The organism is Streptomyces sp. NPDC052040 (assembly GCF_044548405.1).
GTDB lineage: Bacteria > Actinomycetota > Actinomycetes > Streptomycetales > Streptomycetaceae > Streptomyces.
In genome coordinates this window covers 1-56658 of the sequence record NZ_JBIUBV010000010.1, presented here as the reverse complement: position 1 = coordinate 56658, position 56658 = coordinate 1, and the positions used below count along the sequence as shown (strand labels likewise).

At 72.6% G+C, this 56658-nt stretch carries 54 protein-coding genes (1 of these 54 only partly in view); 34 read left to right on the top strand and 20 right to left on the bottom strand.

Translation table 11 applies throughout. The annotated features are described in order from the left end of the window. Positions 1-126: the 5' end (the start) of a phosphatidylglycerol lysyltransferase domain-containing protein gene (locus ACIHAA_RS20825; protein WP_399819217.1), read on the bottom strand. It extends 1677 nt beyond the left edge of the window; the window shows 126 of its 1803 coding nt (coding positions 1-126); the start codon lies at positions 124-126; its stop codon lies beyond the left edge, outside the window. Positions 127-355: 229 nt separating this feature from the next. On the opposite strand from ACIHAA_RS20825, the gene ACIHAA_RS20820 reads away from it, so the two are divergent. After that, positions 356-1483: an alpha/beta hydrolase gene (locus ACIHAA_RS20820; RefSeq protein WP_399819215.1), complete on the top strand. Its 1128-nt coding sequence runs from the start codon at positions 356-358 to the stop codon at positions 1481-1483. Positions 1484-2101: 618 nt separating this feature from the next. After that, complete coding sequence (locus ACIHAA_RS20815; protein ID WP_399819213.1) at positions 2102-3838, top strand: hypothetical protein; 1737 nt, start codon at positions 2102-2104, stop codon at positions 3836-3838. A 67-nt stretch (positions 3839-3905) separates the two neighbouring features. Here ACIHAA_RS20815 and ACIHAA_RS20810 read toward each other — a convergent pair whose 3' ends face one another. Together ACIHAA_RS20810 and ACIHAA_RS20805 are read right to left on the bottom strand one after the other, a co-directional pair. Then, positions 3906-5231 (bottom strand): PH domain-containing protein, encoded by a 1326-nt coding sequence (locus ACIHAA_RS20810; protein WP_399819487.1) that lies wholly within the window; start codon positions 5229-5231, stop codon positions 3906-3908. Positions 5232-5305: 74 nt separating this feature from the next. Beyond that, on the bottom strand, positions 5306-5797 hold the full coding sequence (locus ACIHAA_RS20805; RefSeq protein WP_399819211.1) for a PH domain-containing protein: 492 nt from the start codon (positions 5795-5797) through the stop codon (positions 5306-5308). A 31-nt stretch (positions 5798-5828) separates the two neighbouring features. Between ACIHAA_RS20805 and ACIHAA_RS20800 the strand changes: the two genes are divergently transcribed. Further along, positions 5829-6980, top strand: a complete 1152-nt coding sequence (locus ACIHAA_RS20800; RefSeq protein WP_399819209.1) for an NADH-quinone oxidoreductase subunit D — start codon at positions 5829-5831, stop codon at positions 6978-6980. Here ACIHAA_RS20800 and ACIHAA_RS20795 read toward each other — a convergent pair. Next, positions 6945-7988: an SAM-dependent methyltransferase gene (locus tag ACIHAA_RS20795; RefSeq protein WP_399819207.1), complete on the bottom strand. Its 1044-nt coding sequence runs from the start codon at positions 7986-7988 to the stop codon at positions 6945-6947. The two genes, ACIHAA_RS20800 and ACIHAA_RS20795, sit on opposite strands and share 36 nt — an antisense overlap. 285 nt (positions 7989-8273) lie before the next feature. Here ACIHAA_RS20795 and ACIHAA_RS20790 point away from each other — a divergent pair, with 285 nt between their 5' ends. From ACIHAA_RS20790 to ACIHAA_RS20780, 3 genes are all read left to right on the top strand, one after another. Continuing rightward, positions 8274-9479 (top strand): sensor histidine kinase, encoded by a 1206-nt coding sequence (locus ACIHAA_RS20790; protein WP_399819204.1) that lies wholly within the window; start codon positions 8274-8276, stop codon positions 9477-9479. A 66-nt stretch (positions 9480-9545) separates the two neighbouring features. Continuing rightward, positions 9546-10217, top strand: a complete 672-nt coding sequence (locus ACIHAA_RS20785; RefSeq protein ID WP_399819202.1) for a response regulator — start codon at positions 9546-9548, stop codon at positions 10215-10217. 69 nt (positions 10218-10286) lie between these two features. After that, positions 10287-10919: an AAA family ATPase gene (locus ACIHAA_RS20780; protein ID WP_399819200.1), complete on the top strand. Its 633-nt coding sequence runs from the start codon at positions 10287-10289 to the stop codon at positions 10917-10919. A gap of 82 nt (positions 10920-11001) precedes the next feature. On the opposite strand, the gene ACIHAA_RS20775 is transcribed toward ACIHAA_RS20780, so the two are convergent. Further along, a complete protein-coding gene (locus tag ACIHAA_RS20775) occupies positions 11002-12108 on the bottom strand; it encodes a DUF5937 family protein (protein WP_399819198.1) in 1107 nt (368 codons plus the stop codon). A 214-nt stretch (positions 12109-12322) separates the two neighbouring features. Between ACIHAA_RS20775 and ACIHAA_RS20770 the strand changes: the two genes are divergently transcribed. Continuing rightward, positions 12323-12541, top strand: coding sequence for a hypothetical protein (locus ACIHAA_RS20770; protein WP_399819196.1), 219 nt, complete (start codon positions 12323-12325; stop codon positions 12539-12541). A gap of 61 nt (positions 12542-12602) precedes the next feature. On the opposite strand, the gene ACIHAA_RS20765 is transcribed toward ACIHAA_RS20770, so the two are convergent. After that, positions 12603-14165 carry a threonine aldolase family protein gene (locus ACIHAA_RS20765; protein ID WP_399819194.1) on the bottom strand — a complete coding sequence of 521 codons (1563 nt, stop codon included), beginning with the start codon at positions 14163-14165 and terminating at the stop codon, positions 12603-12605. 184 nt (positions 14166-14349) lie between these two features. Here ACIHAA_RS20765 and ACIHAA_RS20760 point away from each other — a divergent pair, with 184 nt between their 5' ends. From ACIHAA_RS20760 to ACIHAA_RS20715, 10 genes are all read left to right on the top strand, one after another. Beyond that, positions 14350-15261 (top strand): Rossmann-like and DUF2520 domain-containing protein, encoded by a 912-nt coding sequence (locus tag ACIHAA_RS20760; protein ID WP_399819192.1) that lies wholly within the window; start codon positions 14350-14352, stop codon positions 15259-15261. After that, positions 15258-16298 (top strand): pantoate--beta-alanine ligase, encoded by a 1041-nt coding sequence (panC, locus tag ACIHAA_RS20755; protein ID WP_399819190.1) that lies wholly within the window; start codon positions 15258-15260, stop codon positions 16296-16298. Before ACIHAA_RS20760 ends, panC begins: the two co-directional genes overlap by 4 nt. After that, positions 16295-18046: an L-aspartate oxidase gene (locus ACIHAA_RS20750; protein WP_399819188.1), complete on the top strand. Its 1752-nt coding sequence runs from the start codon at positions 16295-16297 to the stop codon at positions 18044-18046. The genes panC and ACIHAA_RS20750 overlap by 4 nt, the downstream gene beginning before the upstream one ends. A gap of 5 nt (positions 18047-18051) precedes the next feature. Beyond that, on the top strand, positions 18052-19038 hold the full coding sequence (nadC, locus tag ACIHAA_RS20745; protein WP_399819185.1) for a carboxylating nicotinate-nucleotide diphosphorylase: 987 nt from the start codon (positions 18052-18054) through the stop codon (positions 19036-19038). A gap of 8 nt (positions 19039-19046) precedes the next feature. Beyond that, complete coding sequence (locus ACIHAA_RS20740) at positions 19047-19844, top strand: type III pantothenate kinase (RefSeq protein WP_399819183.1); 798 nt, start codon at positions 19047-19049, stop codon at positions 19842-19844. 134 nt (positions 19845-19978) lie between these two features. Next, a complete protein-coding gene (locus ACIHAA_RS20735; RefSeq protein ID WP_399819181.1) occupies positions 19979-20632 on the top strand; it encodes a hypothetical protein in 654 nt (217 codons plus the stop codon). A 94-nt stretch (positions 20633-20726) separates the two neighbouring features. Continuing rightward, positions 20727-20906 (top strand): hypothetical protein, encoded by a 180-nt coding sequence (locus ACIHAA_RS20730; RefSeq protein ID WP_399819179.1) that lies wholly within the window; start codon positions 20727-20729, stop codon positions 20904-20906. A gap of 202 nt (positions 20907-21108) precedes the next feature. Beyond that, entirely contained in the window at positions 21109-21627 is a 519-nt protein-coding gene (locus ACIHAA_RS20725; RefSeq protein ID WP_399819485.1) for a BlaI/MecI/CopY family transcriptional regulator, read from the top strand. Positions 21628-21636: 9 nt separating this feature from the next. Beyond that, entirely contained in the window at positions 21637-22164 is a 528-nt protein-coding gene (locus ACIHAA_RS20720) for an amino-acid N-acetyltransferase (protein ID WP_399819177.1), read from the top strand. Between the two features lie 251 nt (positions 22165-22415). Then, the gene (locus ACIHAA_RS20715) at positions 22416-22754 is read left to right on the top strand and encodes an Lsr2 family protein (RefSeq protein WP_399819175.1); all 339 of its coding nucleotides are present in this window, start codon (positions 22416-22418) and stop codon (positions 22752-22754) included. Here ACIHAA_RS20715 and ACIHAA_RS20710 read toward each other — a convergent pair. After that, positions 22733-23386 (bottom strand): SCO3374 family protein, encoded by a 654-nt coding sequence (locus ACIHAA_RS20710; protein ID WP_399819173.1) that lies wholly within the window; start codon positions 23384-23386, stop codon positions 22733-22735. The two genes, ACIHAA_RS20715 and ACIHAA_RS20710, sit on opposite strands and share 22 nt — an antisense overlap. Positions 23387-23817: 431 nt before the next feature. Here ACIHAA_RS20710 and ACIHAA_RS20705 point away from each other — a divergent pair, with 431 nt between their 5' ends. Both ACIHAA_RS20705 and ACIHAA_RS20700 read left to right on the top strand, forming a co-directional pair. Further along, positions 23818-26340, top strand: coding sequence for an ATP-dependent Clp protease ATP-binding subunit (locus tag ACIHAA_RS20705; RefSeq protein ID WP_399819170.1), 2523 nt, complete (start codon positions 23818-23820; stop codon positions 26338-26340). 439 nt (positions 26341-26779) lie between these two features. Beyond that, complete coding sequence (locus ACIHAA_RS20700; RefSeq protein ID WP_399819168.1) at positions 26780-27337, top strand: M23 family metallopeptidase; 558 nt, start codon at positions 26780-26782, stop codon at positions 27335-27337. 73 nt (positions 27338-27410) lie between these two features. On the opposite strand, the gene ACIHAA_RS20695 is transcribed toward ACIHAA_RS20700, so the two are convergent. Next, positions 27411-28007, bottom strand: coding sequence for a TetR/AcrR family transcriptional regulator (locus tag ACIHAA_RS20695; RefSeq protein ID WP_399819165.1), 597 nt, complete (start codon positions 28005-28007; stop codon positions 27411-27413). 166 nt (positions 28008-28173) lie between these two features. Here ACIHAA_RS20695 and ACIHAA_RS20690 point away from each other — a divergent pair, with 166 nt between their 5' ends. The 3 genes from ACIHAA_RS20690 (at position 28174) to ACIHAA_RS20680 (ending at position 30798) form a co-directional block, all read left to right on the top strand. Further along, entirely contained in the window at positions 28174-29757 is a 1584-nt protein-coding gene (locus ACIHAA_RS20690; protein WP_399819163.1) for an MDR family MFS transporter, read from the top strand. 111 nt (positions 29758-29868) lie between these two features. Continuing rightward, positions 29869-30294 (top strand): helix-turn-helix transcriptional regulator, encoded by a 426-nt coding sequence (locus ACIHAA_RS20685; protein WP_399819483.1) that lies wholly within the window; start codon positions 29869-29871, stop codon positions 30292-30294. A 57-nt stretch (positions 30295-30351) separates the two neighbouring features. After that, positions 30352-30798, top strand: a complete 447-nt coding sequence (locus tag ACIHAA_RS20680; protein WP_399819160.1) for a VOC family protein — start codon at positions 30352-30354, stop codon at positions 30796-30798. On the opposite strand, the gene cseC is transcribed toward ACIHAA_RS20680, so the two are convergent. The 5 genes from cseC to ACIHAA_RS20655 form a co-directional block, all read right to left on the bottom strand. Then, positions 30746-32149 (bottom strand): two-component system sensor histidine kinase CseC, encoded by a 1404-nt coding sequence (gene cseC, locus ACIHAA_RS20675; protein ID WP_399819158.1) that lies wholly within the window; start codon positions 32147-32149, stop codon positions 30746-30748. The genes ACIHAA_RS20680 and cseC overlap by 53 nt on opposite strands. 8 nt (positions 32150-32157) lie before the next feature. Beyond that, the gene (cseB, locus tag ACIHAA_RS20670; RefSeq protein ID WP_399819156.1) at positions 32158-32862 is read right to left on the bottom strand and encodes a two-component system response regulator CseB; all 705 of its coding nucleotides are present in this window, start codon (positions 32860-32862) and stop codon (positions 32158-32160) included. An 8-nt stretch (positions 32863-32870) separates the two neighbouring features. Further along, on the bottom strand, positions 32871-33527 hold the full coding sequence (locus ACIHAA_RS20665) for a hypothetical protein (protein WP_399819154.1): 657 nt from the start codon (positions 33525-33527) through the stop codon (positions 32871-32873). Continuing rightward, on the bottom strand, positions 33515-34054 hold the full coding sequence (locus ACIHAA_RS20660) for a SigE family RNA polymerase sigma factor (RefSeq protein WP_399819152.1): 540 nt from the start codon (positions 34052-34054) through the stop codon (positions 33515-33517). Before ACIHAA_RS20660 ends, ACIHAA_RS20665 begins: the two co-directional genes overlap by 13 nt. A gap of 494 nt (positions 34055-34548) precedes the next feature. Then, positions 34549-35505 carry an A/G-specific adenine glycosylase gene (locus ACIHAA_RS20655; RefSeq protein ID WP_399819150.1) on the bottom strand — a complete coding sequence of 319 codons (957 nt, stop codon included), beginning with the start codon at positions 35503-35505 and terminating at the stop codon, positions 34549-34551. Between the two features lie 248 nt (positions 35506-35753). Here ACIHAA_RS20655 and ACIHAA_RS20650 point away from each other — a divergent pair, with 248 nt between their 5' ends. Continuing rightward, positions 35754-36566, top strand: coding sequence for a hypothetical protein (locus ACIHAA_RS20650; RefSeq protein WP_399819148.1), 813 nt, complete (start codon positions 35754-35756; stop codon positions 36564-36566). 114 nt (positions 36567-36680) lie between these two features. Here ACIHAA_RS20650 and ACIHAA_RS20645 read toward each other — a convergent pair whose 3' ends face one another. The 4 genes from ACIHAA_RS20645 to radA form a co-directional block, all read right to left on the bottom strand. Continuing rightward, a complete protein-coding gene (locus tag ACIHAA_RS20645) occupies positions 36681-36965 on the bottom strand; it encodes a hypothetical protein (RefSeq protein ID WP_399819146.1) in 285 nt (94 codons plus the stop codon). Between the two features lie 9 nt (positions 36966-36974). After that, positions 36975-37262, bottom strand: coding sequence for a hypothetical protein (locus ACIHAA_RS20640; RefSeq protein ID WP_399819144.1), 288 nt, complete (start codon positions 37260-37262; stop codon positions 36975-36977). Positions 37263-37319: 57 nt separating this feature from the next. Next, positions 37320-38444, bottom strand: coding sequence for a DNA integrity scanning diadenylate cyclase DisA (gene disA, locus ACIHAA_RS20635; RefSeq protein WP_399819142.1), 1125 nt, complete (start codon positions 38442-38444; stop codon positions 37320-37322). Between the two features lie 81 nt (positions 38445-38525). Beyond that, positions 38526-39935 (bottom strand): DNA repair protein RadA, encoded by a 1410-nt coding sequence (radA, locus tag ACIHAA_RS20630; protein WP_399819140.1) that lies wholly within the window; start codon positions 39933-39935, stop codon positions 38526-38528. Positions 39936-40282: 347 nt separating this feature from the next. On the opposite strand from radA, the gene ACIHAA_RS20625 reads away from it, so the two are divergent. Further along, the gene (locus ACIHAA_RS20625; RefSeq protein ID WP_399819138.1) at positions 40283-42160 is read left to right on the top strand and encodes a hypothetical protein; all 1878 of its coding nucleotides are present in this window, start codon (positions 40283-40285) and stop codon (positions 42158-42160) included. A gap of 110 nt (positions 42161-42270) precedes the next feature. On the opposite strand, the gene ACIHAA_RS20620 is transcribed toward ACIHAA_RS20625, so the two are convergent. Then, entirely contained in the window at positions 42271-43119 is an 849-nt protein-coding gene (locus ACIHAA_RS20620) for a hypothetical protein (protein ID WP_399819136.1), read from the bottom strand. Positions 43120-43190: 71 nt separating this feature from the next. Between ACIHAA_RS20620 and ACIHAA_RS20615 the strand changes: the two genes are divergently transcribed. The 4 genes from ACIHAA_RS20615 (at position 43191) to ilvD (ending at position 47880) form a co-directional block, all read left to right on the top strand. Beyond that, the gene (locus ACIHAA_RS20615; protein ID WP_399819134.1) at positions 43191-44123 is read left to right on the top strand and encodes a Ppx/GppA family phosphatase; all 933 of its coding nucleotides are present in this window, start codon (positions 43191-43193) and stop codon (positions 44121-44123) included. 145 nt (positions 44124-44268) lie between these two features. Continuing rightward, on the top strand, positions 44269-45093 hold the full coding sequence (locus tag ACIHAA_RS20610) for a sugar phosphate isomerase/epimerase family protein (RefSeq protein WP_399819132.1): 825 nt from the start codon (positions 44269-44271) through the stop codon (positions 45091-45093). A 179-nt stretch (positions 45094-45272) separates the two neighbouring features. Continuing rightward, the gene (locus tag ACIHAA_RS20605; RefSeq protein ID WP_399819130.1) at positions 45273-45875 is read left to right on the top strand and encodes a TetR family transcriptional regulator; all 603 of its coding nucleotides are present in this window, start codon (positions 45273-45275) and stop codon (positions 45873-45875) included. Positions 45876-46023: 148 nt separating this feature from the next. Then, the gene (gene ilvD, locus ACIHAA_RS20600) at positions 46024-47880 is read left to right on the top strand and encodes a dihydroxy-acid dehydratase (protein WP_399819127.1); all 1857 of its coding nucleotides are present in this window, start codon (positions 46024-46026) and stop codon (positions 47878-47880) included. Between the two features lie 154 nt (positions 47881-48034). On the opposite strand, the gene ACIHAA_RS20595 is transcribed toward ilvD, so the two are convergent. Further along, positions 48035-50320, bottom strand: a complete 2286-nt coding sequence (locus ACIHAA_RS20595) for a serine/threonine-protein kinase (RefSeq protein WP_399819125.1) — start codon at positions 50318-50320, stop codon at positions 48035-48037. 181 nt (positions 50321-50501) lie between these two features. Between ACIHAA_RS20595 and ACIHAA_RS20590 the strand changes: the two genes are divergently transcribed. The 6 genes from ACIHAA_RS20590 to proC all read left to right on the top strand — a co-directional run bounded on the left by ACIHAA_RS20590 (position 50502) and on the right by proC (position 54952). After that, positions 50502-50819, top strand: a complete 318-nt coding sequence (locus ACIHAA_RS20590; protein ID WP_399819123.1) for an SH3 domain-containing protein — start codon at positions 50502-50504, stop codon at positions 50817-50819. A gap of 111 nt (positions 50820-50930) precedes the next feature. After that, positions 50931-51422: an EamA/RhaT family transporter gene (locus tag ACIHAA_RS20585; protein WP_399819120.1), complete on the top strand. Its 492-nt coding sequence runs from the start codon at positions 50931-50933 to the stop codon at positions 51420-51422. Between the two features lie 69 nt (positions 51423-51491). Further along, a complete protein-coding gene (locus ACIHAA_RS20580) occupies positions 51492-52268 on the top strand; it encodes a class I SAM-dependent methyltransferase (protein WP_399819118.1) in 777 nt (258 codons plus the stop codon). A gap of 67 nt (positions 52269-52335) precedes the next feature. After that, positions 52336-53196, top strand: coding sequence for an ABC transporter ATP-binding protein (locus tag ACIHAA_RS20575; protein WP_399819116.1), 861 nt, complete (start codon positions 52336-52338; stop codon positions 53194-53196). Next, complete coding sequence (locus ACIHAA_RS20570; protein WP_399819114.1) at positions 53193-53996, top strand: ABC transporter permease; 804 nt, start codon at positions 53193-53195, stop codon at positions 53994-53996. Before ACIHAA_RS20575 ends, ACIHAA_RS20570 begins: the two co-directional genes overlap by 4 nt. 146 nt (positions 53997-54142) lie before the next feature. Then, entirely contained in the window at positions 54143-54952 is an 810-nt protein-coding gene (gene proC, locus ACIHAA_RS20565) for a pyrroline-5-carboxylate reductase (RefSeq protein WP_399819112.1), read from the top strand. A gap of 67 nt (positions 54953-55019) precedes the next feature. Here the strand turns inward: proC and trpS are convergent, their stop codons facing one another. Beyond that, positions 55020-56018, bottom strand: coding sequence for a tryptophan--tRNA ligase (gene trpS, locus ACIHAA_RS20560; protein WP_399819110.1), 999 nt, complete (start codon positions 56016-56018; stop codon positions 55020-55022). Positions 56019-56658 lie beyond the last annotated feature (640 nt).

The following is a 56658-nucleotide window of genomic DNA, read 5'->3' as shown; positions in this document are numbered from 1 at the left end:
CGCGGCGATGTCCAGGAGCCCCACGAGCGTGCAGGCCCCGGCGACCAGTGCGGGAACGGACTCCGGGCGCGGACCGCGGAGTATGCGGCGCACCACACTGGACCGTTCCGGAACCTCGCCCGACATTTCCCCATCTATCCTGACAGACATCGCATCCCGTAGTTCTGCGAGAGACCTTGTGTCCGGTGCCGATTGGCTCATCCGGCGACATTGCGCCCTCTAGGACGGTGTCACGGGGAGAGAGGTTCACTCCTCATCTCAAAGCCGGGTCAAAGGCGAAGGAAAGTCCGGGGCAAGTCCGCACGAAGGTGCGGGTCGTGGCCCGGGGGTCGGAAAGCAGGCAGGGAAAGAGCCCATGGGTCTCACGAGCAACAAGGTGCTGGTGCTGGCGGTCATACTCGCGGTGCTGCTGTTCGTCGGCACGGTGTGGTACTGGCCACGGCTGGCACGGCGCGGCTGGCTGGTCGTCGGCGGACGAGTCGGTCTGCTGTTCGCCACTCAGGTCATGATCTTCGCTTCGGTGGGGCTCGCCGCCAACCAGGCCTTCGGCTTCTACGGCAGCTGGGCCGACCTCTTCGGCCAGGAGAACGCCGAGGGCGTGGTCGTCAACCACGGCCCGGCCGGGTCGACGGGCGGCCCCCTCCAGGTGGTCGGCACCCGCCAGGTGAACGTGCCGGGCGGTACGCGGCCGCAGATCGGCGGTCAGATCCAGCGGGTCGACATCGTGGGGCGCACCTCGCGCATCGCCTCGCCCGCCTATGTGTACCTCCCGCCGGAGTACTTCCAGCCGCAGTACCGGACGCGGACCTTCCCCGCGTCCGTGGTCCTCACCGGTTACCCGGGCACGGCCGAGGCGCTCATCAAGGCGCTGCACTACCCGCAGACGGCCCACGACCTGGCCAAGAACGGCACGATGCAGCCGATGATCCTGGTGATGCTGCGGCCGACCGTGGCGCCGCCGCGGGACACCGAGTGCGTGGACATCCCGCACGGCCCGCAGACCGAGACCTTCTTCGCCAAGGACCTCCCGGACGCGGTCGGGAGCCACTACCGGGTGGGCAAGAAGCCGGGCAGCTGGGGCATCATCGGCGACTCGACGGGCGGCTACTGCGCGCTGAAGCTGGCGATGCACCACCCGCAGGTCTACGCCGCCGGGGCGGGCCTGTCGCCGTACTACAAGGCGCCGATCGACCCGACCACGGGCGACCTCTTCCGCGGGGACAAGAACCTGCGCAACGAGGCCGACCTGATGTGGTACATCAAGCACCGTCCCGCTCCGGACACCTCACTGCTCGTCACCAGCAGCAGGCACGGCGAGCCGGACTACCCGGCGACCCTCAAGTTCATGCAGGCGGTGGAGGCGAGGAAGCCCACCCGGATCTCGTCGATCATCCTGGACAGCGGCGGCCACAACTTCAACACCTGGCGGCGGGAGATCCCGGCGGCACTCCAGTGGCTGAGCGGACGGCTCAGCGACCGCTGAGTGCGTGAATCCGCTCCGGTCCGGCGCGAATTCGGCGCAATGCAGGGGCCCGCTCCGCACCGCGGAGCGGGCCCCTGCCGCTGTTGCGGCCGCTGCGGATCCGAATTCGCCGACGGGTATCGATCGGGTATCGGACAGGCACCGCCTGTATGCCGTCCGGTATGCCGCCGTGTTGTCGTCATGTTGCCGTCGTGCCGCATTCGGCTGCGGATCCCGGACCCGGCCGGGGAGTTCGCGGTGGCCGCCAATAAACGATCTTGAACGGTGCTCGAAGGGCCTCGAAGGGTGCCTGGAAGGGCGGTGGGAAGGGCCGTTGGACGGGCGGTTGGACGTGCGGTGGGAGGCTTCCGGAGGGCCGCGGACGGCCCCGGAGCAGCCGCGCGGGGGCCGCGGGGCCGGCCGGTCGGGCAGCGGTCCCGGGCGCCCGGTCCCTATGCGTCCCTATGCGCGCCGGAAGGTAATGCACAGGTTTTGGGGGCCGTTCTTCCGTTTCCGGTGTGCCGGGGAGGTGGGAAGGTGGAGGAGTGGCCGTGTTTTTACCGGGCGGGGCACCATCATTCGCCTACGCGCGGTAAGTTTCTGGCCATGCCACGTGGACGTCACCGCCATTCTCCGCCCTTGCACAGGTTGTTGCCGTCTTCGGTGATCGCCGGCGTCTCGATCGTCTGCGCCGGGGGGCCCTGGCTGTTCACGGAGCCCCTGGTGCTCCGTGGGCTGGCCGCGGGTGCCGCGGTGACGACGGCGCTGGGCGCTGTGGTGATGCGCCGCTGGGACGTGGCCGCGGGCAAACATGTCGCGGACCTCACGCGCGCGCGGGCGAGCGACGAATGGCGCCACGAGGAGCGGGTCGCGGAGCTGGAGTCCGACCTGGAGGAGTCGCGCGAGCTGCGCGCCAAGCTGGAGCAGAAGCTGCGCGCCAAGCGCACGGAACTGGCCAAGCTGCGCAACGAGCACGCGGCCCTGCTGCGGCGCTACGCCACCGCCGAGACGGAACGCGCGACCGCCCTGGAGGACCGCCGCCTGCTGGCCGTGGAGACACCGCAGTCGGCACGGGCCCTGCCCGCGGGGGCATCGGACACGGCCGGGGCAAGCGAGCCGGGGGACGCGCGGGGGCTCCGGGAAGCGAAGGCGCCCGGGGTGCCGAAGATGCTCGGGGCACCGAGGAAGCCCGGGGACGCGAAGCTGCCCGAGGGCACGGCCGGGACCGGGGAGCCGGGGGCGACCGGTGGCTTCGATGCCTTCGGTGGCTCGAAGACGCCTACCGGTGCCGAAGAGGCTTCCGGCGCCGGAGAGGCCGTCGGTGGCGGGGAGGCCGTCGGTGACGTAGAGGCTTCCGGTGACTCGGAGGTGTCCGGTGACTCCGGGGGTGCGGACAGCGCCGAGTCCGAGGCTGGCTTCGAGGTTTCCGGCGGTGTGAAGGCCCCTGACGAGACTCAGGCCCAGGTCCAGGACGGTCAAGAGGGCTCGGACGCTGCTGAGGACGAGGCCGACGGGGACGCGGAGGCTGCCGTAGCGGGGCAGGAGGCGGCGGACGCGGGGGCGCAGTCCCCGGCGGGGGCCCCGTTCCTGCCGCGGGCCGACTCCGCGCTGACCCAACTGGTCGAGAACGCCTGGAGCGCGGCGGCGGAGCAGTCCGGGACGGAGGGCGCCCCCGCCGAAGCCGCCGCACCGGCGCCGGACGGCGATGCGGAAGCACCCGCCGCAGCGGCGCAGGACAGTGACGCGGAGGTGTCCGCCGCCCCGGCGCAGGACGGCCACGCCGCTCAGGAGGCTGTGGACGGTGGCGAGGGCCAGGCGGCCGGGTCCGGCGAGGAGGGCGGCTCGGCGGTCCGCGCGGCCGCGTCGCTTCCGCCGCACCCCCCGGAGGACGACGGTCCCGGGAGCGGCGGTGGCAGGAAGGCCCCCGCCGCGGAGGCCGGAGCCGTACCGGAAGCCGCGGGCGCGGAGGCCGAGGAGGACGGTGCGGAGGCCGCCGGGCGGGAGTACCCGGGTGCCCCGACCGCACAGCAGCCCCAGCCCGCCGCGACCAGGCCGGCCCATGCCACCGGGCACTTCACCGTGCCGACCGCCGTCGCCGTCGTACCGCAGGCCGACCCGCCGCGCCGCCCGGCCGCGCAGGGCGGTTTCGACTTCTTCGGCACCAAGCAGTCGGGGGACACCCTGGCCGCCGTACAGAACGAGGACCTCGCGGACGTCGTCGGGCAGGAGGCTCTCGCGATGCACAAGGCGGAGTCCGAGTCCGGCTTCAAGCCGGTGGACCCGCGGGCACTGCGCGTCGGCCAGGTCATCGATCTGACGGCCCATGACGAGACGGAGCAGATCGACCTCCAGGGGCTGCGCAGCGCGGCCTCCTGAGCACGGCTTCCGGAAAGGGGGGCGGCGGCACTCCGGTGCCGCCGCCCCCCTTTCCCTGTTCCCCGGTCTACGAGGCCATCCACCGGTCCGGACGGGCATCCAGACGGCCCGTCCGGGAGCGGTCCGCCTGGGCGTACAGCAGGGCCGCCGCCTCCTCCGCGTCCCGCAGCCGGGCCGTCACCGTCTTGTTGGCTCCCGTGTCCACCCGCAGGCCCGCGACCCTCCTGAACCGCTCCCAGGGCCCCTGCACCAGCCGTACGCTCTGCACCTTCGCGTGCGGGACCAGGGACAGGGTCCGGCGCAGCAGGCCCTGCCGTGCCGCGAAGACCGCGTCGGTGACGGCGAGGCCCTGGCCGCGCCACCACAGCGGCAGACACCAGGCGGCGCGCCGCGGCGGCCGGGAGAACTCGGTGGGGACCTCCGCCCCGGGCAGCACCCGTGCGATCAGCGACTCGGCGAGCGGGCGCGGGGCGACCGGCACCAGCACCGAGTTGGAGGAGCCCGCCACATGCAGCTCCACCCGGACCCAGCCGCGCCGCCGCCACAGCAGCGGCTCCACGATCCGTACGGTCTGCACCCGCCCCGGCGGCACCGTCTCGTGCGCCCGGTCGAGCAGTCCGTGGTCGATCCGGAGCCCGTCCGGCGACTCGCCGACCGTCCAGTCGTAGGCGCGGACGAACCGGCCCGCGGTCCGGGTGACCGCGCCGCCCACCAGGGGTGCCCCGGCCACCAGTACCGACCAGACGCTGTGCGTGCCGAACCACACCAGCGCCGGTACGACGAGGGCGCCGAGCAGCGAACCCCAGGTGGCGCCGATCAGCAGCAGGGAGACGGCGAGCATCTCGGGCGGTACGTGCAGCAGCCGCCGCATCGGTGCCTCGCCGACCCCGGAGGCCGTCTCCGGCGCGAACCCCGCCGCGCGCGCCAGGAGTTCGGCGCGCAGGGCGCGAGCCTCCTCCTCGCCCAGATAGGCGAGTTCGTCCTTCTTGTCGGTGCCTATGACGTCGAGCTTCAGCTTGGCGACGCCCGCGATCCGGGCCGCCAGCGGCCGGGCGACGTCGACGGCCTGGAGCCGGTCCAGACGGATGTGCGCGGTGCGGCGGAACAACAGGCCGGTACGGATGCGCAGTTCGGTGTGGGTCACCGCGAAGGAGGTGAAGCGCCAGCTGAGGAAGCCGTAGAGGGAGGCCGCCGCGACCAGGGCCGCGAGGGCGGCGAGCAGGGCGGTCGCGGTCAGCCTGGTCAGCTGGTGCTGGACCTGGCCGGGGTCGTGCGCGGCCCAGCCGGCGATCACCGCGACCGGCGCCCAGGCGCGCCGCAGCGGGGTGAAGGGGTGCAGCCGCCGCTCGACGGCCTCCCGCCCCCCGACCGCCCCGGCCCGCTCCTCGGGCATCCCGGTCCGTTCCTCGGGCATCCCGGTCCGTTCCTCGGGCGCCCCGGTCCGCCCCTGAGGTATCCCGGGCGTGCTCACAGTCCCGCCGATCGGGCCTCGCCCAGTTCGGTCAGCCGGTCCCGGAGCCGTTCCGCCTCGGCCGGGTGCAGACCGGGGATGGCGGCGTCCGTCGCGGCGGCCGCGGTGTGCAACTGGACGCTCGCCAGCCCGAAGTGGCGTTCCACGGGCCCGGAGGTGACCTCGACGAGCTGCATCCGGCCGTACGGCACCACCGTCTGCTCCCGCCACAGCACGCCCCGGCTGATCAGCAGGTCGTCCGCGCGTTCGGCGTACCGCCAGGAGCGCCAGTTGCGGCCGAGCAGCACCCAGCCCCAGCCCAGCGCGGCCAGCGGCAGCAGCGCGAACAGCGCCCACTCCGGCCCGACGAGCAGGCCGAGCACCAGTCCCAGGGCCAGGGCGCCCGCCCCCAGCCACACCGCCAGCAACAACCGCCGCATCCGCAGCAGCCCCGGCGGCAGGCCCCGCCAGACCGGCTCCCCGCCCGACTTCGCAATCCCCGTTTCCATGCCGCCAGCCTACGTAGGACAGACTGGGTGCATGACTCCTACGACGGAGACCATGGTCGGGATCGGCGGCGCCGCGGAGAGCACCGACATGGTGCTCAACATCGGACCGCAGCATCCGTCCACGCACGGTGTGCTGCGCCTCAGGCTGGTACTGGACGGCGAGCGGATCACGCACGCCGAGCCGGTCGTCGGCTATATGCACCGCGGCGCGGAGAAGCTGTTCGAGGCGCGCGACTACCGGCAGATCATCATGCTGGCCAACCGCCACGACTGGCTCTCCGCCTTCTCCAACGAGCTGGGCGTGGTCCTCGCCGTGGAGCGGATGCTCGGCATGGAGGTCCCCGAGCGCGCGGTGTGGATGCGCACCCTCCTCGCGGAGCTGAACCGGGTCCTCAACCATCTGATGTTCCTCGGCTCCTACCCGCTGGAGCTGGGCGGCATCACCCCGGTGTTCTACGCCTTCCAGGAGCGCGAGGAACTCCAGAACGTCATGGAGGAGATCTCCGGCGGGCGCATGCACTACATGTTCAACCGGGTCGGGGGGCTCAAGGAGGACCTCCCCGCGGGCTGGACGGAACGCGCGCGGACCGCGGTCCGGGACGTCCGCTCCCGGATGGACCGGTTCGACGACCTGGTGCTCGGCAACGAGATCTTCCGGGGGCGCACCCGGGGCGTGGGCGTCCTCGCGCCCGCGACTGTGCACGCCTACGGCGTCAGCGGCCCCGTCGCGCGCGCCTCCGGTGTGGACTTCGACCTGCGCCGCGACGAGCCCTATCTCGCCTACGGGGAACTCGGCGACACCCTCAGGGTCGTCACCCGGCAGGAGGGCGACTGCCTCGCCCGCTTCGAGTGCCTCCTGGAGCAGACGCACAACGCGCTCGACCTGGCCGACGCCTGCCTGGACCGGCTGGCCCAGCTGGCGCCCGGGCCGGTCAACCAGCGGCTGCCCAAGGTGCTCAAGGCGCCCGAGGGCCACACCTACGCCTGGACCGAGAACCCGCTCGGCATCAACGGCTACTACCTGGTCAGCAAGGGCGACAAGACCCCCTACCGGCTGAAGCTGCGCTCGGCCTCGTTCAACAACATCCAGGCGCTCACCGAACTGCTGCCCGGAACGCTGGTCGCGGACATGGTGGCGATCCTGGGGTCACTGTTCTTCGTGGTCGGGGACATCGACAAGTAGCCCGCCGAGCGCGGACCCCGCCGTGCTCGCGGGCGGTGCGATCCCCACGGGCTGGAGCAGCCAGCCGAAGCCGCCGAGGCCGCCGGGAGCGAGGAGTTCGGCGGCGGACCCGGCGTCCGCGAGGGCGCGGACATAGGCGGCCGGGTCCGTGGACGCCAGAGACAGCGGGGGGCGTGCGCCGGTGATGCCGAGCGCTTGCAGGGCGGCGCGCTGGGTCAGCAGACGCGCCCCCGGCAGGGCGCACGCGTCCAGGGCCACATGCGCGGTGATGTCGCAGGAGCCGTCCGGCACCGGGGCGACCTCGCGTCCCGCGCGGAAGCCGGTGAGCGTCCCGAAGGGCGGCCGGGCGGCCGCGCGGTGGGCGTAGTCGACGGCGACGGCGAGCCCGCGCTCCACGGAGGCGACGGCCCCGGCCCAGGCGGTGTCCCGGGGCAGCCCGATCTCGGCCCGGCAGCCCTCGGCCGCCGGCGGCCACCAGCGCTCCAGCCAGGCGGCCCCGTCGCCGGTGACCGGTTCCCCGAGGCGCTCGGCGCCGTCCCGGCCGACGAGGACCCGCCGGGGTACGCCGTCGGAGCCGGTCTGTGCGACCTCGACCGGCACGTTGTCCAGCCACTCGTTCGCGAACAGCAGCCCGGTGACGCCCCGCGGGGGCTCTGCCCGCCACTCCACCCGGGGGTCCAGCCCCTCCGGACGGTCCGCGACCTCCACCGCACAGGCGCGGGTGCGGTCCGCGACGCCCGGGGGAAGGGCGGCCAGCACACCGGTGACCAGCTCGCCCCGGCCGGCCGCCATGTCCACAAACGCGAGTTCGGCGGGGTGCCCCAGGGCCTCGTCGACCGCGCACAGCAGCCGGGCCACGGCGACCGCGAAGAGCGGGGAGGCGTGCACCGAGGTACGGAAGTGTCCCGCGGGCCCCTCGGGCCGCCGGTAGAACCCGTGGGCCCCGTACAGCGCCTCCTCGGCCGCCGCCCGCCACCCACGCCACTCGCCGTCCGTCCACGTCGCCACGGGGCCAGGCTAAGCGGGGCGCGGCACGGGGGGCGTACGCGGGCGGGGCACCGGCGGGGCACGGGGGAGGCGCGGGGGAGGCGCGGACCTGGGCCGGGAGGGCGGGAACCGGCGCGCACCCCCGCTTGGCGCCCCGGCGGCCCCCGCGCGCACGCCCGGCGCATCGGGGCCCCGGGGGTAGCCGTAAGGGATCATGGAGCATCCACCTTGCGGAGTACAGATGTCCGCCCCGGATCGGTCCTTCGGGTGACCCCGCACGCACGCGGCTTGCCTACGCTGGGTTACGTGCAGCGCCTCTACGACTTCCTCCGCAGGCACCCGACGTGGGTCGACGGGTTCTGGGCCGTTGTCCTGTTCGGACTGGCCTGCGTGAGTGTGACGGACCTCAGAGAGGTGCGGAACCACCACGCGGGGCTCGCCGCCGGAATCGGGATCTCCGCCGTCCTGTGCGTCGTCGTCGCGCTGCGCCGCAGGCTGCCCGAGAAGATGCTGCTGGCCGCGCTGGCGACGGGGGTGGCGCAGCTGGTCCTGGACCAGCAGCCGATGATCGCCGACTTCGCCATGCTGGTGATCATCTACACCTGCGCGGCGGACGGCGCCCGCTGGGCCTCCCGGACCGCCCTGATCGGCGGCCTGTGCGCCGGTTCACTGGCCCAGATCCGCTGGCCGGAGCTCCACTCCGGGCCCTTGGGCAATGTGGCGATAGCGGTCTTCCAGACCGTGCCCTTCGCCCTCGCCTGGGTGCTCGGGGACTCGCTGCGCACCCGCCGCGCCTACCTCGCCCAGCTGGAGGAGCGCGCCGCCCGGCTGGAGAAGGAGCGCGAGGCGCAGTCCAAGGTCGCGGTCGCCGCCGAGCGCGCCCGGATCGCCCGGGAGCTGCACGACGTGGTCGCGCACAACGTCTCGGTGATGGTGGTGCAGGCGGACGGCGCCGCCTACGTCCTGGACGCCGCGCCCGACCAGGCGAAGAAGGCCCTGGAGACGATCTCCGGCACCGGGCGCCAGGCCCTCGCCGAGATGCGCCGCCTGCTGGGCGTGCTGCGCACCGGCGAGCACGAGGAGGGCGGCGAGTATGTGCCGCAGCCCGATGTCGAGCAGATCGACGACCTGGTCGAGCAGTGCCGCAGGTCGGGTCTGCCGGTCGACTTCAGGGTGGAGGGCACCCCGCGCCCGCTGCCCAGCGGCGTCGAGCTGACGGCGTACCGCATCGTGCAGGAGGCGCTCACCAACACCCGCAAGCACGGCGGCCCCAACGTGGGCGCCAGCGTGCGCCTGGTGTACTTCGACGACGGCCTCGGGCTGCTGGTGGAGGACGACGGCAAGGGCGCCCCGCACGAGCTGTACGAGGAGGGAGGGTTCGACGGCCAGGGCCACGGACTGATCGGCATGCGCGAGCGTGTCGGCATGGTGGGCGGCACGCTGGACGCAGGCCCCCGGCCCGGGGGAGGCTTCCGGATCAGCGCCCTGCTCCCGCTGAAACCGGCCCACTGACACGTGTTCCCCAGCCCGCCGACGCCCGACCGACGTCCGACCCCAGTCCGACCGGAGGACCCCGCCATGCCGATCCGCGTGATGCTCGTCGACGACCAGGTGCTGCTGCGCACCGGGTTCCGGATGGTGCTCGCCGCCCAGCCGGACATGGAGGTCGTCGCGGAGGCGGGCGACGGCGTCGAGGCCTTGCAGGTGCTGCGCGCCACCGAGGTCGACGTGGTGCTCATGGACGTCCGGATGCCGAAGCTGGACGGCGTGGAGACCACCAGTCGCATCTGCTCGGAGCCGGACGCCCCGAAGGTGCTCATCCTGACCACCTTCGACCTGGACGAGTACGCCTTCTCCGGGCTGAAGGCCGGTGCCTCGGGCTTCATGCTGAAGGACGTGCCGCCGGGTGAGCTGCTCGCCGCCATCCGCTCCGTGCACAGCGGGGACGCCGTGGTCGCGCCCTCCACCACCCGCCGTCTGCTGGACCGCTTCGCGCCGATGCTGCCGGGCGGGGGCACCGAGCCCCGGCTCAAGGAGCTGGAGCGGCTCACCGACCGCGAGCGCGAGGTCATGGTGCTGGTCGCGCAGGGCCTGTCCAACGGTGAGATCGCGGCCCGGCTGGTGCTGTCCGAGGCCACCGTGAAGACCCATGTCGGCCGGATCCTGACCAAGCTGGGCCTCAGGGACCGGGTCCAGGTGGTCGTGCTCGCCTACGAGACCGGCCTGGTCCGCGCGGGCGGCCACGGCTGAGCCGCCCGGGCACCTGCCGGGCATCCGCCGGGCACCTGCCGGGCACCTGCCGGGCCCTAGGATCCCCGCATGCTCCTGTGGATCAACGGCCCCTTCGGGGGCGGCAAGACACAGACCGCACACGAGATCAGGCACCGGCTGCCCGGCAGCGTGATCTGCGATCCGGAACACGTCGGCTTCGGACTGCACCGCATGCTGCCGCCCCGGCTGCGCGGGGACTTCCGGGACCTGGCGTCCTGGCGGCAGGGCGTGGTCGAGGTCCTCGATCTGGCGCTGACCCGGCACGACGGCGTGGTCATCGCGCCCATGACGGTCACCGACCCCCGCTGCTTCGAGGAGACGGTGGGACGGCTGTCCGAACGGGGCCATGACGTACGGCACTTCACCCTGCTCGCCGAGCGGGAGACCGTACTGCGGCGGCTGCGGGAACGCGGCTTCGGGAACGTCGTCCGGTTCGTGGCCGGGCGGGACGCCCCGCTGCGCCGGGAGAGCTGGGCCGTCCAGCAGCTCGACCACTGCCTGGAGGTGCTGCGCGAACCGGAGTTCGCCCAGCACCTGTGGACCGACCATGCCACGGTCCCGAAGACGGCGGACCGGATCGCCGTGCTCGCCGGTCTGACGCTCCGCCCGCACATCGGGGGCGCCCTGCGGACCCGGCTGCGGCAGACGCGGGTCGGGCTGAGCCACATCCGCCGGGACTGAGGACGGCCTGGGCGGCCCGGGACCTCGCCTCCGCCGACGGGGTGGCCGAGGCCCCTGCCGTACGGCGGATGGCGGCCGGCGGCTATCGGAGGATGCCCTCCAGGAACTCGCTGCCCAGCCGGGCCACCGCGGTCACCTCCAGCTGGTGCAGGACATACCGGCCGCGGCGGCGGGTGGTGAGCAGGCCCGCCTTCTTCAGGGTGCTCAGATGCCGGGATATCTCGGGCGCCGTCATCCCGTGCACCCGGGCCAGCTCCCCCGTGGTGAAGGCGCTGCGGGCCAGGCTGCGGCAGAGGCGCATCCGCACCGGATGGGAGAGCGCGGCCATCCGCAGGGTCAGCTGCTCCACCGACGGCGGCGCCGCCATCTCCGGGGAGCCGACGGGGTAGTGCAGCACGGGCTGCCAGCCGTACCGGTGCAGCACCATCAGATGCGGCCAGCCCAGGCTGGTCGGCACCAGCAGCAGACCGCCGTCCGCCGTCGCGGTGGCGCCCACGCCGAGCTTGTCCACGGTGATCCGGCTCCCGGCCTCGTCGAGCGTCACCGCGGGCGACACCGCCGCCAGGGCCTCGGCCAGCCCCTTGCGCCGCAGCAGGTCCGTCTTGTGGCGGACGTCCGCCATCAGCGGAGGGCGCAGCCGGGACCAGACGTCCGCGAAGAACGCCTCGTCGCAGTCCTCCAGGAACTGCCGCAGCCACGCCCGGGTGCGCGGCGGGTCGGCGAGCAGCCGCTCGCTGAACAGCAGGCTCCGCGGCCCGCGCGCGGCGGCCAGCTCCAGGGCGCGCCGCCGGGTGTCCGCGTCGGTGAGCACGGGCGGACCCGGCTCGCTGTACGGCGGGGCGCAGGTGAACTCCAGTGCCGCGTCCACGAACTGCTCGTCGCTGAGCCGGTCCAGCAGGTCCAGTTCCCCGGCGAGGGTGGGGCTCGGGAGCGTGTCCCGGCCGCCCAGGCCCGCGTACGGCTGGAAGAGGTCGGAGAACGTCGAACGCCACAGGAAGTCGGCCTCGCACATCCGGTCGGCCAGATGCGGGTCCAGACCGCAGGTGACGCCGGTCGTCCAGCCCCGCAGCCCCGGGTGGTGGCCGGGCTCGGACAGCGCGTGCAGGGCCATCCCCAGCTCGGCCAGCGGTGAGGCCACGACGGCGATCCTCTCCCGCCGCAGCCCGGTGATGTCGATGCGCACGCTCATGACCTCATGGTGCACCGCGCCACCGACAACGCGGCCGTCGGTTGACGGCAGCCGTCAATCGGCGCGACAGCGGCGCCCGTCCGGGGACAGCCTGGTACGGCCGGGGCAGCCGCGGAGCCCACGGAGCCCATCACCACCCACGGGTCTCGCGGACACCCGACCTCGTCGTGTCCCGCCCCCTCAGCCATGTCCCGTCCCGGAGAGGCGACCGCCCATGAGCATCACCCAGCAGTATCTGCTCGACACCTACCGCGCCCGGCAGCAGGGCGAGCCCGCCCCGCCCGCCCCCGGCACCCACGACTGGCAGCTCGTGCGCGAACTCGGCGGCCACCGGGCGTTCCAGGCCGTCCTGGCGGGCCGCCCGGCCCGCGGCCGGCTGCGGACGGCGCTGGCCCGGCGGCTCCGCGGCCGCCGCCCGCACCCGAGCTGCTGACGTCCCGGCGGCCGCCGCCCGCGCCCCGGTTGCCGACGGTCCCGGGACCGTGCGGAGCCCTCTACCTGTGCCGCCCCGGCGCGCCGGGCTCCCCGGATTCCGGCAGGCGCCGTACGAAGTCCGCCACCGCCTCCCGTACGTCCTGTGCCGTCCAGGCGAGCCCCTCGGCCCCCACGGAGACCTCGGTGAAGGCCAGCTCCGGGGCGGCGCCGCGGCGCCAGGAGTCGGTGAAGAGCAGGGTCCCGGTCTCCTCGCCCTGCCGGACCGCGGCCTCGCTGAGGGCATCGGCGTCGTACGGCAGCCAGACCTGGAACTCATGGGTGTGCGGCTCGGCGGGGTGCACCCGCGCCCAGGGCAGCCCGGCCGCCGCGAACCCCTCGCGCAGCGCCGCGGCCACCACCCGCGCGTGGCGCACGTACTCCGGCAGCCGCGGCAGCTGCCGCTCCAGTCCGGCCAGGGCCGACAGCGCCGTGGGGAACTGCTGGAAGACCGCGCCGCCGTAGCGGTGCCGCCAGGCCCTGGCCTCCTCGACGAGCGTCCCGGGACCGGCCAGCGCCGCGCCGCCGAATCCCTCCAGGGACTTGTAGAAGGAGACGTAGACACTGTCCGCGAGGCCCGCGATCTCCGTCAGCGGGCGGCCGAAGTGGACCGTGGTCTCCCACAGGCGGGCGCCGTCGAAGTGCACCACCGCGTCGCGTTCGCGCGCCGCCTCCACCACCTCGGCCAGCTCCTCGAAGGTGGGCAGGACGAACCCGGCCTCCCTGAGCGGCAGTTCGAGCATCAGGGCGCCGAAGGGCTCCTCGAACTCGCGTACCTCCTCGGCGGTCGGCAGCCGGGGCTCGCGGGTGATGTGCACCGTGCGCAACCCGCTGACCTCGCCGAAGGCCTTCCGCTCATGCTGTTCCGGGTGGGCGAGCGGATGCAGGGCGACCGTGCGGCTGCCGGTGCGGTCCGCCCAGCAGCGCAGGGCCACCTGCTGGGCCATCGTGCCGGTGGGGAAGAAGACGGCGGCCTCGGTGCCGAGCAGTCCGGCCACCCGCTCCTCCAGCGCCTCGACGACCCCGGATCCGTAGATGTCCGCGGTCTCGTCGAGGTCGTACAGCTCCGCCACGCCGTCCAGCAGCGCCAGCCGCTCCCGGAGCGTGCCCAGGAAGCCCGGACGGGCCAGGACGCGTTCGGCGCGCCGCAGCACCCCGATCCGGCGCTCCCGCCGCAGCCGCGCCGCATCGGCGGCCGGGGGCCCGTCTCCCTCGTCCGGCCGCCGCTCCTCCGCCCCGGCCGCCGTCCGGCCGCCCGCCTCCGCCGCCCCGGCCGCCGTCCGGCCGCCCGCCTCCGCCGCCCCGGCCGCCGTCCGGCCGCCCGCCTCCTCCGCCCCGGCCGCCGTCCGGCCGCCCGCCTCCTCCGCCCCGGCCGCCGTCCGGCCGGCCGCCCCCTCTGGCCCGACCGGTGCCCGATCGCCCGCCGCCGACCCCGCCACACCGGCTCCGCTCACGCTGTCCCCGTCGATCCCGTCGATCCCGTCGATCCCGTCGATCCCGTCGATCCCGTCGATCCCGTCGTTCCCGCCGCTCCCGTCGGCCTCGCCCTGCCGGTCGTTCCCGTCTGCCTTCGCCACCGTGTTCACGCCTCGGATGATGCCGTGCGCCCGCACCGCCCGGCACCCGCTTTTCCCGGGCCTCGGGGGCCCGGGGGCCCCGCGGGAACCCACAGCCTGTGGACGGCCGGACGCCCCGGGAAACCGATCGCGTTAACATGACGAGAAATCGTCCGGTACCCGGAGCGGACTGGAACGGGAAGGCCGCCGTCGAGTGAGTACATTCCAACAGCCGGACCCCAGGGACCGCCCCGCGCGGCTCACCGTGGGCGTGGTCGGGGCGGGCCGGGTCGGACCGGCGCTCGCCGCGGCCCTGCAACTGGCCGGGCACCGCCCGGTCGCGGTCTCCGGGGTGTCCGACGCCTCCCGGCGGCGGGCGGCCCTGATGCTTCCCGACGTGCCGGTCCTCCCGCCCGCCGAGGTCCTGGAGCGGGCCGAGCTGGTCCTGCTGACCGTCCCCGACGACACCCTGCCCGGCCTGGTCCAGGGCCTCGCCGAGACCGGGGCCGTACGGCCGGGACAGCTGCTGGTGCACACCTCCGGGCGGTACGGCGCCCGGGTGCTCGACCCGGCCCTGCGCGCCGGGGCCCTGCCGCTCGCCCTGCACCCCGCGATGACCTTCACCGGCACCCCGGTGGACGTCCAGCGCCTGGCCGGCTGCTCCTTCGGGGTCACCGCGCCCGCGGAGCTGCGGCTGGCCGCCGAGGCGCTGGTGATCGAAATGGGCGGCGAGCCCGAGTGGATCGCCGAGGAGATGCGCCCGCTCTACCACGCGGCCCTCGCCCTCGGTGCGAACCACCTGGTCACCCTGGTCGCCGAGGCCATGGATCTGCTGCGCGCGGCGGGCGTCGAGGCCCCCGACCGGATGCTCGGCCCGCTGCTCGGCGCCGCCCTGGACAACGCCCTGCGCTCCGGCGACGCGGCCCTGACAGGACCGGTGGCGCGCGGCGACGCGGGCACGGTCGCGGCACACGTCGCCGAGCTGCACAAGCACGCCCCCGGGACCGTCGCGGGCTATCTGGCGATGGCCCGCGCCACCGCCGACCGCGCCCTCGCGCACGGACTGCTCAAGCCGGAGCTGGCGGAGGACCTCCTCGGGGTACTCGCCAAGGAGGAAGACCGATGAGCCCCCGCCCCTTCGCACTCGCCCCCACGGTGGACGACCTGCGGAACGTCCAGGAACGGCACGCGGTGCCGGGACGCACCGCCGTCGTGATGACCATGGGCGCCCTGCACGAGGGGCACGCCACCCTGGTCCGGGCGGCCCGCAGGCACGTCGGGGCCAAGGGCTTCGTGATCGCCACGGTGTTCGTCAACCCGTTGCAGTTCGGCGCGGGGGAGGACCTCGAACGCTATCCGCGCACCCTGGACGCCGATCTCAAGATCGCCGAACAGGCCGGTGCGGACGCCGTGTTCGCCCCCTCCGCGGACGAGGTCTACCCGGGCGGCGCGCCCCAGGTGCGGATGTCCGCGGGCCCGATGGGCGAGCGCCTCGAAGGGTCCAGCCGCCCCGGGCACTTCGACGGCATGCTCACCGTCGTCGCCAAGCTGCTCCACCTCACCCGCCCCGACGCGGCCTTCTTCGGGCAGAAGGACGCCCAGCAGCTCGCCCTGATCCGCCGGATGGTGCGCGATCTGAACTTCGGGGTGGAGATCGTCGGCGTGCCCACCGTGCGCGAGGCCGACGGGCTCGCGCTCTCCAGCCGCAACCGCTATCTCTCGCCCACCGAGCGGCACACCGCGCTCGCCCTGTCCCGGGCGCTGTTCGCGGGCCGCGACCGGCACGCCGCCCAGGAGGCGCTGCGCGCCCGGGCCCGCGAGGTGCCCTCCACCCATGCGCGCGCCGAGGCCCTCAGCGCGATAGGCGAGTCGCGCGCCGCAGCCGACGCGCACGCCGTGGCCAAGGCCGCGCCCGGCGGTCCCGCCGCCGTCCGGGCGGCCGCCCGGCTGATCCTGGACGAGGCCGCCCATCTGGACCCGCCGCTGGCCCTGGACTATCTGGCCCTGGTCGATCCGTCGGACTTCACCGAGATCCCCGACGACTACACCGGCGAGGCGGTCCTCGCCGTCGCCGCCCGGGTCGGGACCACCCGGCTGATCGACAACATCCCTCTCTCCTTCGGCGCCCCCGAGCCCGTAGACCCCCACGGAGCCGCCTTGTGACCAGCACAGGCATACGACTGCACGCGCCCGCACCGGGCTGGTCCCTCGCCGCGGACGTCGTCGTCGTCGGCTCCGGCGTCGCCGGTCTCACCGCGGCCCTGCGCTGCGAGGCCGCCGGGCTGCGCACGGTCGTCGTCACCAAGGCCCGGCTCGACGACGGCTCCACCCGCTGGGCGCAGGGCGGCATCGCGGCGGCCCTCGGCGAGGGCGACACCCCGGCCCAGCACCTGAAGGACACGCTGACCGCCGGGGTGGGCCTGTGCGACGAGGAGGCCGTGCGCATCCTGGTCACCGAGGGCCCCGACGCCGTACGGCGGCTCATCTCGACCGGCGCGCACTTCGACACCGACGACGCGGGCGGCATCTCGCTCACCCGGGAGGGCGGCCACCACCGCCGCCGGATCGCGCACGCGGGCGGCGACGCGACGGGCGCCGAGATCTCCCGGGCGCTGGTCGAGGCCGTCCGCGCACGCGGGCTGCGCACCATCGAGAACGCCCTGGTCCTGGATCTGCTCACGGACGCGGAGGGCCGCACCGCGGGCGTCAGCCTGCATGTCATGGGCGAGGGCCAGCACGACGGCGTGGGCGCGGTGCACGCGCCCGCCGTGGTCCTCGCCACCGGCGGCATGGGCCAGGTCTTCTCCGCGACCACCAACCCCTCGGTGTCCACCGGCGACGGTGTGGCGCTCGCCCTGCGCGCGGGCGCCGAGGTCAGCGATCTGGAGTTCGTGCAGTTCCACCCGACGGTGCTCTTCCTCGGGCCCGACGCGGAGGGCCAGCAGCCGCTGGTCTCCGAGGCGGTGCGCGGCGAGGGCGCCCATCTGGTGGACGCGGCCGGGGTGCGCTTCATGACCGGGCAGCACGAGCTGGCCGAACTGGCGCCCAGGGACATCGTCGCCAAGGGCATCATGCGCCGGATGCAGGAGCAGGACGCCGAGCACATGTTCCTCGACGCCCGCCACTTCGGTGCCGAGATGTGGGAGCACCGCTTCCCGACGATCCTGGCCGCCTGCCGCGCCCACGGCATCGACCCGGTCACCGAGCCCGTCCCGGTCGCCCCGGCGGCCCACTACGCCTCCGGCGGTGTGCGCACCGACGCCCGCGGCCGGACCACCGTGCCGGGCCTGTACGCGTGCGGCGAGGTCGCCTGCACCGGCGTGCACGGCGCCAACCGGCTGGCCTCCAACTCCCTGCTGGAGGGCCTGGTCTACGCCGAGCGCATCGCCGCCGACATCGCCCGCGACCGGGCGGCGGGCGGCCTGTCCGCGCGGGTGCCGGAACCCGTCGCGCACCCCGAGCGGCCCGCGCATCCGCTGCTCGCCCCGGAGGACCGGTTCGCGATCCAGCGGATCATGACCGACGGCGCCGGGGTGCTCAGGTCCGCCGCGTCCCTGGCCCAGGCCGCGGACCGGCTGCGGCGGCTGCACAGCGACGCCCGCGAGGCCCTGGACGAGAACGGCAAGACCTCCGAGCCCGGCGTGGACACCTGGGAGGCCACCAACCTCCTGTGCGTGGCCCGGGTCCTGGTCGCCGCGGCGCTGCTGCGCGAGGAGACCCGCGGCTGCCACTGGCGCGAGGACCACGCGGACCGCGACGACGACGCCTGGCGCCGCCACATCGTCGTCCGGCTGAATCCGGACCGGACGCTGGCCGTACACACCACCGACACCGCAGACTTCCCCCCGACCCGCCCCGAGCCCTCCGGCGCCGCGAGCGCCGGGGAGCAGCACCGTCCCCAGGAGCAGTGACAGAAGTGAGCACCCCCGACCTCCCCCTCGCCCCGAACGGCGGCTGCGGCGACGGCTGTGCCTGTGGCGCGGACGCCGACGAGAGCTACGAAGAGTATGCGGAGTGCGGGCTCGACCCGGCACTCGCCCAGCTCCTGGCCGACGCCGGTCTCGACCCGGTGGAGGTCGAGGACATCGCCAATGTCGCCATCCAGGAGGACCTGGACCACGGCGTGGACGTGACGACGGTCGCGACGATCCCCGAAGAGGCCGTCTCCACCGGTGACTTCACCGCGCGCGACGCCGGTGTGGTGGCGGGCCTGCGGGTCGCCGAGGCGGTCATCTCGGTGGTCTGCACGGACGAGTTCGAGGTCGAGCGTCATGTGGACGACGGCGACCGGGTGGAGGCGGGCCAGAAGCTGCTGACCGTCACCACCCGCACCCGGGACCTGCTCACCGCCGAGCGCAGCGCGCTGAACATCCTGTGCCGGCTGTCGGGCATCGCGACCGCCACCCGGGCCTGGGCGGACGCCCTGGAGGGCACCGGGACGCGGGTGCGGGACACCCGCAAGACGACGCCGGGCCTGCGCTCCCTGGAGAAGTTCGCGGTCCGCTGCGGCGGCGGCACCAATCACCGGATGTCCCTGTCGGACGCGGCGCTGGTGAAGGACAACCACGTGGTGGCGGCCGGTGGGGTCGCCCAGGCGTTCGAGGCGGTCCGCGGGATGTTCCCGGACGTCCCGATCGAGGTCGAGGTCGACACCCTGCACCAGCTGCGCGAGGTGGTGGACGCGGGCGCGGACCTGGTCCTGCTGGACAACTTCACCCCGGGCGAGTGCGAGGAGGCGGTCGCGCTCGCCGACGGCCGCGCCCTGCTGGAGGCGTCGGGCCGGCTGACCCTGGAGAACGCGAAGGCGTACGCGGACACGGGCGTGGACTTCCTGGCGGTCGGGGCGCTGACGCACTCCTCCCCGATCCTGGACGTCGGCCTGGACCTGCGAGCGGCGGAGTAGGCGGAGCCATGCTGCTGACCATCGACGTGGGCAACACCCACACGGTCCTCGGCCTGTTCGACGGCGAGGACATCGTCGAGCACTGGCGGATCTCCACGGACGCCCGCCGCACGGCGGACGAACTGGCGGTGCTCCTCCAGGGCCTGATGGGCATGCACCCGCTGCTCGGGGTGGAACTGGGCGAGGGCATCGACGGCATCGCGATCTGCGCCACCGTCCCCTCGGTGCTGCACGAGCTGCGCGAGGTGACCCGGCGCTACTACGGCGACGTGCCCGCGGTGCTGGTGGAGCCGGGCGTGAAGACCGGCGTGCCGATCCTCACCGACAACCCCAAGGAGGTCGGCGCGGACCGCATCATCAACGCGGTCGCCGCGGTCGAGCTGTACGGGGGACCCGCGATCGTCGTGGACTTCGGCACGGCGACCACGTTCGACGCGGTCAGCGCGCGCGGCGAGTACGTCGGCGGGGTCATCGCGCCCGGCATCGAGATCTCGGTGGAGGCACTGGGCGTCAAGGGCGCCCAGCTGCGGAAGATCGAGGTGGCCCGCCCCCGCAGCGTGATCGGCAAGAACACGGTCGAGGCGATGCAGGCGGGCATCGTCTACGGCTTCGCGGGCCAGGTCGACGGGGTGGTGAACCGGATGGCCCGCGAGCTGTCCGCCGACCCGGAGGACGTCACGGTGATCGCGACGGGCGGCCTGGCCCCGATGGTCCTCGGCGAGTCCGCGGTGATCGACGAGCACGAGCCCTGGCTGACCCTGATCGGCCTGCGGCTGGTCTACGAGCGGAACGTGTCCCGGCTGTGAGTCCCGGCACCCCGGCCCCGCCGGGGTGCCCCCGCCCGCCGGCCCGCACCCGCCGCGCCCCCACCTGAGGGAACCCGGAGGCGACACGGAGCCCTGAGCGGCCCGTTTTGTCCGATTAGCGGTAGCGTCACCGCATGCCCACGCCATACGGATCCCGCGGCGGCCTGGCCTTCGGCGCGGAGGAGCTGCGCGTGCTCCGCCGGGCCCTTGCCCTTGCCGTCCATCCCCGCGCCGCTTCCGCCGAGGACGTCCAGGACTGCCTCCGCCTCGCCGAGTCGGTCGACGAGGCGGTGCGGGAGGGTGACCGTCTGCGGGCCTTCCTGCTGGCGGACCTCGCCCGCTACCGCGCCGCCCTGCCGGGCTCCGCGGTCGGGTACTTCGCCCTCCTGGAGGACGCCCTGCGGGTCGGATACCGTCCGGGCCCCGACGACCTCGCCGCCCTGCGCGCCCTCTCCGGCACCCCCGCCGCGGCCGCCCTCCTGGAGCGCTGCCGCGGCCTCGCCGAACGCGGTCCCCGCGTCCGCCCGGCCCCCCGCACCGCCCTGGTGCCCGCCTGCCGGGCCCGGCTGACGGCCCTCCCCGGCGGCCGCGGCGCCGCCGCGGAACCGGCGGGCAAACCGGCCCGCAAGCCCGGCGCCAAACCGGCCGAGAAGCCCGAGAAGCCCGGGCCGCCCCCCGAGCCCGGGACCCCGCGCCCGCAGCGCCCCATCCCCACCCCCGGCGAGGTCTTCCCGCCCAAACGCAAGCCCGGGCCGCCGCACGCCCGGCAGGCCCTCGCCGTCGGCTGAGCGCCGCACCCGCCGTACCCCCTCGTTCCCGCCCCTGTCCGGTAAGGGACACCCGACCGGGATCCTTCGGACAGGGCCTGGCTACTCTGGACCCATGGACTACGTCTCCGCGCTTGTGCCCCCGGTCGTCATGGCCGTGTTCTTCATCGGGCTCATCAGGGTGATCGTGAAGACCCAGGGCGGCGCCAACAAGGCCAAGGAGGACGCGGCCGTGGACGCGGCGCTCGCACGGGCCGAGACCGCCCCCGCGGCCGCCCGGGACGCGCAGGGCTGACCGCCCCGCCGCCCGGTCCGGCCCCACCGTCCGCACCGGTTCCGGCCACCCCCTCCCGGCGTACGACTCCCGCGCTTTCCGAGTCGTGCGCCCTTTTTGTCGCCTTTCTGCGTATAAGTGCCAGTCCGGCAGGCCGTGGGGGCTGTCTCCCACTATTGTGCTGAGCGTGCCTCGCCCCCTGGGAGAACTCGAAGACGCGGTCATGACGCGGGTGTGGAAGTGGAACCGCCCGGTGACCGTTCGAGAAGTCCTGGAAGACCTTCAACAGGAACGGTCCATCGCGTACACCACGGTGATGACCGTTCTGGACAATCTCCATCAGAAGGGCTGGGTCCGCCGCGAGGCGGAAGGCCGCGCCTATCGATATGAGGCGGTCTCCACCCGCGCCGCCTACGCGGCCGCTCTGATGAACGACGCCTGGTCGCAGAGTGACAACCCGGCCGCCGCTCTCGTCGCCTTCTTCGGCATGATGAGCGAGGAACAGCGGCAGGCGCTCGGGGACGCCATGCGCATCGTGCAGGGCCCGGTGAGTGCCGCGGCGCCCGAAGGCGGCGAATCCGCACCCCGTGCGGAACCCGGCGGCGGCGAATCGGCCGGAACCGAATCGAGGACCGCCGTGGAACCAGAATCCGCCGAATCCGCACCACCCGCCGATCGGCCGGCCGGGAGCGCGCCGGACGGGAAGAGCCCCGCCTCGGGCGAGGGCGGTACCGGGCGATAGCGTCCGCTCATGCCAGCTGAGAGCCCCACCGCAAAAGCCGTCACCGTGCGCCGGGCCCGGACGACCGATGTCCCGGCGGTACGCCGGCTCCTCGACGCCTACGTCCGGCGCGGCATCCTCCTCGACAAAGCGACGGTCACGCTTTACGAGGACATCCAGGAGTTCTGGGTGGCGGAACGCGACGACAACGGCGAGGTCGTCGGCTGCGGCGCCCTGCACGTCATGTGGGAAGACCTGGCGGAAGTCCGCACACTCGCGGTGCACCCCGGGGCCACCGGCCTCGGCGTCGGACACCGCTTGCTGGAGAAGTTGCTCCAGACCGCCCGCGGACTCGGTGTTCGCCGCGTATTCTGTCTGACCTTCGAAGTCGAGTTCTTCGGGAAGCACGGCTTCGTCGAGATCGGGGAGACGCCCGTTGACACCGATGTCTACGCGGAGCTGTTGCGTTCCTATGACGAGGGCGTGGCGGAGTTCCTCGGACTCGAACGAGTGAAACCGAACACCTTGGGCAACAGCCGGATGCTTCTGCATCTGTGATCGTCAAGGGATCGCCCGGACTATATCGGCCGCCGCTTCGACCGGACGGCGTTGCCCAGGTTCCCTATGTCCGAAACGCGTATCTTTCCGGGGAGCCCGTCACGCGTTGGCCTCTCCCGGGGGTTTGTGTTTTTCCAGCAAAAGCGGTTTGCTTTCCGACGTAACGCAGTACTGCATATAACAGGGGACGCGAAACAAGCGGCGCAGGCCGCACTCCCTCGGTCCTGAAGTTATCGATGAAAGGAAATCCGGTGGCACAGAAGGTTCAGGTCCTTCTTGTTGACGACCTCGACGGTGGCGAGGCGGACGAGACCGTTACGTTCGCGCTGGACGGCAAGACGTACGAGATCGACCTCACGACCGCCAACGCGGACAAGCTCCGTGGCCTTCTCGACCCCTATGTCAAGGGTGGCCGTCGCACCGGTGGCCGTGCGGCCGGCGGACGCGGCAAGGCCCGCGCGGCCGCGTCCGGCAGCAACCAGGACACCGCGCAGATCCGCGCCTGGGCGAAGGAGAACGGCTACGAGGTCAACGACCGCGGCCGTGTTCCGGCATCCATCCGCGAGGCCTACGAGAAGGCCAACGCCTGAGCGCACGCGCGGCGCAGCCGGATCCGGTGGCAGTGGTTCGCCACCGTGCCGACCAGCCGCACCAGATCGGGGGCGCCCCCACCGCCCCCCACCGCCGACAGGCTCGGCAGCAGTCGTTCCACCTCGCTTCCCGGCCCGGGAGGCCGCAGCCAGACGGCGGCCCCCGGTGAACCGGTCCGGCCCCAGGGAAGCGGCCGGGTCCTCCCGGCGCCCGCCCGGGGACCGGAGGCCGGGGCCGGGGGGCCGGAGACGGCGGGCCGACCCGGCGGCAGCGGCGCCTCGATGTGCCCGCCCGCGCCGACAGCCGTGAGATCCACGGCCAGGGCGCCCCACTCCAGCCACTCGAGCAGCCCCGGCAGCTCCTCCGCGGCGCCCGCGGCCACCAGCAGCCGCATCCGGCTCCCCTGCACCGCCACCGGCGACGAAGGGTCCAGATGCCGCAGCGCGGCCCGCCCGGCTTCCGCGGGCACGTCGAGGACGTCGAAGCGCACCCCTGTGACCAGCCGCAACGGCGTTCCGGGGAGGGTGGCCCAGCCCAGCCCGTCCTCGTACCAGCGGCGTGCCGGGTCCTCCGGGTCGCGCGGTCGGCGGGGGAGGGGCACCGTGGAAACCAGGGGCACTGTGTGGACCATGCCCGGAGCAACAGCCCGAGTAGGCCCCGAGTTACGCTGGGTGGTGCCATGACTGCGCAGAGTGCCGGGAGTAAGGGCGTGCGGGGGCGTTCGGCAGCGCAAGGATGTTCGCCCGTAGCGGAGGGAACCGGTGCGCGCGGCATGGACTGTCCGTGCGTGCGGGTAAGACATCCCTAGTGGGAGGGGGCGACACGCAGGACGGGTCCGCCTCACGTTCGCCATCGGCGTACTGGCGCGTGGGGTATCTGCCTGGCCTGCGGGAACATCGTCTCGCACCATCGGGTTGGAGCAGATGTCGGCGTTCGGGGTCAGGAGGCCAAGGACGGTGTCGGCAGTTGGAATGAGCGGTCCCCGCTTGCGGGACTAAGCTGCGGAAGGACAGGGAGGGGAGCGTCCCCTTACTGCCTGACCGCTCTGAGGAGCGATTAACGATGTTCGAGAGGTTCACCGACCGCGCGCGGCGGGTTGTCGTCCTGGCTCAGGAAGAAGCCCGGATGCTCAACCACAACTACATCGGCACCGAGCACATCCTCCTGGGCCTGATCCACGAGGGTGAGGGTGTCGCCGCTAAGGCCCTGGAGAGCCTCGGGATTTCGCTCGAGGCGGTCCGCCAGCAGGTGGAGGAGATCATCGGCCAGGGCCAGCAGGCCCCGTCCGGCCACATCCCCTTCACCCCCCGTGCCAAGAAGGTCCTGGAGCTGTCGCTCCGCGAGGCTCTTCAGCTGGGCCACAACTACATCGGCACGGAGCACATCCTGCTCGGCCTGATCCGTGAGGGCGAGGGCGTCGCCGCCCAGGTCCTGGTCAAGCTGGGCGCAGACCTCAACCGGGTCCGCCAGCAGGTCATCCAGCTGCTGTCGGGCTATCAGGGCAAGGAGACCGCCACCGCCGGCGGCCCGGCCGAGGGAACCCCCTCGACGTCCCTCGTCCTGGACCAGTTCGGCCGGAACCTGACCCAGGCCGCCCGTGAGTCCAAGCTCGACCCGGTCATCGGGCGCGAGAAGGAGATCGAGCGGGTCATGCAGGTGCTGTCCCGCCGCACCAAGAACAACCCGGTGCTGATCGGTGAGCCCGGCGTCGGCAAGACCGCCGTCGTCGAGGGCCTGGCGCAGGCCATCGTCAAGGGGGAGGTGCCCGAGACCCTCAAGGACAAGCACCTCTACACCCTGGACCTGGGCGCGCTGGTCGCCGGCTCCCGCTACCGCGGTGACTTCGAGGAGCGCCTGAAGAAGGTGCTCAAGGAGATCCGCACCCGCGGCGACATCATCCTGTTCATCGACGAGCTGCACACGCTGGTCGGTGCGGGTGCCGCCGAGGGCGCCATCGACGCGGCCTCCATCCTCAAGCCGATGCTGGCCCGCGGTGAGCTCCAGACCATCGGTGCGACCACGCTCGACGAGTACCGCAAGCACCTGGAGAAGGACGCGGCCCTGGAGCGCCGCTTCCAGCCCATCCAGGTCGCGGAGCCGTCGCTGCCGCACACCATCGAGATCCTCAAGGGCCTGCGCGACCGCTACGAGGCGCACCACCGCGTCTCCATCACGGACGAGGCCCTGGTCCAGGCCGCCACCCTGGCCGACCGCTACATCTCCGACCGCTTCCTGCCGGACAAGGCGATCGACCTGATCGACGAGGCCGGATCCCGGATGCGCATCCGCCGGATGACCGCGCCGCCGGACCTCCGCGAGTTCGACGAGAAGATCGCGGGCGTCCGCCGGGACAAGGAGTCCGCGATCGACTCCCAGGACTTCGAGAAGGCGGCCTCTCTCCGCGACAAGGAGAAGCAGCTGCTCGCCGCGAAGGCCAAGCGGGAGAAGGAGTGGAAGGCCGGCGACATGGACGTCGTCGCCGAGGTCGACGGCGAGCTGATCGCCGAGGTCCTGGCCACGGCCACGGGCATCCCGGTGTTCAAGCTCACCGAGGAGGAGTCCAGCAGGCTGCTCCGCATGGAGGACGAGCTGCACAAGCGGGTCATCGGCCAGGTGGACGCCGTCAAGGCGCTCTCCAAGGCGATCCGCCGTACGCGTGCCGGTCTGAAGGACCCGAAGCGCCCCGGTGGCTCGTTCATCTTCGCGGGTCCGTCCGGTGTCGGTAAGACCGAGCTGTCCAAGGCGCTCGCCGAGTTCCTCTTCGGCGACGAGGACGCGCTGATCTCCCTCGACATGTCGGAGTTCAGCGAGAAGCACACGGTCTCGCGCCTCTTCGGTTCGCCCCCCGGCTACGTGGGCTACGAGGAGGGTGGCCAGCTGACGGAGAAGGTGCGCCGCAAGCCGTTCTCGGTCGTCCTCTTCGACGAGGTCGAGAAGGCCCACCCGGACATCTTCAACTCGCTGCTCCAGATCCTGGAGGACGGTCGTCTGACCGACTCCCAGGGCCGGGTCGTGGACTTCAAGAACACGGTCATCATCATGACGACCAACCTCGGCACCCGGGACATCTCCAAGGGCTTCAACCTGGGCTTCGCCGCCGCGGGCGACACGAAGACCAACTACGAGCGCATGAAGAACAAGGTCTCGGACGAGCTGAAGCAGCACTTCCGGCCCGAGTTCCTCAACCGCGTCGACGACGTGGTGGTCTTCCCGCAGCTGACCCAGGCGGACATCCTCGCGATCGTCGACCTGATGATCGGCAAGGTGGACGAGCGGCTCAAGGACCGGGACATGGGCATCGAGCTGGCCCAGTCCGCCAAGGAGCTGCTGGCGAAGAAGGGCTACGACCCCGTGCTGGGCGCCCGGCCGCTGCGCCGCACGATCCAGCGCGAGATCGAGGACACCCTGTCCGAGAAGATCCTCTTCGGGGAGCTGCGCCCGGGTCACATCGTGGTCGTGGACACCGAGGGCGAGGGCGACACCCAGACCTTCACCTTCCGCGGCGAGGAGAAGTCGGCGCTGCCGGACGTCCCGCCGATCGAGCAGGCGGCGGGCGGCGGTCCGAACCTGAGCAAGGAGGCGTGACCCTCAGGGTTTCGCACAGGGGCTGCCCCGGGACATGAAGTCCCGGGGCAGCCCCTTTTCCGCTTCCGAAGAGCATTGCCGGGTGCCGTCGGCACCCGCCCGGGGCATTTCCCCGAAGCCGGAAATCGCCTTTCCGGGGCTGGTGCGGGGCGCCGGAACGGTGACATGGCACACAGCGGGAGTGGGCAGTACTAGCCCTCCTAGCAGAAGAATTTTCTTATCAAAAAGGGACATATGCGCTCCATCGGTGGAGAGAGCGCCGCGTGAATGCCCGCTCTGGAGCCCTTTCGCTCCGACTTCCCGAGAGGGGCCCTTCTGTCAAGGGGCCGGGAATTCCGTCCGGTGTGTACGAGGGGCCGTCGTAGCGGGCGGGTTTGAGGACTCCCGGGGGTGCTTGTACCAAGGAATGGTCAAGTCCCCCGATCACCGCGAGGTCCCCATGCCCCTGTGTGCCTTCTCCCCGTCCCGTACGTCCCGGCTGCGTACCCGGCTCGCCGTACTGGCCGCCGGTGCGGGAGTCTCGGCCCTGCTGGGGGCCGGTGTCGCGAGTGCCGCCGACAGCGGTGCCTCCGGTGCCGTCGCCTGGACCCACCCCGTGCGGGGCTATGGGCTCACCGCGGGCTTCAATCAGGCCGGTGCCATGTGGAAGGCCAAGCACAGCGGCCAGGACTTCGCGGTGCCGAGTGGCACCCCGGTCGGCGCCGTGTACGCCGGGACCGTCGTCAAGGCCGGTGCCAACGGTGCCGGGGACGGCGCCGCCTACGGCAATGCCATCGTCCTGAAGCACGCCGACGGCACCTACTCCCAGTACGCCCATCTCTCCCGGATCGACGTCCGGCCGGGCCAGAGCGTGGCGACCGGCCAGCGCATCGGCCTCTCCGGCAACACCGGCAACTCCAGCGGACCCCATCTGCACTTCGAGATCCGCACGACCCCGCACTACGGCTCGGCCGTGAACCCCCTGGCCTTCCTGCGCGCCCGCGGCGTGGCGGTCTGAGAGCCGCCGAAGCGGCGCACGGCCCCCCCGGTGCCCTCCGGGGCCCCGGGGCCGTAAGGCCGCGGGGTCGCGGTCAGGCCGCCGGACCCGCGTGCGCCTGCGTCACCAGGTCGACGGCGACCTCCAGGACCGCCTGGCGCTTGTCCTCGGGGTCGCCGTCGACCTCCTGGAGGAGGAACATCCCCGCGTGCAAGGTGAACAGCGCGCTGATGCAGCGGACCTGGTCGGTCAGCGAGGAGTCCGGGTCCCGGATGATGCCCCGCATCCGGAGCATCCGGTCCTTGAACTCGTTGCCGATGCTCAGCTCGCGGATCGTCGCCTGGTTCTCCTGCATGAAGCGGAAGAGCGGGGACGCCTCGACCAGGGCCTCGCTGTAGCGGCGCAGCACCTCCCGCTTGGTCTCCAGGGTGTGCGGCTGGGACCTGCCCCACTCGATCAGCTCGTCGATCGGGCGGGAGAGGTCCTCGAAGATACTGACCAGGATCTCTTCCTTGGTCTTGAAGTGGTAGTACAGGGCCGCCTTGGTGACGTCCAGGCGCTCGGCGATCTCCCGCAGCGAGGTCTTCTCGTAGCCCTGTTCGGCGAAGAGTTCGAGCGCCACGTCCTGGATCCGCTGGCGGGTGTCGCCCCGCCGCTGCCGCTTGCTGCTGTCCATGGTGGTGCTGCCCATCCTCGTACTCCTCGGACTCCGGATACCTGCATACCGCCCGACAGACAGGCCGACCAAACTTACTTGACGCCCGGCTAGTTTCGGGGCTACCTTCCCTCAGTGTAATCAACTAGCCGGGCGGCAAGTAAGTAGCCGACGGCCCGCAACACTCAGGGGAGTGGGGAGCATGGCGGACAACACGGCACCGCCCGAGACCGAGAAGCAGCCACGGAGCGTGCGGGTCGTCCTGCTCGCGCTCATGGTCACCATGATGCTCGCGATGCTCGACAACATGATCGTCGGCACCGCGATGCCGACGATCGTGGGCGAGCTGGGCGGCCTTCAGCACCTGTCCTGGGTGGTGACCGGGTACACGCTGGCGACCGCCGCCTCCACCCCGCTGTGGGGCAAGCTCGGCGACATGTACGGGCGCAAGGGCGCCTTCATGAGCTCGATCGTGATCTTCCTGATCGGATCGGCGCTCAGCGGCATGGCCCAGGACATGGGCCAGCTCATCGGCTTCCGCGCGGTGCAGGGCCTCGGCGCGGGCGGTCTGATGGTCGGCGTCATGGCCATCATCGGCGACCTGATCCCGCCGCGGGAGCGCGGCAAGTACCAGGGCATGATGGCCGGTGTCATGGCGCTGGCGATGATCGGCGGCCCGCTGGTCGGCGGCACCATCACCGACCACTGGGGCTGGCGCTGGGCCTTCTACATCAACCTGCCGCTCGGCATAGTCTCCCTGGTCGCCATCAGCATCGTGCTGCACCTGCCCAGGAAGCGCGCCCAGGCCCGGATCGACTACCTCGGCGCCGGACTGCTCACGGTCGGCATCACCTCGATCGTGCTGGTCACCACCTGGGGCGGCACCGAGTACGCCTGGACCTCCGCCCGGATCATGGAGCTGATCGGCATCGGCGTCGCCGCGCTGATCGGGTTCGTCGTCTGGCAGACCAAGGCCTCCGAGCCGGTCGTGCCGCTGCACATCTTCCGCAGCCGCAACTTCACGCTGATGTCGGTGATCGGCTTCATCACCGGCTTTGTGATGTTCGGTGCGACCCTCTTCCTGCCGCTCTACCAGCAGGCCGTCCAGGGCGCGTCCGCGACCAACTCCGGACTGCTGCTCCTGCCGATGCTCGGCGCGATGCTGGTCGTGTCGATGATCGCGGGCCGGGTCACCACCAACAGCGGTCGCTACAAGGTCTTCCCGCTGGTCGGCAGCGTCCTGATGATCATCGGTCTGTTCCTGCTGGCCCAGATGGACACCGGAACCAGCCGGTTCACCTCGGGTCTGTACATGGCCGTCCTGGGCGCCGGTATGGGCTGCCTGATGCAGATCACCATGCTGGTCGCGCAGAACAGCGTGGAGATGCGGGACATGGGCGTCGCGTCCTCGACCACCACCCTGTTCCGTACGCTCGGCTCCTCCTTCGGTGTAGCGATCATGGGCGCGCTGTTCAACAACCGCGTGCAGGACGTGATGTCCCAGCGGGCGGGCGCCCTCGGCTCGAAGATCACCGAGCAGTCGGCCCAGCTGGACGCGAAGAGCCTGGAGAAGCTTCCGGCGGCGGCCCGTGAGGCGTACCAGTACGCGGTCTCGGCGGGCACCCACTCCGCCTTCGTCCTCGGCTCGGTGGTGGCCGTGGTGGCGCTGCTCGCCGCGGTCTTCGTCAAGGAGGTCCCGCTGCGCGGGGCCGGTTCCGGCAAGCCGGCCGGGGACGCGGCAGGGGACGCCGCGCAGGTGCAGCAGGCGGTGGCAGAGGCCGTCTGACGCACCGTCCCCCGGTCCCCGAAGGCCCCGGAGCCCCTACGACGGCTCCGGGGCCTTCGCCCGTCCCCGCCCGCTGTCGGTGCCCCGTGGCAGCATCGGAACGTGGACAGGATGCGGCAGCTGAGGCTCGCCAAGGACGCGATGGACCGGGACTGGGCCGATCCGGCGCTCGATCTCGACGCCGTGGCCGCCCACGCCGGATATTCGCGCTTCCACTTCATCCGCGCCTTCAAGGCCGCCTACGGCGAGACCCCCGGGCAGTATCTGACGCACCGCCGGATCGAGCGCGCCCAGGAGATGCTGCGCACGGCCAACCTGACGGTCACCGAGATCTGCCACCTCGTGGGATTCAGCAGCGTCGGCACCTTCTCCGCCCGCTTCAGGACCCGGACCGGCCTGTCCCCCACCGAGTACCGGAGACGGCACGTGGGGCGCGGCGCCGCCCTCATCCCCGGGTGCTACGCGATGCTCTGGGCCGGCGGCTTCCGCCCGCCCGGCACCGCCGCCGAGGAGCGCAATCCAGAAGAAGCGGACTGACCGCCCGGCTGCCTACGGTGGCAGCGCAACGGCACCTCGCACCCCCGGGAGAACAGCATGATCAAGGGGCTCGCCATCGTCACCGTCTGGGTCCTCGACCAGGACCGGGCCAAGGAGTTCTACACGGAGAAACTGGGCCTTGAGGTCCGTACGGACATGACCATCGGGGACGGGGGCATGCGCTGGCTGACCGTCGGCGCCCCGGACCAGCCCGATGTGGAGCTGACCCTCATGGTGCCGGGACCGCCCGCGATGGACCCCGAGTCCGCCGAAATGATGAGAACGCTCATCGCCAAGGGCGCCCTCGGCGCCGGAGTGCTGGCCACCGACGACATCCACGGGGACTACGCCAGGCTCAAGGAGCGGGGCGTGGAGTTCCTCCAGGAGCCGCAGGAGCGCCCCTACGGCACCGAGGCGCTCTTCCGCGACGACTCCGGCAACTGGTTCTCCTTCACCCAGCGGCGGGAGGGCGGTCTGGACCTCGACCAGGACTGGTCCTCGTAGCGCCCGACCGGCCGCCCGACAGCGGCAGCATCGGGTAGCTGCCCGTGTTGGTCGGCGCGTGCTCCGGCAGCCACAGCACCGCCACCGCGCCCTCCGCCGGGACATGCTCGGGCGACCCGGCCGGGCGGACGTTGCGGAACGTCAGCCGCGCGCCCAGCACCCGTGCCTGGCCCGCCGCGATCGTCAGGCCCAGGCCGTGGCCGTGCCCCGAGCGGTCCGAGCTGCCCGTACGGAAGCGGCTCGGACCCTCGGCGAGCAGTTCCTCCGGGAAGCCGGGCCCGTGGTCCCGTACGCGGATCACCCGGCCCTCGACCGACACCTCGATCGGCGGCTTGCCGTGCCGGGCCGCGTTCGCCAGCAGATTGAACAGCACCCGCTCCAGCCGGCGCGGATCCGTGGTGACCTCCGACTCATGGATCACCCGCACCTCGACATCGGGGTCCTTGGCGGCCACCCGCCGGGCGATGAACTCGCCGAGCATGATGTCCTGGAGCTCCGCCCGCTCGGAGGCGCTGTCCAGCCGGGCCACCTCCAGGACGTCCTCCACCAGGGTGCGCATGGCCTGCGCCCGGTCCAGTACCAGTTCGGTGGGCCGTCCGGGCGGCAGCAGCTCCGCCGCCGTGAGCAGTCCGGTGACCGGGGTGCGCAGCTCATGGGCGATGTCCGCGGTCACCCGGCGCTCCGCCTCCAGGCGCTGGCGCAGCGCGTCCGCCATCGCGTCCACCGCGCGCGCCAGATCGTCGGTCTCGTCGCGCACCACGCCGCCGATCGCCGTCCGCACCCGGACGTCGGTCTCGCCCGCCGCGACCCGGTTCGCCGCCGCCGCGGCCTTGCGCAGCCGCCCCGACAGCTGGCCGCCGATCAGCACACCGAGCGCCGAGCCGCCGAGGACCACCGCGATCGAACCGATGATCAGGGCCTGGTCCAGGTCCTTCATCACATCGGCGCTGCGGTCGGTGAAACGGGTGTGCAGGGACAGCACCCGGCCGTCCTTGAGCGGCACGGCCGCCCAGATGTCCGGCACGCCGTTCGCACCCTCGGAGACATAGGTGGCCCGGCGGCCCTCCATGACCTTCTGGAGCAGATCCCGGGGGATGCCCGGGTCGTCGACCTTGACGCCGAAGGTCTGGGTGCGCCCGGACTCGTACATCCGCTGGGCCACCTGGATCCGCTCCACGGCGAGATCGCGCGAGTTGTCGAGCATCGACACCTGCGCCGCGTTGTGCACGACCAGGCTGAGCGCGATCGCGACCAGCGCGCCGACCAGAGCGATCGCCGCGCTGAGCTTCCACCTGAGTCCCGTCCTTATGGCCGGGTCGTCCGTGATCAGGCGTCCGAAAATCCCCCGCATACCCCTGTTCAAGCTCTCAACTTGTAGCCGAAGCCGCGGACCGTCTCGATGCGGTCCTGGCCGATCTTCGTCCGCAGCCGCTGCACATGGACGTCGACGACACGGGTGTCACCGCCCCAGCCGTAGTCCCACACCCGCTCCAGCAGCTTGTCGCGCGACAGGACCGTGCCCGGTGCCGAGGAGAACTCCAGCAGCAGCCGCATCTCGGTGGGCGTGAGCGCCACCGGCCGTCCCGACCTGCGCACCTCCATGCCCTCGGTGTCGATCTCCAGCTCGCCGAAGGTGAGGACACCGTCGCCCGGCGCCGCGGGCTCCTCGGTGCCCCGGCCGGCGCCGTTCGCGTGCCCGAAGCGGCGCAGCACCGCACGGATGCGGGCGACCAGCACGGCACCGTCGAACGGCTTGGTCACATAGTCGTCCGCGCCCGCCTCCAGGCCGAGCACCACGTCGATCGAGTCGGCGCGCGCCGACACCATGATCACGGGAATGGTCGACTCGTCGCGGATACGGCGGCACAGACTGACCCCGTCCAGCCCGGGCACCATCACGTCCAGCAGGGCGATGTCGGGGCGGCGGGCGCGGAAGGCCTCCAGACCCGAAAGGCCGTCGGGCATGGCGGTGACCGCGAAGCCGTCCCGCTCCAGGGCGAGCTGGGTGGCCTCGCGGATCACATCGTCGTCCTCGACGAAAAGAACGTGGGTCTGTTCTGCCATCCGCTCTCTCAGTTCCCCGTCGGGGCGGGCGTGCCGCTGTTGCCCACCGCGTTGCTGTACACGTTGCGCGTGCTGGACACGACGCCGAAGTGGCTCGCCGACCAGCGGTAGGTGATCACTTCCTCGCTGGAGGGATACGACACGGGGTCGCCCTTCTCGTACATCTGCTGGGTGACCACCAGGTCACCGCGGTCTATCTCCGCGTAGACCGGGGGTTCCTCGGACTGGAAGACATTCTCGTACCTGTGATTCTCCATGCGGTACACATACGAGCCGAGGCCGACGGCGTCGCTGCATGTCATCACGTTCACGACGATGTCGTTCGCGGTGCCGCCGGTGACGTTCCCGTAGGAGACGTCGACCGGGTACTCATCGGCCACGCAGGGCTTCAGATCTTCCTTGACCGTCTTCGCGACCTTCGGATCGTCCTTGACCATTTTGACCACGTCCAGCCGCGTGGGTTCCTTCTTGGCCGGTGAGGCGGACGGCTTGGCGGCGCCCGCCACCACCGGGTCGCTGGCCGCCGGGCCCTCGTCCCGGGCTCCCGTGCCGCCGGTGGAACAGCCGGTGAGACAAAGCCCGAGGGCGGCGATCGCGGCCACCGCCGCCATCACCGCCTTGTGGGCCCCGCCGGGCCGTATGGCCCCCGTGCCTAGGCCGCGCAACGCTCCCGCTCCTCACGCTCCAGCGCCGTTGCGTCCAGATCGCGGGACTCCAGCTCCTCGCGGAGCCGGGCGAGCGCCCGGTGCAGCGTGCTCTTGACCGTTCCGGCCGACATGCCGAGGGCGGCGGCCGTCTCCTCCGTGGACATCTGCTCCCAGTGTCGCAGCACCACGACACTGCGCTGCTTCGGAGCGAGCACCTTGAGGACGTCCATCAGCAGAGCGCGGTCGGCGTGCTGCTCCGTGGAGTCCTCGACGCTGGCGTCCGGCAGCTGCTCGGTGGGCACTTCCTCCAGCTTGCGCGCCCGCCACCACTCGGTCCGCGTGTTGATCATCACGCGGCGCAGGTAGGCGTCCGCCAGGCGCTTGTCGGCGATGCCGTCCCAGCGGCCGTAGGTGCGCACCAGCGCGGTCTGGAGGAGGTCCTGGGCGTCGGTGGGGTCGGGCACCAGCCGACGGGCGCTGCGCAGCAGCGCGTCCTGCCGGGTGCGGACGTACTCCTCGAATTCGAGCACCTCGCCGTGCGCCATTCCAACCGCCTCCGTATCCCCGTTTCCGGCGCGTCCCTCGGCTGTGTTCCGCAGCCGGGTGCCGGTACCGCAAAGTCCGTATGAGCCGTGATCGGCTCGTGTGCCAGGCGGTCCGCCGTGGCACGCATATGAAGTTACGGACGGCTTGTCACGGCGTTGTCCGAGCCAGCCTGCGGAGAGCGCTCGGCTGTCCGTCGGTTGTGTAACAGACGGAGGAACAGGGTAAGAAGGAGCGGCAGTTGGGTGAGGTATGGGGTGGTTTGTCCACCTGGTGCACCCGGAAGTCTGTGATGTGACAAAGCCCCGGCTGTGCGGCGGCGGCCGTCTGCTGCCCTACGGCTCTTCGGCGGGCGCGGAGGTGAGGACCGCGCGCCGGGGTCCCGGGACCGGAAGCCGCCTGCCCGGGCGTGCGCAGAAGGATCGCGCGCCCGGGCGTTCCGGTTCGGCCGGTTCGATCGGTTCGGTGGGGTCGATTCGGGTCGGGTCGAGTGGTGTCAGGTCAGGGGGAGGCGGTACAGCCCGCCGGGGAGGGGTTCCACCAGACCGTCGGAGACGAGTCCGTCCAGGGCACGGGCCCGCTGCACCGGCTCGTTCCACACCCGGTCCAGGACCGACTGGGGGACCGGCCCCACCGCCTCGCGCAGCACGGCCAGCAGCCGCCCGCGCACCTGGCGGTCCGTGCCCGCGTACGTCTGCCCGCGGCGCGGCGGCCCGTCGTGCTCCGGCTTCCCCGCCAGCCGCCAGGCGCACTGCGCGGCGATCGGGCAGCGGTGGCACGTCTCGTTCTTCGCGGTGCAGACCAGCGCGCCCAGCTCCATAGAGGCGGCGGCCCAGCGGGACGCCGTCCGTTCGTCCTCGGGCAGCAGCTCCCGGGCGAGCCTGCGCTCCGCGGCGGTGGTGGCGTTGGGCGGGTACTGCACACCGGTGACCGCGCGGGCGAGGACCCGCCGCACATTGGTGTCCAGGACCGGATGGCGCTGGCCGTAGGCGAAGGACGCGACGGCCGCGGCGGTGTACTCGCCGATGCCGGGCAGCGCGAGCAGCTGCGCATGGTCGGTGGGTACGTCGCCGCCGTGCCGTTCGGTTATCGCCAGCGCGGCGCCGTGCAGCCGCAGGGCGCGGCGCGGATAGCCGAGGCGGCCCCAGGCGCGGACGGCCTCGCCGGGTGGCTCCTTGGCGAGGTCGGCGGGGCGGGGCCAGCGGGCGAGCCACTGCTCGTAGACCGGCAGGACGCGGTTGACCGGCGTCTGCTGAAGCATGAACTCACTGACCATCACGCCCCACGGCCCGGCCTCCGGGCGCCGCCACGGGAGGTCCCGGGCGTGCTCGGTGAACCAGTCGATGACCGGGGCGTGCAGATCCCTGCCGGAGGCCCGGCCCGCGAGGTCGTCGTTCTGGGCGGGTCCGGCGGCGGCAGTGGCAACGGGGGTGGGGGTGGTGGGTGCAGTCATGACGCCTTCGATCCTGCCACGTGAGGGGCGCCGGGGTGGGGGACCGGGCGGGGTGGGGGTGTTGTGTCGGTCGGCTTCGGCCCGGCGGAGGGGTGGGTGGAATCGTCGCGTATGCCGGTGTCCCGGGTCGGCGGACGGGGCTCGGGGCCGGTCGGCCGGGGGCCGCCCGGGATGATGATCCGGAAAAGTTGGTGCCGGGGCGGCGGGTGACGCGAGGCGCGGCGCCGATCTCTCGTAGAGTTTTCACTGTGGGATCTCTGCGCAATCCGGTCGGGCCGCTTCCCTCCTCCATCTACTGGCGACGGAGGGCCGTACTGCTGTCGGTACTGGCCCTGTTGGCGCTGCTGATCGCCTGGGTGGTCACTGTCGGCGGAGGCGGTGGCAGGAACAGGGCGGACGGCTCGAACGGCAAGCATCCCACCACGTCCATCACTCCCGGGCCGTCCGGGAGCGGTCCGGCGATCAGCCAACACCCGGGCGGTCGGGACGAGTCGGGCGGATCGGGCTCCTCCGGGTCGGGGGGCGCGTCGGGCTCCGGCGGCTCCGGTGGTTCGGACGCGGGAGCCGGGGGTTCGGGCAGTGGGTCCGGCGGGTCGGACGGGAGCGGCAACGGCGGATCCAGTGGCGGGCAGTTGGCCGCGGACGCGGCGGCCTCGTTGCCCAACTGCTCCTCCAGTGACGTCCAGTTGACGCTGCGGAGCGTCAAGAACACCTATGAGCCCGGGGACACCCCCGCCTTCGAGCTGGACGCCAAGAACTCCTCCGGGTCCGACTGCAAGGTCGATCTCGGGCCCAAGGGTGCCGTGCTGACGATCACGCAGACCGGTAGCGACGACGACGTGTGGTCCTCGTCCGACTGCCCGAGCGGCTCGGGAAGCGCCCTCTTCCGGGTGCCCGCGCACGGGAACATCACCTACACCGTGAAGTGGGACCGCAAGCAGAGCCGTCCCAACTGCGCGACCCCGCCGCCGGGTTCGGCCCCCGCGGCCACCTATCTGGTCGAGGCGAAGGCCCCCGGCTTCCCGAAGTCCCAGACGTCGTTCGTGCTGTCGAAGGACTGACACTGCCCGGCCCGGCCCGCCGGGTGCCGCGGTCCTTCAAGTCAGCGCGCCCGAACCGGGGTTCTGCATGCGGTCATCCTCCGAACGCAGAGACGGATGCCCGTGGGCGCCCGTTCAGCCGCCCAGCGCGACCGCGCGGCGCACATCACCGGCGTAGGCCCCGGGCTGTTCCCAGGCCGCGAAGTGGCCGCCCGCGGGGTGCTCCGCATAGTCGACGACGTTCAGGAAGCTCTCCGCATAGCTTCGTGGCTCCGGTTTGGTGTCGCGCGGGAACACGGAGAGCACGGTCGGCGTCCCGATCCGGCGGGGCGGGGTGGCCGGTTCGGCGTAGGTGGCGAGCGAGGTGCCGATCGTGCCGGTGACCCAGTGGGCGGTGACCCAGGTGAGCAGCTCGTCCACGGTGAAGGCCTACTCGTCGGACCAGGACTCCAGTTTCTCCACGATCCACGCCGCCAGGCCGGCGGGTGAGTCGCCGAGGGCGACGGCGAGGGTGTTCGGCCGTGTCGACTGCTCCGCGATGTACCCGCCCTCGGTGCGGAACCACCGGGCCGCCCGGCCGAGGTGGGCCGCCGCGTCGGGCGGGAGCTTCGCCGGGTCCGCCGTGAGCGCACGCCGCGGGTCGGTGTTCGTGAGGTGCAGGACGGCCACCCGGTCCGGGTGCTCGGCCGCGAGGATCTCCGCGACGGACCCCCCCACTCAACAGAGGTACCGCCGGGCAGTAGCGCTCAACAGCGGTACCGCCCGGCAGCATTACTAGACGTAGCGTTCCAGGATGGACGACTCGGCCAGCCGGGACAGGCCCTCGCGGACGCTGCGGGCCCGGGCCTCACCGACGCCGTCCACCGTCTGGAGGTCGTCGACGCTCGCCGCGAGCAGCTTCTGGAGGCCCCCGAAGTGGTCCACCAGGCGGTCGATGATCGCGCCGGGCAGCCGCGGCACCTTCGCCAGCAGCCGGAAGCCGCGCGGGGACACCGCCGAGTCGAGTGCCTCGGGGGAGCCGGTGTACCCCAGGGCGCGGGCCACCGTGGGAAGTTCGAGCAGCTCGGCGTGGGAGAGCGCGTCCAGCTCGGCCAGCGCCTCCTCGACGGTGCGGGAGCGCTTCGCGGTCGGCTCGGGCACGTAGTCGCGCACCACCAGCTCCCGCTCGGGCTCCACCCCGGCGATCAACTCGTCCAGCTGGAGGGCCAGCAGCCGGCCGTCGGTGCCCAGCTCGACGACGTACTCCGCGATCTCGGTCGCGATCCGGCGGACCATCTCCAGCCGCTGCGACACCGCCGACACGTCCCGGACCGTCACCAGGTCCTCGATCTCCAGCGCGGACAGGGTGCCGGCCACCTCGTCCAGGCGGAGCTTGTAACGCTCCAGGGTGGCCAGGGCCTGGTTGGCGCGGGACAGGATCGCCGCCGAGTCCTCCAGGACCCGGCGCTGCCCGTCGACGTACAGCGCGATCAGGCGCATCGACTGGGAGACCGAGACCACGGGGAAGCCGACCTGCTTGCTCACCCGGTCCGCCGTGCGGTGCCGGGTCCCCGTCTCCTCCGTCGGGATCGTCGGGTCGGGCACCAGCTGCACCCCGGCCCGGAGGATCTTCGACAGGTCCGAGGAGACCACCAGGGCGCCGTCCAGCTTGCACAGCTCCCGCAGCCGGGTCGCCGAGAACTCCACATCCAGGACGAAACCGCCCGTGCACATGGTCTCGACGGTCTTGTCGGAGCCGAGCACGATGAGACCGCCGGTGTTGCCGCGGAGCACCCGCTCGAGCCCGTCGCGCAGGGCCGTACCGGGAGCCACGGCGCTCAGCGAGGCGCGCATCAGGCCATCGGCACGGGAACTCCCGCCGGATTTTCCGGGAGCTGCCGCCCGGTCGTTGGCTGCCACTGCACTCCTCCGGTCGCAGGTTCTGGGGCGCCCCCGTGCCGCACTCTCGGTTCGTACGGACGGGTGAGACCAGGCCAAAGTCTACCGGCGGTCCTCATCCTCCCGTGTGGTCTCCCGCCGCCGGGACCGCGGAAGGACCCGCAGGGCGTCCCCTATGTCCGCCACTTCCAGCACCTTCATCCCGGCCGGGACCTTGCCCGGATCGCCCGGAACGAGCGCATGGGTGAAGCCCAGACGGTGCGCCTCGGACAGCCGGCGCTGGACCCCTGTGACACGTCTTACCTCACCCGCGAGACCCACCTCGCCGATCGCCACCAGATTCTTGGGCAGCGGGGTGTCGCTGGCGGCGCTCGCCAGCGCCAGCGCGACCGCCAGGTCCGCGGCGGGCTCGGAGAGCCGCACCCCGCCGACCGTCGCGGAGTAGATGTCCCGCTTGCCGAGGGCGCTGATCCGGCCGCGCTGCTCAAGCACCGCGAGCATCATCGAGACCCGTGAGGTCTCCAGGCCGGACGTGGTGCGCCGGGGGGAGGGGATCTGCGAGTCGACCGTCAGCGCCTGCACCTCGGCGACCAGGGGGCGGCGGCCCTCCAGGGTGACGGTCAGGCAGGTGCCGGGCACCGGCTCGGCGCGGCGGGTCAGGAACAGCCCGCTCGGGTCGGCCAGACCGGTGATCCCCTCGTCGTGCAGCTCGAAGCAGCCGACCTCGTCGGTGGCACCGTACCGGTTCTTGACCCCCCGTACGAGGCGCAGCCGGGCGTGCCGGTCGCCCTCGAAGTGCAGGACGACGTCCACCAGGTGTTCGAGCAGACGGGGGCCCGCGATCGCGCCGTCCTTGGTGACATGGCCGACCAGGAGGGTGGACATGCCGCGTTCCTTGGAGGCGCGGATGAGGGCCCCGGCGACCTCCCGGACCTGGGCCATGCCGCCGGGCGCGCCGTCGATCTCGGGGGAGGCGACGGTCTGTACGGAGTCCAGGACGAGCAGGGACGGCTTCACCGCGTCCAAGTGGCCGAGCACGGAGGACAGATCGGTCTCCGCCGCCAGATAGAGGTGGTCGTCGATGGCCCCGATGCGGTCGGCGCGCAGCCGCACCTGGCTCGCCGACTCCTCGCCCGTCACATACAGCGTGCGGTGCTCGTCGCTCGCCGCCTTCGCCGCGACGTCGAGCAGCAGCGTGGACTTGCCGACGCCGGGCTCGCCCGCGAGCAGCACCACGGCGCCCGGCACCAGGCCGCCGCCGAGGACGCGGTCCAGCTCGGGCACACCGGTGGAGCGGGCGGTGGCCTGCCGTCCGTCGACCTGGCCGATGGGGAGGGCGGAGGTGGTCACCCGGCCCGGGGTGGTGGTCCGCACCGCGGGCGTGCCGTACTCCTCGATCGTCCCCCATGCCTGGCACTCGGGGCAGCGACCGAGCCACTTGGCCGTCTGCCAGCCGCACTCGGTGCAGCGGTAGGACGGCCGGTCCTTGGTGGTCTTCGTACGGGCAGCCATGCACGAAACCGTAGCGGTCCGCACTGACAGCGGGGGTGAGGGGCAGGGGAGCCGGGTCCCGGAACGCCCGGAACGCAGGCCCAGGGGTGGGTGAGAGCCCGGGGCGCGGCCCGGGTGCGCGGGGGCGCGCGGGTGGAGTGAGGGCGCGCATCGGGTGGTACACAACCGTCGCAGGTGGCCCGTTATGAGGGATCGTTTCACCCGTACGGAGTAAAACTACGCAAGGGGGAAGTGGGTATACCCCCTCGGCGCCTACGGTCGCACGGGTGATGAGCAGCAGGCCGGAGACTTCCACGCACGCCACAGGCGCACGCCCGGCGCGCACAGACGCTCCCCAACGGGAGGGTGTGCCGCGCGGCGCGAAGGCCCCCACCACGGCACAGCGCCCGCCCGCGCGCTACGAGCCCCATCTGGACGGCCTGTTCACCTACTGCCTGTCCGTGCTGTGCGACCACGACACGGCGACGGCCGCCCTGGGGGACGCCCTCGCGTTCGCCGAGCGCCGCGGCGGCCGCGGCCCGGAGACCGCCGACGACCAGCGCGCCTGGCTGTACGCCCTGGCCCGCTGGTCCTGTCTGCGCAGGCTCGCCGAGGCCCGGCGCCGCGCCGGGGGCGGCCACGCGGCCGGGCGGGACCGCGCGGCACGCGCCACCCGAGATGCGCGCGCCACCCGCGAGGCCGCCGACCGGCGCGCCGCACGGACCGTCGCGCACGCCTCCGGGCCCGCTCCGGCGGGAACCGTGGGGGAGCAGACCGGGGCCCGGGCCGGCACCGGTGCCGGGACGGGGGTCGGCACGGGGACCAGCGCGGGGATCGGCGCGGGGACGAGTGCGGAGGCCGGCACGCGGACCGGTATGCGGACCGGCGCGGAGGTCGGCGTGGGTACCGGCACCCGCACCGGGCCGGAGACCGGGACGGCCCCGCTTCCCGAGGAGGTCCAGGAGCTGCGCAGACGGGAACTCGCCCAGCTCGCCTGGCCCGAGGCGGCCGGTACGACGCCCGAGCAGCGGGAGGCGCTCGAACTCGCCGTGCGCCACCAGCTCACCGCCAAGGAGGTCGCCGCCGTGCTCGGCATGGACCTCGGGGCCGCCCGCGATCTCCTCGCCTCCGCCGCCTGCGAGGTCGAGCGCACCCGCGCCGCGCTCGCGGTCGTCGAGACCGGCGCCTGCCCGAGCGTCGCCCATCTCACCGACGACCACGCGTTCGTGCTCAGCGCCACCCTGCGCCGCGAACTCGTACGCCATGTCGACGACTGCCCCCGCTGCCGCCGCACCGCCGAACGCGCGGTGCCCGGCGCCTGGCCGGGCACCAGCATCACCCCCGCCGCGCTCCCGGTGCTCGGGGCGCCGCGCACGGCGCTGCACACCGCGATGGCGCACGCCCCCCGCGCCCGGGGCGGTGCCCCCCGCTTCGACCGGCGGGGCTTCCCCATGGACCCCAAGGACCACGCGGCCCGCCGCGACCGTCTGCGGTCCCGGGCCCTCACGGCGGCCGTCGTCGCCGCGGTGGTCGCGGCCCCCGTCATCGCCCTCTGGGCGGCCTACCGGGGCGCACCCCTCACCGGCGAGGGCACCGACGGCCACTCGGTCACGGCACGCGAGCTGCACGACTCCGCCGTGCTGGACGGCACCGGCACCGGCGGATACGAGAACGCGGGCAACGCACGGACCGGGTCCGGCGCCCGCTTCGGCGGGGACGACCGCTCGCCCGATGTGTCCGTCGAGGTCATCGGGGTGAAGACGGGCGCCCGGGAAGCGGGGCACCTCGCGGTGACCGCCGCCACCGAGGGCACCACCACCCTCATCACCCTCACCGCGTCCGGCAGCGAACCGGTCTCCTGGTCGGTGTCCACCGGCGCGCCCTGGCTCCGTATCGGCCGGGCCTCCGGGACGCTCGCCCCGGGTGCATCGGTCACGGTCCAGGTCCAGGTCGACCCCCTGCGCGAACCCTCCGGCCGCTGGCACGCGCGGGTGGCGGTGGCACCCGCGGGAGCCGTGGTCTCGATCGACGGCTACGGCACGGCGGGGCCGTCCCACCCGCGCCCCACGCCCGTGCGCACCGGACCCCCCGCCCCCGCGCCGAGCACCTCGCCGACCACGGGACCCGGCCCCGCACCCGGCGACCCGACCCCCACGGCACCCCCGGCCACCACCCCGCCCCCCTCCGACGACCCGGGCGGTCCCACCCCGTCGGCCTCGGACACCGACCCGGGCCCGTCCGCGTAGAGGCGATATCCCGTCCGGGGAGCGGCGCTCAGCAGATACGACAAGCAGGGGAAACAGGGGAAGCAGGGGAAAGAGGGGGAACCACGGGAAGCCCCCTACGACGCCGCCGCTCAGTCCGTCGGGTCGGCCGGGTGCGGTGCCACGAGAGGCAGTTGCGAGGCCAGCCGCTGCTCGCACAGCTCGACCAGGCGGTCGTACCCCGCCTTGCCCATCAGCTCGATCAGCTCGGCCCGGTACGAGACGTACACCGGATCGCCCGCGCCGTGCGCCGACGTCGCCGAGGTGCACCACCAGTGCAGGTCGTGGCCGCCCGGACCCCAGCCCCGGCGGTCGTACTCGCCGATGGACACCTGGAGCACCCGGGTGTCGTCCGGCCGGTCGATCCATTCGTACGTCCGCCGGACCGGCAGCTGCCAGCACACGTCCGGCTTGGTCTCCAGCGGCTCGCGGCCCTCCCGCAGCGCCAGTATGTGCAGCGAGCAGCCGGCGCCGCCCGCGAAGCCGGGCCGGTTCTGGAAGATGCACGAACCCTTGTAGGGGCGGGTCTGGCGGGAGCCCTCGTCGTCCAGCGCGACCCAGCCGGACTCCCTGCCCACGTCGTGGTTCTGCCAGATCTCCGGCGTGAGCCGTGCCACATGTCCGGCCACCCGCTTCTCGTCGTCCTCGTCCGAGAAGTGCGCGCCCAGCGTGCAGCAGCCGTCGTCCGCGCGGCCCGCCTGGATACCCTGGCAGCCGCTGCCGAAGATGCAGCTCCAGCGCGAGGTCAGCCAGGTCAGATCGCAGCGGAAGATCTGCTCGTCGTCGGCCGGATCGGGGAACTCCACCCACGCGCGCGCGAAGTCGAGCCCCTTCTCGTCGCTCACCTTCGGGGCCGTCCCGGACGCGGACGCCTTCGCCCGCCGGGAATCCTTCGACCCCTTGGAGGATTTGTCGGACTTCGCCTTTTTCGTCTTTGGCACGCATCCAGGGTAAGTGCCTCCCGGCCCCTTCCGGGACTGTGGATCGTCGTACTGGCAGTAGCGTTCCGTACATGAGACTCGGTGTCCTCGACGTGGGTTCGAACACGGTGCATCTGCTGGTGGTGGACGCACACCCCGGCGCACGCCCGCTGCCCGCGCACTCGCACAAGGCGGAGCTGCGGCTCGCCCAGCTCCTCGACGGCGACGGAGCCATCGGCCCCGCGGGCGTCGACAAGCTGGTAGCCGTCGTCCTCGACGCCCTCCAGGCGGCCGAGGACAAGGGCGTCGAGGAACTGCTGCCGTTCGCCACCTCCGCGGTGCGCGAGGCGAGCAACGCGGACGAGGTGCTGACCCGGGTCAAGGAGGCCACCGGCGTCAAGCTCCAGGTGCTGACCGGCGCGGAGGAGGCCCGGCTGACCTTTCTCGCGGCCCGCCGCTGGTTCGGCTGGTCGGCGGGCAAGCTGCTCGTCCTCGACATCGGCGGCGGCTCCCTGGAGATCGCCTACGGCATCGACGAGGAGCCCGACGCGGCGGTGTCGCTGCCGCTGGGCGCCGGGCGGCTCACCGCGGGCTGGCTCCCCGGGGACCCGCCGGAACCCGCCGACGTCAAGGCGCTGCGCCGCCATGTGCGGGCCCAGATCGCGCGTACGGTCGGCGAGTTCAGCCGCTTCGGGGTGCCGGACCATGTGGTCGCCACCTCCAAGACCTTCAAGCAGCTCGCCCGCCTCGCCGGGGCGGCCCGCTCCGCCGAGGGCCTGTATGTGCAGCGGGAGCTGAAGCGGGAGTCCCTGGAGGGCTGGGTGCCGCAGCTCGCCGGAATGACCGCCGGGCAGCGCGCGGACCTGCCGGGCGTCTCCGAGGGGCGCGCGGAGCAGCTCCTCGCGGGCGCGCTGGTCGCCGAGGGCGCGATGGACCTGTTCCGGGTGGAGACCCTGGAGATCTGCCCCTGGGCCCTGCGCGAAGGCGTGATCCTGCGCCGCCTGGACCACATGGCGGCGGGCTAGCCCCCACGCCCTGCGGCCCCCAGAGTGGTTTCCGCACTGTGCCCCGGCCCGCCCCCGTAGCGGCTCCCGCACTGTGCCCCGTGCCACACCCCGCCCTCCGGAACCGGCCCTCCACGTCAAGGCGGCGCCCCGTACGCTGTCCCTCGTGGCAGAACCAGTGGTGCGCGTCCCGGATGCGAAGGTCGCGCTGTCGACGGCCTCCGTCTATCCGGAGTCGACGGCGACGGCCTTCGAGATCGCCGCGCGCCTCGGGTACGACGGGGTCGAGGTCATGGTGTGGACCGATCCCGTCAGCCAGGACATCGACGCACTGCGCCGGCTCAGCGACCACCACCGGATGCCGGTTCTCGCCGTCCACGCGCCCTGTCTGCTGATCACCCAGCGGGTGTGGTCCAGCGACCCCTGGGTCAAGCTCCAGCGCGCCCGCAAGGCCGCCGAGAAGCTCGGCGCGGGCACCGTCGTCGTCCATCCGCCCTTCCGCTGGCAGCGCCAGTACGCCCGGGACTTCGTCGACGGAATCTGGCGCATGGCGAACGAGACGGATGTGCGGTTCGCCGTCGAGAACATGTACCCGTGGCGCTACCGGGACCGCGAGATGCTCGCCTACGCCCCCGACTGGGACGTCACCCGGGACGACTACCGCCACTTCACGATCGACCTCAGCCACACGGCCACGGCCCGTTCCGACGCCCTGAAGATGCTCGACCGGATGGGCGACCGGCTGGGCCATGTCCACCTCGCCGACGGCAACGGCTCCAACAAGGACGAGCACCTCGTCCCCGGCCGCGGCACCCAGCCCTGTGCCGAGGTCCTGGACCACCTGGCCCGCACCGGATTCGACGGGTACGTCGTCATCGAGGTCAACACCCGCCGCGCGATGTCCGCCGCCGAGCGCGAGGCCGACCTCGCCGAGGCGCTCGCCTTCACCCGCCTGCACCTCGCGTCCGCCGCGAAGGTGTCCCGCGGGTGACCGCGGACCCGCCCGCGCCCGGCTCTGCCGGACCCGCGCCCGGCCCTGCCGGACCCCCGCCCGGTCCCGCCGGAGTCGCGCCCGGCCCCGCCGGACCCGCGCCCGGTCCCGCTGAACCTGCGCCCGGTCCCGGCGAGCCCCCGCCCGGCCCCGCCGAGCCCGCCCGCGACACGGCCCCCGTGCGTCGCGGCCGGGGCCGTCCCAGCCGTAGGGCGACGGCGGCGGCCCCCGCCACCCGCGACCGCATCCTGGAGGCGGCCCGCCAGGAGTTCTCCGAGCGCGGCTACGAGAAGGCCTCCGTACGCGGCATCGCCAAGGCCGCCGGGGTGGACTCCGCGCTCGTGCACCACTACTTCGGCACCAAGGAACAGGTTTTCGAAGCCGCCATCGAGGTCGCCTTCGCCCCCGCCCTGAGCGCGCCGGACGCGATCGCCGACGGGCCCCGCGACGCCGTGGGCGAGCGGCTGACCCGGTTCTTCCTCGGGATCTGGGAGAACCCCGCGACCCGTACGCCCCTGCTCGCGATCGTCCGTTCCGCCGTGAACAACGAGGCCGCGGCCGCCGTCTTCCGCCGCCTGGTCGCCGTGCACCTGCTGCGCCGCATCTCCGGGCAGCTCGGCGTGCCCGACGCGGAACTGCGCGCCGAGCTGGCGGCCGCGCAGCTGGTCGGGGTCATGATGCTGCGCCATGTGATCAAGGTGGAGCCGCTGGCGTCGGCCGACCCGGAACAGCTGGTGGCGCGACTGGCGCCGGTGGTCCAGAGCCATCTGCTCCACCCCTGAGCCCCACCCCTGGGCCCCGCCCCGGCCCACCGGGATCCGTGCGCGTTCCTGAAACTCCCGTCCCGTATTCCGGACACTCGTGTCCGTCCCTTGGAGCACCGGCGTACGCTCGACATGAGTCAAGAACTCTCCGAAGGAGCGAGCGACGATGCCCGAGCTGAGGTCCCGCACAGTCACCCACGGCCGCAACATGGCGGGCGCCCGCGCCCTGATGCGTGCCTCCGGTGTACCCGGTGCGGACATCGGGCGGAAGCCGATCATCGCCGTAGCCAACTCGTTCACGGAGTTCGTGCCGGGCCACACCCACCTCCAGCCGGTCGGCCGGATCGTCAGCGAGGCGATCCGGGAGGCGGGCGGCATCCCGCGCGAGTTCAACACGATCGCGGTGGACGACGGCATCGCGATGGGCCACGGCGGCATGCTCTACAGCCTCCCCTCCCGCGATCTGATCGCGGACAGCGTGGAGTACATGGTCGAGGCGCACTGCGCCGACGCCCTGGTCTGCATCTCCAACTGCGACAAGATCACCCCCGGCATGCTCATGGCGGCCCTGCGTCTGAACATCCCGACGGTCTTCGTCTCCGGCGGCCCGATGGAGTCCGGCCGCGCCACCCTGGTCGACGGCACGGTCCGCACGCTCGACCTGGTCGACGCGATCTCCGACGCCGTGAACGACAAGGTGTCCGACGAGGACATCCTGCGGATCGAGGAGAACGCCTGCCCGACCTGCGGCAGCTGCTCCGGCATGTTCACGGCCAACTCGATGAACTGCCTCACCGAGGCGATCGGCCTCTCCCTCCCGGGCAACGGCTCGGTCCTCGCCACCCACACGGCCCGCCGCGCGCTCTACGAGAACGCGGCCCGCACGGTGATGGACCTGACCCGCCGTCACTACGAGCAGGACGACGAGACGGTCCTGCCGCGCGCCATCGCCACCTTCCCGGCCTTCGAGAACGCGATGGCCCTGGACATCGCGATGGGCGGCTCGACCAACACGATCCTGCATCTGCTGGCCGCCGCCGAAGAGGCGGGCGTCCCCTTCGGCCTGGCGGAGATCGACCAGGTCTCGCGCCGGGTGCCGTGCCTGGCGAAGGTCGCCCCCAACGTGGCCAAGGACCGCACCTACTACATGGAGGACGTGCACCGCGCCGGCGGCATCCCGGCCCTCCTCGGCGAACTGCACCGCGCGGGCCTGCTGAACGAGGACGTGCACGCCGTCCACAGCCCGTCCCTCGCGGACTGGCTCAAGACCTGGGACGTCCGCGGCGGCTCCCCCTCGCCCGAGGCGGTCGAGCTGTGGCACGCGGCCCCCGGCTGTGTGCGCTCCGCCGAGGCGTTCTCCCAGTCGGAGCGCTGGGCGGCGCTGGACGTGGACGCCGAGGGCGGCTGCATCCGCTCGGCCGAGCACGCCTACTCCAGGGACGGCGGTCTCGCGGTCCTCAAGGGCAATCTCGCGGTCGACGGCTGCGTGGTGAAGACGGCGGGCGTGGACGAGTCGATCTGGACCTTCGAGGGCCCCGCGGTCGTCTGCGAGTCGCAGGAGCAGGCCGTCGAGAAGATCCTCACCCAGCAGGTCACGGCGGGCGATGTCGTCGTCATCCGCTACGAGGGCCCCAAGGGCGGCCCGGGCATGCAGGAGATGCTGTACCCCACCTCGTATCTGAAGGGCCGGGGCCTCGGCAAGACCTGCGCGCTGATCACGGACGGCCGCTTCTCCGGCGGCACCTCGGGCCTGTCGATCGGCCACGCCTCTCCCGAGGCGGCCTCCGGCGGCACGATCGCCCTGGTCCGGGACGGCGACCGCATCCGCATCGACATCCCGAACCGCACCATCGAGCTGCTGGTGTCCGACGAGGAGCTGAGCACCCGCCGCGCGGCACAGAACGGCGTCTACGCCCCCGCCGCCCCCCGCGACCGCAAGGTCTCGGCCGCCCTGCGTGCCTACGCCGCAATGGCGACCAGCGCGGACCGAGGCGCGGTCCGCGACGTGACCAAGCTGGGCTGACCCGGCGCCGAGCGCCCCGACGGCGAGAAGGGCCGCTGCCTCAGGGGGCGGCCCTTCCGCGCGCGTACCACCGCCGCGCCCTCCCACGGGCCGCCCGCCCTCAGGGAAGGCGACCGGGCACCCGCCCCCGCCGAGGCAGCGGCAGCGGTCGGCCTCACCAGGCCGAAGGATCACCGCCGTCCACCCCGAACACCGTGCCGTCCGGTGCACCGGCGTAGACATGGCCGTCGGCGATCACGGGTTCCGGCGGTGCGGCCACCACCCGGTCGGCGTGGGAACCGAGACGCGGCGCGGTCTGGCCGAGGAGCCGTCCACTGCCCGCGTCGAAGGCGAGCAGCCGCCCGTCCGCCGCGGTGAAGTAGACATGCCCGTCCGCCACGACCGGCGTCGAGCCGCTGCTCACGGATGTCTCGACATGCCAGAGCTGACGGCCCGCGGCCATGTCCACCGCCTCCAGCGACCCTCCGGCCGCCAGCAGATAGACGGTGTTCCCGTGCACGGTGGCCCGGGCGCCGTCCTGGGGGACCGGCAACTCGACGGTACGGGTCGACTCCGACCCCGGGGTGTAGCGGACCAGGGCCTTCGCCCGCCCGTAGTACTGGGCGTCCCCGGAGAGGAAGTAGACGGACCCGTCCGCGCTGCCGAACGGCGTGAGGTTCCCCTTCATACCGGCCTTCCAGCGCACCTCCCCGGTCCGCGGATCCACCGCCGTGACCCGGGTGCCCGAGCCGTCGTCGGAGGTGCTCACCGCGTAGGCCAGCGGGTCCCCGGTGAACGAGGTGAAGTACGGCATGGGCTGGCCGGGAACCGGGCGGTGCCAGCCGGTGTCCCCGGAGTCGGCCTTCACCCCGGTGACCGTGCCGTCGGCGCCGGTGACCAGGATCATGTCCGCCGCCTGCCGCATTCCGCTCGCGGAGTGCAGATAGCGGCGCCAGCGGGTCAGCCCCGAGGCGGGGTCCAGCGCCTCCAGGCACCGGCGCAGGCCCGGCAGCGGCTGGACCAGACCGCCCGAGAGGACCGGCGGCCCACTGCGGACGGACGGGGCGAGCGGATGCCGCCACAGCACCGAGCCGTCGACCGGATTCAGGGCGTAGACCAGCCCGGTCTGCCCGCACAGCAGCTTGCCCGCACCGTACGAGCACTGCGGCACCCCGCCGTCCGTACCGCCGTAGGACGCCTTCGCCTCCCAGGTGCGGAACGCGGCCAGCGTGGTCCGGGGACCGTCCGGGACGGGCTCGTCACCGCCCTGCATCCGTACGGACGCGAACGCCCCGGCCGCCACCAGGCCGAGCGCGCCCGCCACCAGAGCCACCCGCTTGAGCAGCCCCCGGGCTCCAGCACCCGACCGCTCCGCCCGGGCCCCGGCCCCAGCCCCGGACCCGGACCCGCCGTCCGCCACACCACCGGCGGAGTCACCCGCCGCGACACCCGCGAAGTCACCCGCCGCGAACCCCGGAACGCCACCCGGCGCACCGCCCAGAACACCACCCGGCGCAGCACTCTCCGCACCGCCCGGCCCCTCACTCACCACGGCGTCGGACGCACCGCCCCCCGTGTCCCCCGCCGCACTCCCGCCCCGCTGAGCCGGTATGAACGCCTGGGTGTCGTACGAGGCCGCCACCGACCGCAGTTCCCGCATCAACTCGTCGGGAGTGGGCCGGTCCTCGGGCTCCTTGGCCAGGCAGCGCAGCAGCAGCGGCGCGAGACCCTCCGGTACGCCGGTCAGATCCGGCTCGTCGTGCACCACCTGGTAGGCGACGACATAGGGGCTGTCGGAGTCGAACGGCCCCCGGCCCGTGGCCGCGTGCACCAGCACGGAGCCGAGCGCGAAGATGTCCGCGGCCGGGCCCACCTCCCGCGGCCGCCGGAACTGCTCGGGCGCCATGAACGGCGGCGTCCCGATCAACTTGCCGGTCTCCGTGCGGAGTTCGCTGTCCTTCGGCCGGGAGATACCGAAGTCGATGACCTTGGGGCCGTCCTCGGCGAGCAGCACATTGCCCGGTTTCAGATCCCGGTGCACCACCCCCACCCGGTGGATGTCCCGCAGCGCCTCGGCGAGCCCGGCCATCAGCCGTCGCAGCTTGGCGGGCTCCATGGGGCCGGACTGCTTCACATGGTCGGCGAGGGTCGGCCCGGGGATGAACAGCGTGGCCATCCAGGGCCGGGCGGCCTCGGGATCGGCATCGACGACGGGGGCGGTGAAGGCACCGCTCACCCTCCGGGCCGCGGCCACCTCCTGCCGGAAGCGCCCCCTGAACTCGGGGTCCTTGGCGAACTCGGTGTGGACGACCTTCACCGCGAGCCGCAGCCCCGAGGCGCTGCGGGCTAAATGCACCACGCCCATGCCGCCGGAGCCCAGGCGGGATTCCAGACGGTACTGACCGGCGTACTCCGGAAGTTCCGCTTCCGCGCCCGCCCCGGTGTTGCGCTGTGGCGCCATGGACCACCCCCGTGCTCTTGGATCGCGCGCGCGACGCAGGGAGCCTAGTCGATGACTCGTACGAGACCGAGGCGGCTTGCTAGCCTCCGCCTGCGTGTCACACCCCCGGGTTTCGCGGGGTGGGGCGGGGGAATGAACGGGACCCCATGACGGTCATGGGTCTCAACGGGGGAGATTTCGTATGTCTGTTGACCATGTCGGGCGTGCCCGCGCCGACGGAGCCGTACCGAGCGCCGCGATGGCGGCGTCCCTGCGCTACTACTCGGTGGCCCCGGGTACCCGCGTCAATGTCCGCAGCGGCCCCGGCACCGGCTATGCCGTCATACGGGTGCTGCCCGAGGGGGCCAAGGTGCCGATCTACTGCCAGACGCCGGGCACCACGGTCACCGGCCCGTACGGCACGAGCCCCGTGTGGGACAGCATCGGCGACGGCGGCTACGTCGCCGACGCCTATGTGAACACGGGCAGCGACGGCTATGTCGCGTCCCGCTGCGGCTGAGCCGGTCGCGGCCGCCCCTGTGCGGGGCGCGCTGAGCCAGGCCCGCCCGTACCGGGCGGGCTGAGCCGAGGGCGGCGGGGCCCGGGAGGCCACCGGGGTGATAATCGACGCGTGAGCGACGAGAACGGCACTCCGGCCACCCCCCGCGGGCCCCGCCCCGAAGCGATCCGCTTCTTCGGCACGACCTGGGTGGACCACGACGGCGGCTACGGCGCCCGTCGCATCGCGGTGTCCGCGGGCTCGCTGCTGGCCGTCGCGGTCTCCTGTCTGGTGCTGCGCTTCGCCTACCAGGGCCTGGCGATCGCCGCGGTCGGAGCGGCCGTGACCCTGCTGATCGCGGTGATGTTCGCGGTGTGCACGGCGCTGGCGTTCGGCCACACCTGGGGGGCCTTCACCCGGCGCCCCGATCCGGAGCGCCAGGCGTCCCTGCGCGGACTGCTCGCGATCGGCTTCCTCGGCTCGCTGGCCGCCTACTTCCTACGTTCACTGACCGAGGCCCCCGGCGAGAAGCTGCACCGCGAGGAGTACGAGGCCGCCCGCGCCGCCGCCGACAAGCGCGCCTCGCGCCGCACGGGAAACCCGTCCCGCAAGCGCCGCACCTGAGCCTTCGAGCCCCCGCGAGAGCGGTAAAAGCGGCTGTGCCGGGGCATCCGGTGGGCGCACCATGGCCGTATGACCGCGCCTTCCCGCTCCGTGCGGGCCCACTCGTTCAACGCCGCGGCGGCTCAGTACGCCGCGAACCGCCCCTCCTATCCGCCGGTCCTCTTCGACACCCTGGAGGAACTCGCCGGGCGCCCCCTCACCGGCGCCCGTGTCGCGGACGTCGGCGCCGGCACCGGCATCGCCACCGCCCTCCTCGGGGCCAGGGGCGCGCGGGTGGTCGGGATCGAGCCCGGCGAGGGCATGGCGGCCCAGTTCCGCCGCACCCTCCCCGATGTCCCCCTGCTGCGCGCCAGCGGCGACGCCCTGCCGCTCGCCTCCGCCTCCGTCGACTTCCTCACCTACGCCCAGGCCTGGCACTGGACCGACCCCGCCCGCTCGGTCCCGGAGGCCCTGCGGGTCCTGCGGCCGGGCGGCTCACTGGCGCTGTGGTGGAACATGGACGCGGGCGAGGTGCCCTGGATCGCCGCGCAGACGGAGCGCATCAAGCGGTTCTTCGGCGCCGAGCACGCCACCAAGAGCGGCGCGGGCGGCAGCCGTATCGAACTCGTCTTCGAGGGCGCCGCCGAACTCCCCCCGTACACCCACCGCACGCTGCGCTGGAGCCGCACGGTGCCCATCGACCTCCACCTCGCGAACATCGGCAGCCACTCGATCTTCCTCGTCCAGGGCGAGGAGACCACCCGCGCCTTCTTCGCCGAGGAACGGGGCCACCTCCATGCCTCGTTCCCCGACGGCTTCGTGGAAGAGGTCTACGACGTCGCCCTGATCGTCGCGACCCGCCCCTAGCCCCCGAGTCCCCGCACCGCGGTCCGCCCCTTGACGGCCACCTCCGCGCACGCCCATTATTCATCGCATGATGAATAATGGGCGTGCCCATCCGCCCTGCCCCGAACCGCAGTCCCCGACCCCCGCCGCCCCAGCCCCTCCGAGTAATCCCGCCACTCCCGCCGTCCCCGCCGTCCACGCCGACCGCCTCACCGTCCGCCGCGGCACCCGCACGGTCCTGCGCGACCTCGGCTTCTCGGTGCCCCCCGGCCGGATCACCGGCCTGCTCGGCCCCTCCGGCTGCGGAAAGTCGACCCTGATGCGCGCGATCGCCGGCACCCAGGCCAGGGTCACCGGCACCCTGGACGTCCTCGGCCTCCCCGCCGGCTCCGCCGCCCTGCGCTCCCGCATCGGCTACGTCACCCAGGCGCCCTCCGTCTACGCCGACCTGACGGTCCGCCAGAACCTGGACTACTTCGCCTCCGTCCTGGACCCGGGCCGCGCGGCCGCCGACCGCCGCCGCGACCACGTCACCCGGGCCATCGCCGACGTCGACCTCACCTCGCACGCCGACTCCCTCGCGGGCAACCTCTCCGGCGGCCAGCGCAGCCGCGTCTCCCTCGCGGTCGCCCTTCTCGGCGCCCCGGACCTGCTCGTCCTCGACGAACCCACGGTCGGCCTCGACCCCGTCCTGCGCCGCGACCTCTGGGCCCTCTTCCACCGCCTCGCGGCCGACCGGGGCACCACCCTCCTGGTGTCCTCCCACGTCATGGACGAGGCCGAGCGCTGCCACCGGCTCCTGCTGATGCGGGACGGAGAACTGCTCGCCGACGACACCCCGGAGGCCCTGCGCACCCGCACCGGCGCCGAAACCACAGAAGGAGCGTTCCTGCACCTGGTGGACCGGGCGACGGCGAACCGAACGGCCGAAACGGAGACGGTCCGATGACCCCGACGACTCCGAGGACCACAACCCCAACCCCAACGACGACCCACCCGCCGACGAGGGCGCTCACCCCCTCCCGCGCCACGGCCACGGCCGCCCGCGTGCTGCGCCAGCTCCGCCATGACCCGCGCACCATCGCGCTGCTGCTGGTCATCCCCTGTCTGATGCTGGTCCTGCTCCGCTATGTCTTCGACGGCAGCCCGCGCACCTTCGACTCGATCGGGGCGTCGCTCCTCGGGATCTTCCCGCTGATCACGATGTTCCTGGTGACCTCCATCGCGACCCTGCGCGAACGCACCTCCGGCACCCTGGAGCGGCTGCTCGCGATGCCGCTCGGCAAGGCCGACCTGATCGCGGGCTACGCCCTCGCCTTCGGGGCGCTCGCAATCGTCCAGTCCGCCCTGGCCACCGGGCTCGCGGTCTGGTTCCTCGGCCTGGACGTCACCGGTTCGCCCTGGCTGCTTCTGCTGGTGGCGCTGCTGGACGCGCTGCTCGGCACGGCGCTCGGCCTCTTCGTCTCGGCCTTCGCGGCCTCGGAATTCCAGGCGGTCCAGTTCATGCCCGCGGTGATCTTCCCCCAACTCCTGCTCTGCGGCCTCTTCACGCCCCGCTCGCAGATGCACCCCGCGCTGACCGCGTTCTCCGACGTCCTGCCGATGTCCTACGCGGTGGACGGTATGAACGAGGTCCTCCACCATCCGGACATGACCACGGCCTTCGTCCGGGACACCGCGATCGTCGCGGGCTGCGCGCTCCTGGTCCTCGCCCTGGGCGCGGCGACCCTCCGCCGCCGCACCCCCTGACCCCCCCCGCACCCACCGCCCCGCCTGGTGCCCGCCCCGCCCGGTGCTCGGCCCCGCCGTCCCGTCCACCGGACAACACACCCCGAACACCCCTCCCGGTGCGAGGATGAAACAGGACGACGCAACCCCCGGAGGGCACCCGCACCATGACCCAGAAAGTCGCAGTCCTCGGCACCGGAAAGATCGGCGAGGCCCTGCTCAGCGGAATGATCCGAGCCGGCTGGGCCCCCGCCGACCTCCTGGTCACCGCCCGCCGCCGGGAACGGGCCGAGGAACTCCGCAGCCGCCACGGCGTCACCCCGGTCTCCAACGCCGAGGCCGCGAAGACCGCCGACACCCTCATCCTCACGGTCAAGCCGCAGGACATGGGCACGCTCCTGGACGAACTCGCACCGCACATCCCCGCCGACCGCCTGGTCATCAGCGGCGCCGCGGGCATCCCCACCTCGTTCTTCGAGGCACGCCTCACCACCGGCACCCCGGTGGTCCGCGTCATGACCAACACCCCGGCCCTCGTCGACGAGGCCATGTCCGTCATCTCGGCCGGCAGTCACGCCACCGAGGCCCACCTCGCCCACGCCGAGGAGATCTTCGGAGCCGTCGGCAAGACGCTCCGCGTCCCCGAGTCCCAGCAGGACGCCTGCACCGCCCTGTCCGGCTCGGGCCCCGCGTACTTCTTCTATCTGGTCGAGGCCATGACCGACGCGGGCATCCTGCTCGGTCTGCCCCGGGACAAGGCCCATGAGCTGATCGTCCAGTCCGCGATCGGCGCGGCGGTCATGCTCCGCGACAGCGGCGAACACCCGGTGAAGCTCCGCGAGAACGTCACCTCCCCGGCCGGTACGACGATCAACGCCATCCGCGAGCTGGAGAACCACGGTGTACGGGCGGCCCTGATCGCCGCGCTGGAGGCGGCCCGCGACCGCAGCCGCGCGCTGGCCTCCGGCAACAGCTGACCGCGCGCCCACCGCCACCACGGCGGCGGTGGGCACCGGCCCCTCAACCGGTCATCCGTTCATCCGTTCATACGGCGGGCAGTAGCCCGATCGCCCGGTAGGCCGCGTCCACCCGCGGCCGGGCCATCCCTCTGGCCCGCTCCGCGCCCGCCCGCAGCACTCCGTCCACATAAGAAGGATCCGCACACAGCTCCTGGTGCCGCTTCCGCACCGGCCGCAGCGCCTCGACCACGGCTTCCGCGGTGTCCTTCTTCAGTGCGCCGTACGACGTGCAGCCGCCGCCCAGCTCCTCGGGGTCGCCCCCGGTGCAGGCGGCGAGGATCTCCAGCAGGTTCGCCACCCCGGGCTGGTTCTCCCGGTCGTAGGCGACCTCCGAGCCGCTGTCCGTCACGGCCCGCATGATCTTCTTCCGCACCACGTCCGGCTCGTCGAGCAGATAGACGATCCCCGGCCCCGAGTCGTCGGACTTCCCCATCTTGGACAACGGGTCCTGGAGGTTCATCACCCGGGCCGCGACCGACGGGCGGGTGGCCCGGGGCACCGTGAAGGTGTGCCCGTACCGCTGGTTGAACCGCACCGCCAGATCCCGGCTCAGCTCCACATGCTGGGTCTGGTCCTCACCCACGGGTACTTCGTCCGTCCCGTACGCCAGGATGTCCGCCGCCATCAGCACGGGATACGTCAGCAGGGACAGCCGGACGCTGCCGCCCCGCTGCTGCTCACGCGCGGCCTTCTCCTTGTACTGGATCATCCGCCGCATCTCGCCGTCGGTGGCCACGCACTCCAGGACGTACGAGAGCCGGGCGTGCTCGTCCACATGGCTCTGTACGAACACGGTGCACAGCTCGGGGTCGAGCCCCGCCGCCAGCAGCAGCGTCGCGGCCTGGCGACTGAGCCTGCGCACCCGCGCCGGATCGTGGTCCACGGTCAGGGCATGCAGATCGACGATGCAGAACACGGCGTCGGACCGGTGCTGGTCCACCTCCGCCCAGCGGCGCATGGCTCCCAGATAGTTGCCCAGCGTCAGGTGCCCGGTCGGCTTGATCCCGCTGAAGACCCGTGTCATCTCTCCACCCTCTTGGTCGGGACCGCCGCTTCCGGCGGGCCGCCTCCCGTGGAGGAGAAACAAGAACGGCCGCCGGGGCGGCGGCCGTTGTGCGCATACGTGAGTGGCGGCCGCCGTCAGGCGGCCCACCACTGCTGGTTGCACGTACGCGAAGTCATGGCCACGAGAGTACGCCTGCCGGGGGCCGTGGGGAACGAGTTGACACGCCCTGGGCCCGTCCGTAAAGTTCTCCGAGTTGTCCGACGTGAGCGCCGACTCCGGTCGGTCCCCGGACAGCCATTCCGCAGGTAAACACCGATACATCGGCACTGTGTAGCCGTGTGCATCGACATGCTTATTTTCGGAATGTGGATCCGTGTTCGAAGCATTTGCGAGGACGCAGCCCCCGATTAGCTCGGGAGCGAGGAATCCGCTAAAGTCTCACTCGTCGGAACGGCCGAAGGGCCGGGAAGACAACCCCGGTTGACGGGGGGTCAGGACCCGGAGGGATTCGAAAGAGCCCACAGGATCTGATAAAGTCAACACCGCCGGAAGGCCGAAAGGCCGGAAAGCACCGAGGAAATCGGATCGAGAAAAGATCTGATAGAGTCGGAAACACCGAAGGGAAGCGCCCGGAGGAAAGCCTGAGAGAGTCTCTCGG

What these genes read in the sequence shown, in the direction of transcription:
- ACIHAA_RS20695 (WP_399819165.1), bottom strand. Translation starts at nt 28,007, where the DNA reads ATGGGCAGCACCACCATGGACAGCAGCAAGCGGCAGCGGCGGGGCGAC.
- ACIHAA_RS20690 (WP_399819163.1), top strand. Translation starts at nt 28,174, where the DNA reads ATGGCGGACAACACGGCACCGCCCGAGACCGAGAAGCAGCCACGGAGC.
- ACIHAA_RS20685 (WP_399819483.1), top strand. Translation starts at nt 29,869, where the DNA reads ATGCGGCAGCTGAGGCTCGCCAAGGACGCGATGGACCGGGACTGGGCC.
- radA (WP_399819140.1), bottom strand. Translation starts at nt 39,935, where the DNA reads ATGGCTGCCCGTACGAAGACCACCAAGGACCGGCCGTCCTACCGCTGC.
- ACIHAA_RS20705 (WP_399819170.1), top strand. Translation starts at nt 23,818, where the DNA reads ATGTTCGAGAGGTTCACCGACCGCGCGCGGCGGGTTGTCGTCCTGGCT.
- cseB (WP_399819156.1), bottom strand. Translation starts at nt 32,862, where the DNA reads ATGGCAGAACAGACCCACGTTCTTTTCGTCGAGGACGACGATGTGATC.
- ACIHAA_RS20740 (WP_399819183.1), top strand. Translation starts at nt 19,047, where the DNA reads ATGCTGCTGACCATCGACGTGGGCAACACCCACACGGTCCTCGGCCTG.
- ACIHAA_RS20730 (WP_399819179.1), top strand. Translation starts at nt 20,727, where the DNA reads ATGGACTACGTCTCCGCGCTTGTGCCCCCGGTCGTCATGGCCGTGTTC.
- ACIHAA_RS20710 (WP_399819173.1), bottom strand. Translation starts at nt 23,386, where the DNA reads ATGGTCCACACAGTGCCCCTGGTTTCCACGGTGCCCCTCCCCCGCCGA.
- proC (WP_399819112.1), top strand. Translation starts at nt 54,143, where the DNA reads ATGACCCAGAAAGTCGCAGTCCTCGGCACCGGAAAGATCGGCGAGGCC.
- ACIHAA_RS20655 (WP_399819150.1), bottom strand. Translation starts at nt 35,505, where the DNA reads ATGACTGCACCCACCACCCCCACCCCCGTTGCCACTGCCGCCGCCGGA.
- ACIHAA_RS20720 (WP_399819177.1), top strand. Translation starts at nt 21,637, where the DNA reads ATGCCAGCTGAGAGCCCCACCGCAAAAGCCGTCACCGTGCGCCGGGCC.
- ACIHAA_RS20820 (WP_399819215.1), top strand. Translation starts at nt 356, where the DNA reads ATGGGTCTCACGAGCAACAAGGTGCTGGTGCTGGCGGTCATACTCGCG.
- ACIHAA_RS20770 (WP_399819196.1), top strand. Translation starts at nt 12,323, where the DNA reads ATGAGCATCACCCAGCAGTATCTGCTCGACACCTACCGCGCCCGGCAG.
- ACIHAA_RS20725 (WP_399819485.1), top strand. Translation starts at nt 21,109, where the DNA reads ATGACGCGGGTGTGGAAGTGGAACCGCCCGGTGACCGTTCGAGAAGTC.
- ACIHAA_RS20810 (WP_399819487.1), bottom strand. Translation starts at nt 5,231, where the DNA reads ATGCCCGAGGAGCGGGCCGGGGCGGTCGGGGGGCGGGAGGCCGTCGAG.
- ACIHAA_RS20680 (WP_399819160.1), top strand. Translation starts at nt 30,352, where the DNA reads ATGATCAAGGGGCTCGCCATCGTCACCGTCTGGGTCCTCGACCAGGAC.
- trpS (WP_399819110.1), bottom strand. Translation starts at nt 56,018, where the DNA reads ATGACACGGGTCTTCAGCGGGATCAAGCCGACCGGGCACCTGACGCTG.
- ACIHAA_RS20785 (WP_399819202.1), top strand. Translation starts at nt 9,546, where the DNA reads ATGCCGATCCGCGTGATGCTCGTCGACGACCAGGTGCTGCTGCGCACC.
- ACIHAA_RS20700 (WP_399819168.1), top strand. Translation starts at nt 26,780, where the DNA reads ATGCCCCTGTGTGCCTTCTCCCCGTCCCGTACGTCCCGGCTGCGTACC.
- ACIHAA_RS20660 (WP_399819152.1), bottom strand. Translation starts at nt 34,054, where the DNA reads ATGGCGCACGGCGAGGTGCTCGAATTCGAGGAGTACGTCCGCACCCGG.
- ACIHAA_RS20615 (WP_399819134.1), top strand. Translation starts at nt 43,191, where the DNA reads ATGAGACTCGGTGTCCTCGACGTGGGTTCGAACACGGTGCATCTGCTG.
- ACIHAA_RS20595 (WP_399819125.1), bottom strand. Translation starts at nt 50,320, where the DNA reads ATGGCGCCACAGCGCAACACCGGGGCGGGCGCGGAAGCGGAACTTCCG.
- ACIHAA_RS20590 (WP_399819123.1), top strand. Translation starts at nt 50,502, where the DNA reads ATGTCTGTTGACCATGTCGGGCGTGCCCGCGCCGACGGAGCCGTACCG.
- ACIHAA_RS20575 (WP_399819116.1), top strand. Translation starts at nt 52,336, where the DNA reads ATGATGAATAATGGGCGTGCCCATCCGCCCTGCCCCGAACCGCAGTCC.
- ACIHAA_RS20735 (WP_399819181.1), top strand. Translation starts at nt 19,979, where the DNA reads ATGCCCACGCCATACGGATCCCGCGGCGGCCTGGCCTTCGGCGCGGAG.
- ACIHAA_RS20775 (WP_399819198.1), bottom strand. Translation starts at nt 12,108, where the DNA reads ATGAGCGTGCGCATCGACATCACCGGGCTGCGGCGGGAGAGGATCGCC.
- ACIHAA_RS20570 (WP_399819114.1), top strand. Translation starts at nt 53,193, where the DNA reads ATGACCCCGACGACTCCGAGGACCACAACCCCAACCCCAACGACGACC.
- ACIHAA_RS20805 (WP_399819211.1), bottom strand. Translation starts at nt 5,797, where the DNA reads ATGGAAACGGGGATTGCGAAGTCGGGCGGGGAGCCGGTCTGGCGGGGC.
- ACIHAA_RS20580 (WP_399819118.1), top strand. Translation starts at nt 51,492, where the DNA reads ATGACCGCGCCTTCCCGCTCCGTGCGGGCCCACTCGTTCAACGCCGCG.
- ACIHAA_RS20780 (WP_399819200.1), top strand. Translation starts at nt 10,287, where the DNA reads ATGCTCCTGTGGATCAACGGCCCCTTCGGGGGCGGCAAGACACAGACC.
- ACIHAA_RS20800 (WP_399819209.1), top strand. Translation starts at nt 5,829, where the DNA reads ATGACTCCTACGACGGAGACCATGGTCGGGATCGGCGGCGCCGCGGAG.
- panC (WP_399819190.1), top strand. Translation starts at nt 15,258, where the DNA reads ATGAGCCCCCGCCCCTTCGCACTCGCCCCCACGGTGGACGACCTGCGG.
- cseC (WP_399819158.1), bottom strand. Translation starts at nt 32,149, where the DNA reads ATGCGGGGGATTTTCGGACGCCTGATCACGGACGACCCGGCCATAAGG.
- ilvD (WP_399819127.1), top strand. Translation starts at nt 46,024, where the DNA reads ATGCCCGAGCTGAGGTCCCGCACAGTCACCCACGGCCGCAACATGGCG.